At 59.8% G+C, this 55,824-nt stretch carries 54 protein-coding genes, 1 tRNA gene and 4 pseudogenes (1 of these 59 only partly in view); 38 read left to right on the top strand and 21 right to left on the bottom strand.

The window, feature by feature from the left end:
* The 10 genes from PSV40_RS02185 to PSV40_RS02140 all read left to right on the top strand — a co-directional run.
* On the top strand, positions 1–501 hold the 3' portion of the coding sequence (locus tag PSV40_RS02185) for a F0F1 ATP synthase subunit delta (RefSeq protein ID WP_300533605.1). 30 nt of this gene lie to the left of the window's left edge; 501 of the gene's 531 nt are visible here — the last part of the coding sequence; the start codon falls outside the window, past its left edge; the stop codon is at positions 499–501.
* Between the two features lie 61 nt (positions 502–562).
* Positions 563–2,116: a F0F1 ATP synthase subunit alpha gene (gene atpA / locus PSV40_RS02180; RefSeq protein ID WP_096668778.1), complete on the top strand. Its 1,554-nt coding sequence runs from the start codon at positions 563–565 to the stop codon at positions 2,114–2,116.
* A 53-nt stretch (positions 2,117–2,169) separates the two neighbouring features.
* A complete protein-coding gene (gene atpG / locus PSV40_RS02175; protein ID WP_300533604.1) occupies positions 2,170–3,036 on the top strand; it encodes a F0F1 ATP synthase subunit gamma in 867 nt (288 codons plus the stop codon).
* A 40-nt stretch (positions 3,037–3,076) separates the two neighbouring features.
* Complete coding sequence (gene atpD, locus PSV40_RS02170) at positions 3,077–4,480, top strand: F0F1 ATP synthase subunit beta (protein ID WP_300533602.1); 1,404 nt, start codon at positions 3,077–3,079, stop codon at positions 4,478–4,480.
* Positions 4,481–4,483: 3 nt separating this feature from the next.
* Complete coding sequence (locus tag PSV40_RS02165; protein ID WP_300533600.1) at positions 4,484–4,909, top strand: F0F1 ATP synthase subunit epsilon; 426 nt, start codon at positions 4,484–4,486, stop codon at positions 4,907–4,909.
* A 227-nt stretch (positions 4,910–5,136) separates the two neighbouring features.
* On the top strand, positions 5,137–6,195 hold the full coding sequence (locus tag PSV40_RS02160) for a ligase-associated DNA damage response exonuclease (RefSeq protein WP_300533598.1): 1,059 nt from the start codon (positions 5,137–5,139) through the stop codon (positions 6,193–6,195).
* Positions 6,192–7,847 (top strand): ATP-dependent DNA ligase, encoded by a 1,656-nt coding sequence (locus tag PSV40_RS02155; RefSeq protein WP_300533596.1) that lies wholly within the window; start codon positions 6,192–6,194, stop codon positions 7,845–7,847. The genes PSV40_RS02160 and PSV40_RS02155 overlap by 4 nt, the downstream gene beginning before the upstream one ends.
* Positions 7,844–10,654: a ligase-associated DNA damage response DEXH box helicase gene (locus PSV40_RS02150; protein WP_300533595.1), complete on the top strand. Its 2,811-nt coding sequence runs from the start codon at positions 7,844–7,846 to the stop codon at positions 10,652–10,654. Before PSV40_RS02155 ends, PSV40_RS02150 begins: the two co-directional genes overlap by 4 nt.
* Positions 10,654–11,340, top strand: coding sequence for a ligase-associated DNA damage response endonuclease PdeM (gene pdeM, locus PSV40_RS02145; protein WP_300533594.1), 687 nt, complete (start codon positions 10,654–10,656; stop codon positions 11,338–11,340). The genes PSV40_RS02150 and pdeM overlap by 1 nt, the downstream gene beginning before the upstream one ends.
* A 128-nt stretch (positions 11,341–11,468) precedes the next feature.
* Positions 11,469–11,612, top strand: coding sequence for a hypothetical protein (locus PSV40_RS02140; RefSeq protein ID WP_300533592.1), 144 nt, complete (start codon positions 11,469–11,471; stop codon positions 11,610–11,612).
* Positions 11,613–11,623: 11 nt separating this feature from the next.
* Here PSV40_RS02140 and PSV40_RS02135 read toward each other — a convergent pair whose 3' ends face one another.
* From PSV40_RS02135 to PSV40_RS02125, 3 genes are all read right to left on the bottom strand, one after another.
* Positions 11,624–12,166 carry a TPM domain-containing protein gene (locus PSV40_RS02135; RefSeq protein ID WP_300533638.1) on the bottom strand — a complete coding sequence of 181 codons (543 nt, stop codon included), beginning with the start codon at positions 12,164–12,166 and terminating at the stop codon, positions 11,624–11,626.
* A 5-nt stretch (positions 12,167–12,171) separates the two neighbouring features.
* Positions 12,172–13,065: a TPM domain-containing protein gene (locus PSV40_RS02130; RefSeq protein ID WP_300533590.1), complete on the bottom strand. Its 894-nt coding sequence runs from the start codon at positions 13,063–13,065 to the stop codon at positions 12,172–12,174.
* Positions 13,066–13,146: 81 nt separating this feature from the next.
* Complete coding sequence (locus tag PSV40_RS02125) at positions 13,147–13,755, bottom strand: LemA family protein (protein ID WP_300533588.1); 609 nt, start codon at positions 13,753–13,755, stop codon at positions 13,147–13,149.
* A gap of 43 nt (positions 13,756–13,798) precedes the next feature.
* On the opposite strand from PSV40_RS02125, the gene PSV40_RS02120 reads away from it, so the two are divergent.
* From PSV40_RS02120 to PSV40_RS02105, 4 genes are read left to right on the top strand one after another with little or no spacing between them, the layout of a single operon-like run.
* Positions 13,799–14,617 carry a hypothetical protein gene (locus PSV40_RS02120; RefSeq protein ID WP_300533587.1) on the top strand — a complete coding sequence of 273 codons (819 nt, stop codon included), beginning with the start codon at positions 13,799–13,801 and terminating at the stop codon, positions 14,615–14,617.
* Positions 14,618–14,641: 24 nt separating this feature from the next.
* Positions 14,642–15,088, top strand: a complete 447-nt coding sequence (locus PSV40_RS02115) for a nuclear transport factor 2 family protein (RefSeq protein WP_300533585.1) — start codon at positions 14,642–14,644, stop codon at positions 15,086–15,088.
* A 12-nt stretch (positions 15,089–15,100) separates the two neighbouring features.
* Positions 15,101–16,105 carry an alpha/beta fold hydrolase gene (locus PSV40_RS02110; RefSeq protein ID WP_300533583.1) on the top strand — a complete coding sequence of 335 codons (1,005 nt, stop codon included), beginning with the start codon at positions 15,101–15,103 and terminating at the stop codon, positions 16,103–16,105.
* Positions 16,106–16,110: 5 nt separating this feature from the next.
* Complete coding sequence (locus tag PSV40_RS02105; RefSeq protein ID WP_300533581.1) at positions 16,111–16,662, top strand: DUF2946 family protein; 552 nt, start codon at positions 16,111–16,113, stop codon at positions 16,660–16,662.
* Positions 16,663–16,771: 109 nt separating this feature from the next.
* Here PSV40_RS02105 and PSV40_RS02100 read toward each other — a convergent pair whose 3' ends face one another.
* Positions 16,772–17,653: a c-type cytochrome gene (locus tag PSV40_RS02100; RefSeq protein WP_300533580.1), complete on the bottom strand. Its 882-nt coding sequence runs from the start codon at positions 17,651–17,653 to the stop codon at positions 16,772–16,774.
* Between the two features lie 298 nt (positions 17,654–17,951).
* Between PSV40_RS02100 and PSV40_RS02095 the strand changes: the two genes are divergently transcribed.
* The 3 genes from PSV40_RS02095 (at position 17,952) to PSV40_RS02085 (ending at position 20,180) form a co-directional block, all read left to right on the top strand.
* Positions 17,952–18,027, top strand: a tRNA-Arg gene (locus PSV40_RS02095).
* 802 nt (positions 18,028–18,829) lie between these two features.
* The gene (locus PSV40_RS02090) at positions 18,830–19,489 is read left to right on the top strand and encodes a hypothetical protein (protein ID WP_300533578.1); all 660 of its coding nucleotides are present in this window, start codon (positions 18,830–18,832) and stop codon (positions 19,487–19,489) included.
* A gap of 40 nt (positions 19,490–19,529) precedes the next feature.
* The gene (locus PSV40_RS02085; RefSeq protein ID WP_300533576.1) at positions 19,530–20,180 is read left to right on the top strand and encodes a Fic family protein; all 651 of its coding nucleotides are present in this window, start codon (positions 19,530–19,532) and stop codon (positions 20,178–20,180) included.
* Between the two features lie 25 nt (positions 20,181–20,205).
* On the opposite strand, the gene PSV40_RS02080 is transcribed toward PSV40_RS02085, so the two are convergent.
* Positions 20,206–20,514 carry a hypothetical protein gene (locus tag PSV40_RS02080; RefSeq protein ID WP_300533575.1) on the bottom strand — a complete coding sequence of 103 codons (309 nt, stop codon included), beginning with the start codon at positions 20,512–20,514 and terminating at the stop codon, positions 20,206–20,208.
* 105 nt (positions 20,515–20,619) lie between these two features.
* Between PSV40_RS02080 and PSV40_RS22800 the strand changes: the two genes are divergently transcribed.
* From PSV40_RS22800 to PSV40_RS02065, 4 genes are all read left to right on the top strand, one after another.
* Positions 20,620–20,892, top strand: coding sequence for a YHYH domain-containing protein (locus tag PSV40_RS22800; RefSeq protein WP_366914935.1), 273 nt, complete (start codon positions 20,620–20,622; stop codon positions 20,890–20,892).
* Positions 20,892–21,203 (top strand): hypothetical protein, encoded by a 312-nt coding sequence (locus PSV40_RS02075; protein WP_300533574.1) that lies wholly within the window; start codon positions 20,892–20,894, stop codon positions 21,201–21,203. Before PSV40_RS22800 ends, PSV40_RS02075 begins: the two co-directional genes overlap by 1 nt.
* 286 nt (positions 21,204–21,489) lie before the next feature.
* The gene (locus tag PSV40_RS02070; RefSeq protein WP_300533573.1) at positions 21,490–21,723 is read left to right on the top strand and encodes a hypothetical protein; all 234 of its coding nucleotides are present in this window, start codon (positions 21,490–21,492) and stop codon (positions 21,721–21,723) included.
* 519 nt (positions 21,724–22,242) lie between these two features.
* Positions 22,243–22,371, top strand: coding sequence for a hypothetical protein (locus tag PSV40_RS02065; RefSeq protein WP_300533571.1), 129 nt, complete (start codon positions 22,243–22,245; stop codon positions 22,369–22,371).
* Between the two features lie 30 nt (positions 22,372–22,401).
* Here PSV40_RS02065 and PSV40_RS02060 read toward each other — a convergent pair whose 3' ends face one another.
* Both PSV40_RS02060 and PSV40_RS22795 read right to left on the bottom strand, forming a co-directional pair.
* A complete protein-coding gene (locus PSV40_RS02060; RefSeq protein WP_300533569.1) occupies positions 22,402–23,349 on the bottom strand; it encodes a hypothetical protein in 948 nt (315 codons plus the stop codon).
* 93 nt (positions 23,350–23,442) lie between these two features.
* Positions 23,443–23,664 (bottom strand): annotated as a pseudogene (locus PSV40_RS22795) (HNH endonuclease); the annotation flags it as partial.
* A gap of 533 nt (positions 23,665–24,197) precedes the next feature.
* On the opposite strand from PSV40_RS22795, the gene PSV40_RS02055 reads away from it, so the two are divergent.
* From PSV40_RS02055 to PSV40_RS02045, 3 genes are all read left to right on the top strand, one after another.
* The gene (locus PSV40_RS02055; protein ID WP_300533568.1) at positions 24,198–25,271 is read left to right on the top strand and encodes an abortive infection family protein; all 1,074 of its coding nucleotides are present in this window, start codon (positions 24,198–24,200) and stop codon (positions 25,269–25,271) included.
* 358 nt (positions 25,272–25,629) lie between these two features.
* On the top strand, positions 25,630–26,580 hold the full coding sequence (locus PSV40_RS02050) for a hypothetical protein (protein ID WP_300533566.1): 951 nt from the start codon (positions 25,630–25,632) through the stop codon (positions 26,578–26,580).
* A gap of 14 nt (positions 26,581–26,594) precedes the next feature.
* Positions 26,595–29,189 (top strand): AAA family ATPase, encoded by a 2,595-nt coding sequence (locus PSV40_RS02045; RefSeq protein WP_300533564.1) that lies wholly within the window; start codon positions 26,595–26,597, stop codon positions 29,187–29,189.
* A gap of 46 nt (positions 29,190–29,235) precedes the next feature.
* Here PSV40_RS02045 and PSV40_RS02040 read toward each other — a convergent pair whose 3' ends face one another.
* From PSV40_RS02040 to PSV40_RS02020, 5 genes are all read right to left on the bottom strand, one after another.
* On the bottom strand, positions 29,236–29,373 hold the full coding sequence (locus tag PSV40_RS02040) for a hypothetical protein (RefSeq protein WP_300533562.1): 138 nt from the start codon (positions 29,371–29,373) through the stop codon (positions 29,236–29,238).
* A gap of 166 nt (positions 29,374–29,539) precedes the next feature.
* Positions 29,540–30,352, bottom strand: a complete 813-nt coding sequence (locus PSV40_RS02035; RefSeq protein ID WP_300533560.1) for an ion transporter — start codon at positions 30,350–30,352, stop codon at positions 29,540–29,542.
* Positions 30,353–30,375: 23 nt separating this feature from the next.
* Entirely contained in the window at positions 30,376–31,476 is a 1,101-nt protein-coding gene (locus tag PSV40_RS02030) for a DUF4236 domain-containing protein (RefSeq protein ID WP_300533557.1), read from the bottom strand.
* 36 nt (positions 31,477–31,512) lie between these two features.
* A complete protein-coding gene (locus PSV40_RS02025) occupies positions 31,513–37,425 on the bottom strand; it encodes a DUF3320 domain-containing protein (RefSeq protein ID WP_300533555.1) in 5,913 nt (1,970 codons plus the stop codon).
* A 428-nt stretch (positions 37,426–37,853) separates the two neighbouring features.
* Positions 37,854–38,069, bottom strand: coding sequence for a helix-turn-helix transcriptional regulator (locus PSV40_RS02020; RefSeq protein WP_300533554.1), 216 nt, complete (start codon positions 38,067–38,069; stop codon positions 37,854–37,856).
* A 150-nt stretch (positions 38,070–38,219) separates the two neighbouring features.
* Between PSV40_RS02020 and PSV40_RS02015 the strand changes: the two genes are divergently transcribed.
* The 12 genes and pseudogenes from PSV40_RS02015 to PSV40_RS01965 all read left to right on the top strand — a co-directional run bounded on the left by PSV40_RS02015 (position 38,220) and on the right by PSV40_RS01965 (position 47,514).
* Entirely contained in the window at positions 38,220–38,459 is a 240-nt protein-coding gene (locus tag PSV40_RS02015; RefSeq protein ID WP_300533552.1) for a hypothetical protein, read from the top strand.
* A gap of 34 nt (positions 38,460–38,493) precedes the next feature.
* Positions 38,494–39,945, top strand: a complete 1,452-nt coding sequence (locus PSV40_RS02010) for a tyrosine-type recombinase/integrase (protein ID WP_300533551.1) — start codon at positions 38,494–38,496, stop codon at positions 39,943–39,945.
* Positions 39,946–40,106: 161 nt separating this feature from the next.
* Positions 40,107–41,930 (top strand): hypothetical protein, encoded by a 1,824-nt coding sequence (locus PSV40_RS02005; RefSeq protein ID WP_300533550.1) that lies wholly within the window; start codon positions 40,107–40,109, stop codon positions 41,928–41,930.
* 11 nt (positions 41,931–41,941) lie between these two features.
* The gene (locus tag PSV40_RS02000) at positions 41,942–43,447 is read left to right on the top strand and encodes an AAA family ATPase (RefSeq protein ID WP_300533548.1); all 1,506 of its coding nucleotides are present in this window, start codon (positions 41,942–41,944) and stop codon (positions 43,445–43,447) included.
* Positions 43,448–43,542: 95 nt separating this feature from the next.
* Positions 43,543–43,776, top strand: coding sequence for a hypothetical protein (locus tag PSV40_RS01995; protein WP_300533547.1), 234 nt, complete (start codon positions 43,543–43,545; stop codon positions 43,774–43,776).
* On the top strand, positions 43,773–44,279 hold the full coding sequence (locus tag PSV40_RS01990; RefSeq protein ID WP_300533545.1) for an HAD domain-containing protein: 507 nt from the start codon (positions 43,773–43,775) through the stop codon (positions 44,277–44,279). The genes PSV40_RS01995 and PSV40_RS01990 overlap by 4 nt, the downstream gene beginning before the upstream one ends.
* Positions 44,276–44,614 carry an HAD domain-containing protein gene (locus tag PSV40_RS01985; RefSeq protein ID WP_300533543.1) on the top strand — a complete coding sequence of 113 codons (339 nt, stop codon included), beginning with the start codon at positions 44,276–44,278 and terminating at the stop codon, positions 44,612–44,614. The genes PSV40_RS01990 and PSV40_RS01985 overlap by 4 nt, the downstream gene beginning before the upstream one ends.
* Entirely contained in the window at positions 44,611–44,955 is a 345-nt protein-coding gene (locus PSV40_RS01980) for an MbcA/ParS/Xre antitoxin family protein (RefSeq protein WP_300533541.1), read from the top strand. Before PSV40_RS01985 ends, PSV40_RS01980 begins: the two co-directional genes overlap by 4 nt.
* Positions 44,956–45,103: 148 nt before the next feature.
* A pseudogene (locus tag PSV40_RS22790) lies at positions 45,104–45,307 on the top strand (HAD domain-containing protein); the annotation flags it as partial.
* Positions 45,308–45,687: 380 nt separating this feature from the next.
* Positions 45,688–46,059, top strand: coding sequence for an MAPEG family protein (locus PSV40_RS01975; protein ID WP_300533540.1), 372 nt, complete (start codon positions 45,688–45,690; stop codon positions 46,057–46,059).
* 1 nt (position 46,060) lies between these two features.
* Positions 46,061–46,519 carry a hypothetical protein gene (locus PSV40_RS01970; protein ID WP_300533538.1) on the top strand — a complete coding sequence of 153 codons (459 nt, stop codon included), beginning with the start codon at positions 46,061–46,063 and terminating at the stop codon, positions 46,517–46,519.
* A gap of 86 nt (positions 46,520–46,605) precedes the next feature.
* Positions 46,606–47,514, top strand: coding sequence for a LysR family transcriptional regulator (locus tag PSV40_RS01965; protein ID WP_300533537.1), 909 nt, complete (start codon positions 46,606–46,608; stop codon positions 47,512–47,514).
* A gap of 84 nt (positions 47,515–47,598) precedes the next feature.
* Here PSV40_RS01965 and PSV40_RS01960 read toward each other — a convergent pair.
* A pseudogene (locus PSV40_RS01960) lies at positions 47,599–47,786 on the bottom strand (MerR family DNA-binding protein); the annotation flags it as partial.
* Between PSV40_RS01960 and PSV40_RS01955 the strand changes: the two are divergent.
* Positions 47,775–47,909, top strand: coding sequence for a hypothetical protein (locus tag PSV40_RS01955; RefSeq protein ID WP_300533643.1), 135 nt, complete (start codon positions 47,775–47,777; stop codon positions 47,907–47,909). The pseudogene PSV40_RS01960 and the gene PSV40_RS01955 sit on opposite strands and share 12 nt — an antisense overlap.
* A 134-nt stretch (positions 47,910–48,043) precedes the next feature.
* A complete protein-coding gene (locus tag PSV40_RS01950; protein ID WP_300533536.1) occupies positions 48,044–48,238 on the top strand; it encodes a heavy-metal-associated domain-containing protein in 195 nt (64 codons plus the stop codon).
* Positions 48,239–49,185: 947 nt separating this feature from the next.
* On the opposite strand, the gene PSV40_RS01945 is transcribed toward PSV40_RS01950, so the two are convergent.
* From PSV40_RS01945 to PSV40_RS01910, 8 genes and pseudogenes are all read right to left on the bottom strand, one after another.
* Positions 49,186–49,803, bottom strand: a complete 618-nt coding sequence (locus PSV40_RS01945) for an FMN-binding negative transcriptional regulator (RefSeq protein ID WP_300533534.1) — start codon at positions 49,801–49,803, stop codon at positions 49,186–49,188.
* 58 nt (positions 49,804–49,861) lie between these two features.
* Positions 49,862–50,674 (bottom strand): helix-turn-helix domain-containing protein, encoded by an 813-nt coding sequence (locus PSV40_RS01940; protein ID WP_300533532.1) that lies wholly within the window; start codon positions 50,672–50,674, stop codon positions 49,862–49,864.
* Positions 50,675–51,226: 552 nt separating this feature from the next.
* A complete protein-coding gene (locus tag PSV40_RS01935) occupies positions 51,227–52,093 on the bottom strand; it encodes a hypothetical protein (protein WP_300533530.1) in 867 nt (288 codons plus the stop codon).
* A gap of 37 nt (positions 52,094–52,130) precedes the next feature.
* Entirely contained in the window at positions 52,131–52,325 is a 195-nt protein-coding gene (locus PSV40_RS01930; protein ID WP_300533528.1) for a heavy-metal-associated domain-containing protein, read from the bottom strand.
* Positions 52,326–52,655: 330 nt separating this feature from the next.
* A pseudogene (gene cueR, locus PSV40_RS01925) lies at positions 52,656–53,036 on the bottom strand (Cu(I)-responsive transcriptional regulator); the annotation flags it as partial.
* Positions 53,037–53,060: 24 nt separating this feature from the next.
* On the bottom strand, positions 53,061–54,110 hold the full coding sequence (locus tag PSV40_RS01920; protein ID WP_300533527.1) for a 2Fe-2S iron-sulfur cluster-binding protein: 1,050 nt from the start codon (positions 54,108–54,110) through the stop codon (positions 53,061–53,063).
* A gap of 56 nt (positions 54,111–54,166) precedes the next feature.
* Positions 54,167–54,385, bottom strand: a complete 219-nt coding sequence (locus PSV40_RS01915; protein ID WP_300533525.1) for a glutaredoxin family protein — start codon at positions 54,383–54,385, stop codon at positions 54,167–54,169.
* A gap of 54 nt (positions 54,386–54,439) precedes the next feature.
* Positions 54,440–55,824: heavy metal translocating P-type ATPase (locus PSV40_RS01910; protein ID WP_300533524.1), on the bottom strand; the 1,385-nt coding region annotated here is incomplete at its 5' end.

The following is a 55,824-nucleotide window of genomic DNA, read 5'->3' as shown; positions in this document are numbered from 1 at the left end:
TACGCTGAAGCCCTGTTCAAGGCCTCCGGGCCTGACCTGGGCGGCACCTCGACCTGGCTCGATGAGCTGGCGGCCGTAGCAAGCAATGTCCAGTTGCAGCAGTTTGCCGGCAACCCCAGCGTGACGGCGTCGCAGACGTTCGACGTGATCGCCGGTGTTGTCAAGGCGACGCTGCCGGAAGCTGCGAAGAACTTCCTGCGCGCCGTGATTGATAACGGCCGCATCAGCGTGCTGCCGGAAATTGCCAGCCAGTTCCGCGCATTGAAAAATGCGAAGAGCGGTTCGTCCGATGCCACCGTGTACAGCGCATTTGCGCTCGAGGGTGCGGCACTGGCCGATCTGGCCGCGACGCTGGAGAAGCGCTTTGGCCGCAAGCTCAACCTCGCGGTGGAGCTGGAGCCGGCCCTGATCGGCGGCGTGCGTGTCGTGGTGGGTGACGAGGTGCTGGACACCTCGGTGAAAGCCCGTTTAGAGCAAATGAAAGTGGCGCTGATCTCTTGAGCTGGCGCCAAGGCGCAGCACCCAGGTTTTTAGCCAACAACATAGAAAGAAGGAAAGAGTCATGCAACTCAATCCCGCAGAAATTTCTGAACTGATCAAGAGCCGTATCGAAGGCCTGACTGTCAGTGCCGACATCCGTAACCAGGGTACCGTTGTGTCGGTGTCCGACGGCATCGTCCGCGTCCACGGCCTGTCCGACGTGATGCAGGGCGAGATGCTGGAATTTCCGCCTACGGCGGACGGCACGCCCACCTACGGCCTGGCGCTGAACCTTGAGCGCGACTCGGTCGGCTCGGTGATCCTGGGTGAATACGAACACATCGCCGAAGGCGACACCGTCAAGTGCACGGGTCGCATTCTGGAAGTGCCGGTCGGTCCCGAGCTGCTTGGCCGCGTGGTCAACGCCCTCGGCCAGCCTATCGACGGCAAGGGCCCGATCAACGCCAAGATGACCGACGTCATCGAAAAGGTCGCACCAGGCGTGATTGCCCGTAAATCGGTCGACCAGCCCCTGCAGACCGGCCTGAAGTCCATCGACTCCATGGTGCCCGTCGGCCGCGGCCAGCGCGAACTGATCATCGGCGACCGCCAGACCGGTAAAACGGCTGTGGCGATTGACGCCATCATCAACCAGAAGGGCCAGGGCGTCTCCTGCGTTTACGTCGCGATTGGCCAGAAAGCCTCGTCGATCAAGAACGTGGTGCGTTCGCTGGAGCAAGCCGGCGCGATGGATTACACCATCGTCGTGGCAGCTTCGGCTTCCGAATCGGCTGCCATGCAGTATGTCAGCGCCTATTCCGGCTGCACCATGGGCGAGTACTTCCGCGACCGCGGCCAGGACGCGCTGATTGTGTATGACGACCTGTCCAAGCAGGCTGTGGCTTACCGCCAGGTCTCGCTGCTGCTGCGTCGTCCGCCAGGCCGCGAAGCCTATCCCGGCGACGTGTTCTATCTCCACAGCCGTCTGCTCGAGCGCGCTGCACGCGTGAACGAAAAATACGTCGAAGACTTCACCAAGGGTGAAGTCAAGGGCAAGACCGGTTCGCTGACGGCCCTGCCGATCATCGAGACGCAGGCCGGCGACGTGTCCGCCTTCGTGCCGACCAACGTGATCTCGATCACCGACGGCCAGATTTTCCTGGAAACCAGCCTGTTCAACGCCGGTATCCGCCCCGCCATCAACGCCGGTATCTCGGTGTCGCGCGTCGGTGGTGCTGCCCAGACCAAGCTGATCAAGAATCTCTCCGGCGGTATCCGTACCGATCTGGCCCAGTACCGTGAGCTGGCTGCGTTTGCGCAGTTCGCCTCCGACCTGGACGAGGCCACCCGCAAGCAGCTGGACCGCGGTGCCCGCGTGACGGAACTGCTCAAGCAGGCGCAGTATTCGCCTCTGTCCATCTCCAACATGGCCTCGACGCTGTTCGCAGTGAACAAGGGCTTCATGGACGATGTCGAGGTCAAGAAGGTCCTGGCTTTTGAAGCCGGCCTGCACAGCTACCTCAAGGACAAGCACGCTGCACTGATGGCCAAGCTCGAAGCGGCCAAGGCGATGGACAAGGACGCCGAGGCAGAGATGACCACGGCCGTGGCTGCGTTCAAGAAGTCGTTTGCCTGATCCGGACCTGAAGACATCAAAGCCCAGGGCTTAGAAACCATTTAGGAAGCAATATGGCAGCAGGCAAGGAAATACGCGGCAAGATCAAATCGGTGGAAAACACTCGCAAGATCACCAAAGCCATGGAAATGGTGGCGGCCTCCAAAATGCGCAAGGCGCAGGAACGGATGCGCGCTGCCCGACCTTACAGCGACAAGATTCGCAACATCACGGCCAATCTGGCCCAGGCCAATCCCGAGTACACCCATGCCTTCATGCAGGCCAACGATGCCAAGGCCGGCGGCTTCATCGTGGTCACGACCGACAAGGGCCTGTGCGGCGGTTTGAACACCAACCTGCTGCGCCAGGTCACGGTCAAGCTCAAGGAAATGCAGGCGGCGGGTCAGGGCATCCAGTCGGTGGCCATCGGCAACAAGGGCCTGGGCTTTCTGAACCGGATCGGCGCGCAGGTGGTGTCGCACGCGACCCAGCTGGGCGACAAACCCCATCTGGACAAGCTGATCGGGCCGGTCAAGGTGCTGCTGGATGCGTACAGCGAGGGCAAGATCAATGCGGTTTACCTTTGCTACACACGCTTCATCAACACCATGCGCCAGGAGCCCGTGGTCGAGCAGTTGCTGCCGCTGACGGCAGACCGGCTGCAGGCTGACAAGGATCAGCACGGCTGGGACTACATCTATGAGCCTGATGCACAGACGGTCATTGACGACCTGCTGGTCCGTTACGTCGAAGCGCTGGTTTACCAGGCGGTCGCCGAAAACATGGCGTCCGAGCAGTCGGCCCGCATGGTGGCCATGAAGGCCGCGACGGACAACGCCGGCAGCGTGATTGGCGAACTCAAATTGGTTTACAACAAAACGCGTCAAGCGGCGATCACGAAAGAACTTTCGGAAATCGTCGCCGGTGCCGCAGCGGTTTAAACCGCGATTCAAGATTTAAAGAACGGAAAAGGACTCAATCATGGCTCAGGCTCAAGGCAAGATTGTTCAGTGTATTGGTGCTGTGGTGGACGTGGAATTTGCGCGCGACCAGATGCCCAAGATCTATGACGCGCTCAAGATGGAAGGCTCCGCGCTGACGCTGGAAGTCCAGCAGCAGCTGGGAGACGGCATCGTGCGCACCATCGCGCTGGGCACCTCGGACGGCCTGCGCCGTGGCAACGTGGTGTACAACACCGGCGCCAACATCACGGTGCCCGTGGGCAAGGCCACACTGGGCCGCATCATGGACGTGCTGGGTGCGCCGATTGACGAGCGTGGCCCCATCAGCCAGGAACTCACCGCCCCGATTCACCGCAAGGCCCCGGCTTACGACGAGCTGAGCCCTTCGCAGGAATTGCTGGAAACCGGCATCAAAGTGATCGACCTGGTGTGTCCGTTTGCCAAGGGCGGCAAGGTCGGCCTGTTCGGCGGCGCCGGCGTCGGCAAGACCGTGAACATGATGGAGCTGATCAACAACATCGCCAAGGCACACTCGGGTCTGTCCGTGTTTGCCGGTGTGGGTGAACGTACCCGCGAAGGCAATGACTTCTACCACGAGATGGCCGACTCCGGCGTCGTGAACCTCGAGAACCTCGGCGAGTCCAAGGTCGCGATGGTGTACGGCCAGATGAACGAGCCCCCAGGCAACCGTCTGCGCGTCGCGCTGACCGGCCTGACGATCGCCGAGTCCTTCCGCGACGAAGGCCGCGACGTGTTGTTCTTCGTGGACAACATCTACCGCTACACGCTGGCCGGTACCGAAGTCTCCGCGCTGCTGGGCCGCATGCCTTCCGCCGTGGGTTACCAGCCGACGCTGGCCGAGGAAATGGGCCGCCTGCAGGAGCGTATTACCTCCACAAAAGTTGGCTCCATCACTTCCATCCAGGCCGTTTACGTGCCAGCCGATGACTTGACCGATCCATCGCCAGCGACCACGTTTGCCCACCTGGACTCCACCGTGGTGCTCTCGCGTGACATCGCTTCGCTGGGCATCTACCCTGCCGTGGACCCGCTCGATTCGACCAGCCGCCAGCTCGACCCCAACGTCGTCGGTGAAGACCACTACGCCACGGCCCGTGCCGTGCAGGGCACGCTGCAGCGCTACAAGGAACTGCGCGACATCATCGCGATTCTGGGCATGGACGAACTGGCGCCTGAAGACAAACTGGCCGTGGCCCGTGCCCGCAAGATCCAGCGTTTCCTGTCGCAGCCTTTCCACGTGGCTGAAGTGTTCACCGGTTCGCCCGGCAAGTACGTGACCCTGGCTGAAACCATTCGCGGCTTCAAGATGATCGTGGCCGGCGAGTGTGATCACCTGCCGGAGCAGGCGTTCTACATGGTCGGCACGATTGACGAGGCGTTCGAGAAGGCCAAGAAGGTCTAAATCATGGATACCTCACACACCATCCATGTCGATGTTGTCAGCGCGGAAGAGTCCATCTTTTCCGGCGAGGCCAAATTCGTGGCTTTGCCGGGCGAGGCGGGCGAGCTGGGGATCTACCCACGCCACACCCCGCTGATCACCCGGATCAAGCCCGGTGCTGTGCGTATTGAAAAGGCCGATGGTTCGGAAGAGTTTGTTTTCGTGGCCGGCGGCCTGCTCGAAGTGCAGCCCCACTGTGTCACGGTGCTGTCCGACACCGCCATCCGCGGCAAGGACCTCGACGAAGCCAAGGCCGCCGCCGCCAAGGCCTCCGCAGAGGAAGCGCTGAAAAACGCCAAGACCGATATTGATATCGCGATGGCTCAGTCCGAGCTGGCCGTGATGGCGGCGCAGATTGCAGCCCTGCGCAAGTTCCGCCAAAAGAAATAAGCTTCGCCGGTTTCACCGGTTCGCGTTAAAGCCCCTGCCGAAAGCCAGGGGCTTTTTTACTGCGCGATCGGCGCGGCCATGTAGGTCCTTGCTGACACCACAAGCACCTTGCGCCGTTCAGCATACCGCGGCCAGCGCGATTAGGATGATCGCTCAACCGGCGCCTTGGCGTCGACTTTCGGCTTTACCGGGCTGGTTGCCGGACTCTGCACGGAGCAAGCGCAAGCATGGACCTGATCGTGGCAAGGCCGGAAGGCCTGTACTGCACGGCGGGCGATTTTTACATCGACCCGTGGCGGCCTGTCGGCCACGCTGTGATCACGCATGCCCATTCGGACCACGCGCGCGTCGGCCACGACCACTACCTTGCGCACACCGACAGCGAAGGCACACTGCGCACGCGGCTCGGTGAGATCACGCTGCAAACCATGCGCTACGGCGAGACGCTGCACCGCAGCGGCGTGAAAATCTCCCTGTACCCGGCCGGCCATGTGCTCGGTTCGGCGCAGGTCAGGGTCGAGCATCGCGGCGAAGTGTGGGTCGCGTCGGGCGACTACAAGACAGAGGCCGACGGTACCTGCACGCCCTTTGAGCCCGTGCCCTGCGACACTTTCATCACCGAATCCACCTTCGGCCTGCCGATCTACCGCTGGCCCACGCAGCAGGCCTTGTTCGCGGAGATCAACGCCTGGTGGCAGCGCAATGCGGACGAGGGCCGCGCCTCCGTGCTGTTCTGCTACGCCTTCGGCAAGGCGCAGCGCATCCTGCACGGCGTGGACGCCGGCATAGGCCCGCTCGTCGTGCATGGCGCGGTTGAACCGCTGAACGCGGTGTACCGCGCGGCGGGTGTCGCCTTGCCGCCCACGCTGCGTGTCACCGATTCCGGCGTCACGCCGGCAATGCTCAAACGCGCCCTGGTGCTGGCGCCGCCCTCGGCCCAGGGCACACCGTGGATGCGGCGCTTTGGCAATTATTCAGATGCCTTTGCCAGCGGCTGGATGCAATTGCGAGGCATGCGGCGGCGGCGCGGCGTGGACCGAGGTTTTGTCATGTCTGACCATGCCGACTGGCCCGGCCTGCAAAGCGCCATCGCCGGCACCGGCGCTGGCCGCATCATGGTCACGCATGGCAGCGTCGCGGTGCTGGTGCGCTGGCTCAGCGAAAGCGGACTGCAGGCCGAAGGCTTCAAGACCGAGTACGGCGACGAGGATGTGGCCGACCGGGCCGCGACCGAGCCGCTGCCAGAGCCGGCGGCTACCGCAGAAGGTGACGCCGGCACCGTATGAAAGCCTTCGCCGCGCTTTACCGCGAACTCGACGCGACCACGTCCAGCCTGGCCAAACAGGCAGCGCTGCAACGCTACCTGCAGGACGCGGCGCCGGCCGATGCCGCATGGGCTGTTTACTTCCTGGCGGGCGGCAAGCCGCGCCAGCTGGTGCCGACCAAGCTGTTGCGCCTGCTTGCGCAGGAGGCCGCCGGCCTGCCCGAGTGGCTGTTCGATGAAAGCTACGAGGCGGTAGGCGACCTGGCCGAGACGATCTCACTGATGCTGCCACCACCCACCGAGCAGCACGAACTCGGCCTCGCCGCGTGGGTGGAGCAGCATCTGCTGCCGCTGCGAGCGATGGGCAAAACAAACCCGGTTGGATTGCCCGACGCACTGCGCGCACAGTGGCAGCGCCTTGCATCCGAGGAGCGGCTGGTTTACTTCAAGCTCATGACCGGCAGCTTTCGTGTCGGCGTCTCGCGCCTGCAGGTCACACAGGCGCTGGCGGCCGTGGCCGGTGTCGACGCCAAGCGCGTGGCCCAGCGCCTCATGGGCTACACCCACATCAGTGGCCAGCCCACGGCTGCCGACTATGCCGCACTGGTGGCCGCTGAAAGCAGCGGCGAGCTGAACCAGAAGACCAGCGGCCAGCCTTACCCCTTCTTCCTGGCGCATCCCTTCAACATCAGCGTCGACCAGTTCGATACCGTGCTGGGTCCACCTGCACAATGGCTGGTCGAGTGGAAATGGGACGGCATTCGCGCGCAACTGGTCAAGCGCGCTGGCCAGGTCTGGTTGTGGTCGCGTGGTGAAGAACTCGTGACCGAGCGCTTTCCCGAACTCGCTGCCATGGGTGAGGCGCTGCCCGACGGCACGGTGCTCGACGGTGAGATCGTCGTCTGGCGCGACGACAAAGTCAGGCCCTTTGCCGAACTGCAAAGGCGCATAGGCCGCAAGACGCTCGGCGCCAAGCTGCTGCGCGACATCCCGGTGGTGTTGCTGGCCTACGACCTGATCGAGTGGCAGGGGCGCGACCTGCGCGCCTTGCCGCAGGCTGAGCGCCGCGTGCTGATGGACGAACTGGTCATGCAGCTGCAGCACCCGCAACTGGTCGCCAGTCCGGTGCTGTCCGGCGAGAGCTGGCAGGATCTGGCATGCCAGCGCGAAGCCGCACGCGAGATGGGCGTCGAAGGCATGATGCTCAAGCAGCGGGAGGCCGCCTACGGCGTGGGCCGCACCAAGGATGTTGGCATCTGGTGGAAGTGGAAGATAGACCCGCTCAGCATAGACGCCGTGCTGATCTATGCGCAGCGCGGCCACGGCCGGCGCGCCAGCCTCTACAGCGACTACACCTTCGCGGTGTGGGAGGCGGCCCCGGGCGTCCCCGAGCGCAAGCTTGTTCCTTTTGCCAAGGCCTATTCGGGCCTGACTGACGAGGAGATGGGACGTGTTGATGCGGTGATACGCAAGACCACGGTCGAAAGCTTCGGGCCGGTGCGCAGCGTCAAGCCCACGCTGGTGTTCGAGCTCGGCTTCGAAGGCATAGCGCGCAGCAGCCGGCACAAGAGCGGCATCGCGGTGCGCTTTCCACGCATGCTGCGCTGGCGTGAAGACAAGCCGGTCGAAGAGGCCGACACCCTGGAGACGCTGGCCGCGTTACTACCCTCATGAGCCAGAATGCTGCCGTCAAAAAAGCCCTGGCCGCCTGGTTTGCGACACGCGGCTGGAAACCTTTCAAATTCCAGCGCGAAGTATGGAAGGCGCTTGCAGCGGGTCAGTCGGGCTTGCTCCATGCCACCACCGGGGCCGGAAAAACCTATGCCGTTTGGCTGGCGGCCTTGATGGAATATACGGCCCTAGCGCGCATTAGTCGTGCGCGGTCAGCTATCAAAACCGGAGCGGTTTTATCCCCCCGGAAGTCTGCACCGGCTCCGGCACAGGCACTGACTGTCTTGTGGATTACACCCATGCGTGCGCTGGCCGCCGACACATTGCGCGCACTGCAACTCCCGCTGGAGGTTCTGAACGCCCTGTCATGCGAGGACGGTACGCCGGTATTTGTCCCCTGGAGCGCTGGCGCCCGCAGCGGCGACACCGCTGCGGCCGAGCGCGCCACGCAAAACAATTGTCTGCCCACCGTGCTGGTGACCACACCGGAAAGCCTGTCTCTTCTGCTTGCGCGCGCCGATGCGAAAGAGGCCCTCGGAGGTGTGAGGATGGTGGTCGTTGATGAATGGCACGAGCTGTTGGGCAACAAGCGTGGCGTGCAGGTACAACTGGCCCTGGCAAGACTCAGAGAATGGAGACGCACGGACGCTACAAAAGAGATCCCGGGAGTTCGACACCAGCAGGGGCCGCGGAACCGGCTTTGCCGGGCCGCAGGCGCAGCGGCCCCCTCGGGGGGCAGCGTATTACACGAGGTGAAAAGCGCGGGGGCCTTGTGTGTTTGGGGCATGTCCGCCACGCTGGGTAATTTGGAGGAAGCCAGGCACACTCTGCTGGGCCACGCTGGCGGCACGCAGGTGCAGGGTCAGGTGCCCAAAAAGCTTGTCATCGATTCGCTGCTGCCCAGCCGTGCCGAGCGCTTTCCCTGGGGTGGGCACCTGGGCCTGACGATGCTGCCGCAGGTGATTGAAGAGATAGCCGGAAGCGGCACCACCCTGGTTTTCACCAACACGCGTTCGCAATCGGAGATCTGGTACCAGGCACTGCTCGAAGCCAAACCGGAGTGGGCCGGATTGATCGCGCTGCACCACGGCTCGCTGGACCGCGACGTGCGCGAGTGGGTGGAAGCCGGCCTGAAAAAAGGCGAATTGCGCGCCGTGGTTTGCACTTCCAGCCTGGACCTGGGTGTGGACTTCCTGCCTGTCGAGCGTGTGCTGCAAATAGGCTCGCCCAAAGGTGTGGCGAGGCTGCTGCAGCGCGCCGGGCGATCCGGCCACGCGCCGGGGCGGCCCTCGCGCATCACGCTGGTGCCTACGCACAGCATCGAAATTGTGGAAGGCGCCGCCGCGCGCGCGGCCATCGCGGCCGGCCATATCGAGGCACGCTCTTCGCCCGAGCAGCCGCTGGACGTGCTGGTGCAGCACCTGGTCACCGTGGCGCTGGGCGGCGGCTTTGTACCCGATGCGCTTTACGAGGAAGTACGCGGCACCGCGGCCTATGCCGGCCTTTCGCGCGAGAACTGGGACTGGTGTTTGTCCTTTGTCCGCCAAGGCGGCCCTTCGCTGTCCGCCTACCCTGACTACCGGCGCGCCGTGCCCGACGAGGAGGGCGTCTGGCGCGTGCCCGATGTGCGGCTGGCGCGGCGCCACCGCATGAACATCGGTACCATCGTCAGCGACGCCAGCATGTCGGTGCAATACCTGGGCGGCGGCCGCATCGGCAGCGTCGAGGAAAGTTTTGCCGCGCGGCTCAAACCCGGCGACTGCTTTTTGTTCGGCGGCCGATTGCTGGAGCTGGTGCGCATCCACGACATGACGGCCTGGGTGCGGCGCGCCAGCGGAAAGCGGCCGGCCGTGCCACGCTGGAACGGTGGGCGCATGCCCTTGTCCACCACGCTGGCCGATGCGGTGGTGCAGCAGCTCGCGCAGGCCGGCGAGGGGCACTACGACACGCCGGAGTTGCAGTGTGTGCGGCCGCTGCTGGACATCCAGCAGCAGTGGTCGGCCCTGCCCACCCCGCAGACGCTGCTGGCCGAGCTGCTCAAGACGCGCGAAGGCTGGCACTTGTTTTTGTATCCCTTCGCGGGCCGCCAGGTGCACCTGGGCTTGGCCAACCTGATCGCCTGGCGCGTCGCCCAACATGCGCCGCGCACCTTTTCCATCGCGGTCAACGACTACGGCTTCGAGCTGCTCAGCGCCACTGAGGTTGACTGGCCCACGCTGCTGCCGCAAGTGCTGCAGGCCGGCCCCGACGAGGCGCTGCTGCACGAGGTACTGCAAAGCCTGAACGCGAGTGAACTCGCGCAGCGCCGGTTTCGCGAAATCGCGCGGGTCTCGGGTCTCATTTTTCAAGGCTATCCCGGCGAGAAGCGCAGCAACAAGCAGCTGCAGGCCTCGTCCTCGCTGTTCTGGGAGGTGTTCTGCAAATACGACCCGGCCAATCGCCTGCTCATGCAGGCCGAGCGGGAGCTGCTCGCGCAGGAGCTTGAAATCTGCCGGCTGCGCACCAGCCTGGCACGCATGAACACGCAGCGGCTGGTGCTGCAAACGCTGGAGCGACCCACGCCCTTTGCATTCCCGCTGATGGTGGAACTGTTCCGAGAAAAAATAAGCAACGAAAACCTGGCCGTCCGCATCGCGCGCATGGTGGCGCTGCTGGAGAAAGCCGCCGGCGGCTCCGTCGCGGTCGGCAGCGTTGAGCAGGTCAAGGGTACGCTGGCCTTTGGGCAGGAGAACGTGTCTTCGGGCAGTGGCAAGGGAAGCGGCCGTCCACGCCGTGAACGCAAACCATCCAGGCCGCTACCATTGTTGTGATGACGAAAGAGAACCGCACGCCACCCAGCCCTCCGCTGCCCGTGAACCATGCGGGCGTAACCGTCTGGCTGTTGCCCGAGCGTGCACTGTGGTGGCCCACCGCCCGTGTGCTGTTTGTGGCGGACCTTCATCTTGGCAAGGCCGCCACCTACCGCGCCCTGGGTCAGCCCGTGCCCGCAGGCACCACGCGCGAAAACCTGGCGCGCCTCAGCACCTTGCTGCTGCACTACCGGCCGGCGCAACTCGTGTTCCTGGGGGACTTGCTGCATGCGGCCCAGGCCCGCACGCCTTCGGTGCTGGAGGGCCTGGCCGCCTGGCGTGAAAGTTTTCCCGCGCTTGAATGCGTGCTGGTGCGCGGCAACCACGACAGCCGCGCCGGCGATCCGCCGGAGTCACTCGGCATTCGTGTGGTCGATGAGCCTTTTGCGATCGGGCCGTTTGCCGCCTGCCATCATCCGCAGCGCCATGAAACGCTGGGTGTGATTGCCGGCCACCTGCACCCGGCGCTGAGGCTGCACGGCGCCGGCCGCGACAGCGTGCGCCTGCCTTGCTTCTGTCTGGAGGCGGGGCTGCTGCTCATGCCGGCCTTCGGTGAATTCACCGGCGGTTGGAACGTGCTGCGCCAGCCTGGGCGCCGGCTGTACCCCGTTGGCGACCGCAGAGTGTGGCAGCTGCCTGACGCCTGATGCAACAAAGCGGTGCGGAGCTGTGGCGCAAGTGCAGCAAGTAACAACTCGACACGAGAAGAGTTGGCAGGGTGCGCCGACAGGCGTTATTGTCTCAAGGAGTTCAACCGGAAGACAAGGCGACACCAATGGACAGCATTCTGGACAGTTTGACGTGGGCGGAAGAGTTGGAGCCCGGGCGCAAGGCCAGGCGTTGGCGCCACGTGTGGCTGAAGCGGCTTTTCGTGCTGGTGGCTGTCGTCGCAGCCCTGGGCGTGCTCATGGTGCCATGAGCCCACCCAATTTAGCGCAGCAGGGGTGTGTCGGGTAGCTCGTTGGAACCCGGCTCGGCGCCGCCAGGGCCTGCGGGTACGGCAAAGTGCTGCATCAGCACCGCCGAGGTTTCTTCCAGCGCTTGGGTCAACCCGTCTTCATAACGTTTTTCCCGAAACGCGCTGGCCATGTGGGCCACCATGGCCTGCCACTGCGCCGGGTTCACATGCCTGGCCACGCCGCGGTCGGCCACGATTTCAATGGCGTGTTCGGCGAGCAGGACATAAATCAGCACGCCGTTGTTGTGCTCGGTGTCCCACACACGCAACTTGCCGAACATGGCCACGGCCCGCTCCCGGGTGAGGGTGCCGATGGATGTGTTGCGATCCAGCCGCCACAGGTAACTGGCGGGCAGTGAAGACTCGACACAGATGCGGATCTCGCCGCTGTGGCGCCGCTCGCTGGCGGCCACCCGCCGCGCCAGCCGATCCAGCAGGTCGGGCGGGATGGCCCGCGCCGTGTCGGAGGCGTCCAGCCACAGGTGCCGGAGCAGGACCTTGAGCTTGCTGATCATGGTGCTCACCAACTCCCCGATGCGCCGCCGCCGCCGAAATTACCACCGCCGCCGCTGCTGAAGCCGCCGCCACCGCCGCCACCCCAGCCGCTGCTGCTGCCACCGCCAAAGCCGCCACCGCCCCAGCCAGAGGAGCGGCCCCCGCGCCCGACGGACCCCAGCGAGCCCACGCTGGCGATCAGGGCAAACACCGCGCCGATCAGCGTGGCGACGCCGCCAATCAGCAGGCTGCTGGTGAAGAACCAGGCCAGGCCGCCGACCGCACCGCCGGTCACCATGGCGCCCAGCTTGCGTCCGAAGATGCCCGACATCAGCCGGGCCCCGATCGGGACCGCAAAAAACAGGAAAACCGCCATGTCGGTCCAGTTGAAACCCTTGCCGCCCGGGCTGCCCGCCTGGGCCTCGGGCACAGGCAGATTCTCCCCGCTGATCAGGGCGATGATCTGGTCGGTGGCCGCGTCGAGCCCACCGGCGAAGTCGCCCTGCCGGAACCGCGGCGTGATGGCCCGGTCGATGATCTGTCGCGCCGCCAGGTCGGGGATGGCGCCCTCCAGCGTCTTGGTGGTTTCGATGCGCACCTTGCGGTCGTTTTTCGCCACCACGAGCAACAGTCCGTCACCGACGTCCTTGCGTCCGATCTTCCAGCTGTCGCCGACCCGCTGCGCATAGGCGGCGATGTCTTCCGGTGCGGTGGTCGGCACCATCAGCACCACCACCTGCGCGCCGCGTGCCTGCTCGAAAGCCGCCAGTTTGGCCTCCAGGGCCTGGCGCTGCGCGGCATCGAGCGTCCCGGTGCTGTCGATCACGCGCGCAGTCAACGCGGGCACGGCCAGCACGTCCTGCGCCCGGGTCGCCGTGGTGCCGAGCAGCAGGCCGGCGGCCAGCAACAGGCCCAGCATGGCCCGCGCTGACGCCGCGAGCGCGACCCGGTCTGGGAAGCAAAGCAGAGGGCGGCGCACGGACGGCAAGGCGCTGGCCGCTTATTTCTTGTTGAAGTCCACAGTCGGCGGCGTCGAGATCTGTGCCTCGTTCTGCACGCTGAAGGTGGGTTTGACCGTGTAGCCGAACACCATGGCCGTCAGGTTGTTCGGAAAGCTGCGTGCGAGCACGTTGTAGGCCTGCACCGCCTGGATGTAGCGGTTGCGCGCCACCGTGATGCGGTTTTCCGTGCCCTCGAGTTGAACGCGCAGGTCCTGAAAGCCCTGGTTGGCCTTGAGGTTGGGATAGTTTTCCGTCACCATCAGCAGGCGTGACAAGGCCGAGCTGAGTTCGCCCTGCGCCGCCTGGAATTTCGCAAAGGCTTCGGGGTTGTTCAGGGTCTCCGGGGTCACCTGCATGGAGGTGGCCCTGGCCCGGGCTTCCACGACCTTGGTCAGGGTTTCCTGCTCGAAATTGGCCTCGCCCTTGACGGTGGCAACGATGTTGGGCACCAGGTCGGCGCGGCGCTGGTACTGGTTGAGGACTTCCGACCAGGCCGACTTGGTCTGCTCGTCCAGGCGCTGGAAATCGTTGTAGCCGCAGCCCGACAGCAGCAGGGCCACAACGGTGAAAAGGCCGGCAAGGCCCCGGCTGAAAAGACGTGATTTCATGGCAAGCCTCCAAAAGTGCAAGCTGCAACACTACCATAGTCGAATGTCGCCGCACCCTCTCCATCCTCTCATTTATTCCCTCCAGGCCCTTGATCCGCGGCAGGTGTTGCAGGCCTCATTGCGGCCGGTGTCCGTCGCAGCGGCGCCTCGACCTGGCCTGATCGTGGCCGGCGCCACCGGCGCGCTCGGCAGCGAGGTGCTGCGCCGCCTGGCCGGCAGCGGCGGCTTTGCGCACACGCATGTGCTCGCGCACGAGCCCATGAGCACCGGGCTGGCGCAGGTCACGATTGCAGCGGTGCGCGGCGAGGACATCGCTGCCTGGCCGGTGCGCCCGCTGCCGGTGCAGACTGGCGTCGTGATGTTCGAGCCGCCCCGGCTGTACCACGACCGGGAGCGCGCGCTCTGGACGCCGCAGCCGGCGCAACTGCCCGCGCTGGCGCAGTGGCTCAGGCGTTGTGGCGTCCAAACCCTGGTGCTGGTGTTGCCCCACGCGCCGGGTCGGCTGCCGCAGGCGTTGCGCCACGGCCTGGCCAGCATTGACGAACAGCAGGTGGCCGCGCTGGGATTCGAGAGGGTGCTGCTGGTGCGTTCTGCACAAAAGCAGCTGGCGCCGCGGTGCGGCAGTTTGCCCGAAAAGGTCGCCGCCTGGATGCTGTCCGCCCTCAACTACATGATCCCGGCCGCAGCACAGCCGGTGCGGCCCGCCAGGCTGGCCGAGTTTGTGGAGGTGGTCCTGCGGGTGCTGCCGCCGGGCATCCATGTGGTGGCGCCCGAACTGTTGTGGCAGGCCGTGCAGTCGCCCCGCATGCAGGACGTGGTGCGGGCGTGGCTTAATACAGGGCAACATTCCCTGGCGGAATGAACACACACATCCTCCTATCCATTCATGCGAAAACCCAAAGTTTCCCCGGCCACCAGCGGCAACGCCGATGAGATCGAGACGGCTTTTTACGAGGCGCTGCAGGGCGGCGACATCGAGCGGCTGATGGCCTGCTGGGCCGACGAAGACGACATTGTCTGTGTCCACCCCGGCGGAGCCCGGCTCGTGGGCGCGGGTGCGATACGCGCCGCCTTTGACGCCATGTTTGCCAACGGCAGCATTCGGGCGCATGCCGAAAAAGTCCGCAAGATCGAAGCCATGGGCGCCAGCGTGCACAGCGTGCTCGAACGCATCGAGATCATGACCGAAGAGGGCCCGCGCCATGCCTATGTGATCGCCACCAACGTGTACCACAAGACGGCGCAGGGCTGGCGCCTGGTGGCCCACCATGCCAGCCCCGGCACGCCCCGCGAGATGCAGGAAATCTCGGACAGCCCGCAAGTGCTGCACTGAGGCCAGGGGCCTATGCTGTACGAAGCACCGTTGTGGCTGCCCGGCGGCAACCTGCAGACCATTTATGCCGCGCTGCGTTCTCAGCGTTACCTGGCCGAGGCGCCGAGCTTTCGACGCGAGCGCTGGACCGCGCCGGATGATGATTTTGTCGATGTGGACTTCGCACGCCATGCCAGCGCGGGCGCCGCGGCAGGACAGGAACCCCTGCTGGTGATTTTTCACGGCCTGGAAGGATCCTCGGCCAGCCACTACGCGGAAGCATTTGCCGATGTCGCCCGCGTACGCGGCTGGGCCTGCGCCGTGCCGCATTTTCGCGGCTGCTCGGGCGAACTCAACCGCGCGCCGCGGGCCTACCATTCGGGCGACTTCGAGGAGATTGACTGGATCCTGCGGCGCTTCAGGGCCGGCCACGCCGGTCCGCTGTTTGCCGTCGGCATTTCGCTGGGCGGCAATGCCTTGATGCGCTGGGCGGCCGAAATGGAAACTTCGGCAGGCAGTGTGGTGGACGCCGTCGCCTCGGTCTGCTCCCCGCTGGACCTGGCGGCCAGCGGCCACGCGATCGGCCGGGGTTTCAACCGCCTGGTCTACACCCGCATGTTCCTGAACTCCATGGTGCCCAAGGCGCTCAGGAAGCTGGAGCAGCACCCGGGCCTGTTCAGTGCCGACGCCCTGCGCGCGGCGCGCGACCTGTATGCCTTCGACAATATCGTCACGGCACCGCTGCACGGGTTCAGGAACACCGAAGACTACTGGGCGCGCGCCTCGGCCAAACCACACATGCGGCGCATCGCGGTTCCGGCGCTGGCGCTCAATGCCCTCAACGACCCCTTCATCCCGGCGGCCAGCTTGCCACAGGCCGGCGATGTGAGTGCGGCCGTGACGCTCTGGCAGCCGCGCGAGGGCGGCCACGTCGGTTTCCCGTCGACGCCTTTTCCGGGACATGTGCGCGCCATGCCCGAGGCGGTGTGTGGCTTTTTTTCAGCGCTTCTCGGCGCAACTGCAAGCGGGGCAAAATAGGCCGCATGGATGACATTGTTCGCCAGGCCATTGCCAAGTGGCCCAACGTCCCGCACTGCTACGGCTGGCTGGGCCTGGATGCGCGCGGCAACTGGTACATGCGCGATGACCAGGCCCAGGCGGCGGGCCCCTTTGCCGGCGGCGCGGCAGCGGGCAAGGGTTCGCTGCTCAAACACGACAAGCTGATTGACTTCATCGCCCGCAACTACGAAGGTGACGCTGCCGGCCAGTGGTTTTTCCAGAATGGGCCGCAACGCGTTTATGTCGAACTCGAGGCGACACCGCTGGTCTGGCGTATCGGCAGCGCACCGGATTTTTCAGTGACCGCGCACACCGGCCGACCGGCGCGTGTGCAGCGCTGCATTCTCGATGAACACGGCCGGCTCTATCTGGAAACCGACTTGGGCTTTGGCCTGGTGCACACCCTGGACATGATGCAGGCGTCGGAGGCGATCGAGCAGGGCCTGTGGGTGCCCGCGGAGGCGGCCACCCGGGACTTGCCGTCCCGTTTTGGTTATGTGCGCAGCCCGGAAGCCAGCCGCGCCCAGCCCGCCTGAAGCTATTGTTTTGATAGCTGTCTGCGCTTGTGTATCAAGGGATTGAGCCTGTTTTCATCATAAAAAAAGCCGGTCAGAGACCGGCTTTTTTGGCAAAGGCAGAGGCCGTTTATTTGGCGGCGCTGACCATGTATTCGACGGCAGCCCGGATGTCCGCGTCGGAGGCGGAAGAACCTCCTTTGGGCGGCATGGCATTTTTGCCCTTGATCACGCTGGCCGTCATCATGTCCAGACCGGTCTGGATGCGCGGCGCCCAGGCGGCCTTGTCGCCAAGCTTGGGAGCACCGGCAACGCCTGACGCATGGCAGGCCAGGCAGGCCTGCTTGTACAGCGCTTCGCCGACACCGGCCTTGGACGCTGCGGCCGGTGCAGCGGCGGCCACCACCACGGGCGCTGCAGGGGCAACCGCTGCTGCGGGAGTGGCAGCGGCAGCAGGCGCCGCTTGAGCGGCCGGCGCCCCAGCGGCTGCATCTGCCGCGCCTGCCGCCTTTTGCGGTTCGACGAACTTTGCACCGGCGGCATTGGCCAGGTGGACCACGGCCTTGCCGATTTCGACATCGTCAAAATCGCCGCCGCCCTGAGGACCCATGGCGTTTTTTCCCTTGAGGGAGGAGTTCCACAGCGCTTCGAAGCCGGTTTTGATGCGTGGCGCCCAGGCGGCTGCGTCGCCAAACTTGGGTGCGCCGGCGGCCCCGGTGGCGTGGCAGGCGGCGCACTGCGCTGCATACACTTCGGCGCCGGTTTTCAGCGGACGGTTGGCATCGCGGATTTCAACCATGCCGATTTTCTGGATGCGCTGCGCCACCGCTTTTTCAGGATCTCCGGTGCCGGCGGCAGGCTTGTTGTCCGATGTCACGTAATACACCAGCGCAATGATGGCAAAAACAGGGACTACAAAAGAGAATAAAACGGCAAGCAGGAGCTGCTTGGGTGTTTTGATGGGGCCTGAGTGGTCTTCTTCGTGGGCCGTCGTTGGATCGTTTGCGCTCATGGCTTCCTCAAAAAACTAAAAATCGGTAACTAAAGCAACTCATATTCGACAACCTTTGATTATAGCCGTCACCCCTGTAAATCCCGGACGCGGCCTGTCCGACTGATAGAATCAGGCTCTTCTACAAGTGCAGTGCGTCCAGCGCTGCCCTTGCGGGTCGTCTATCCGCTGCAAAGCGACGGTAGGCGCCATGTTTTCAGCGTTGCGGCTGTAGCTCAGTGGATAGAGTATTGGCCTCCGAAGGCTGTCGTCATCGGGGGAGATCGCAACAGTTAGACTATTGGTCTCCGAACAGCATGCGGCTGTAGCTCAGTGGATAGAGTATTGGCCTCCGAAGCCAAGGGTCGTGGGTTCGATCCCCGCCAGCCGCACCAAAATCAATGACTTACGTGAGCCGCTTCGCAAAGCACGCTCCAAGCAGTGATTTTGAACTAGCCGTTTCAACCGGCTTCATGGGCGAAACGGGAACTGGCCGCTTATGGTCACCGTAGTGGTTCGCTCTTTCCTGTGGCCCATGCGCGGCCCACAGATGGCCCATAAGTTTTCCCAAGGGATTAACCGTCGTGGTTTGTGAGTATTACCCTGTGGCCTATTAAAGTTGCGAACGAATTCAATCGCACATACGTCTGTGTTTAGCGGGGTGGGCTACCATGGTCCGATGACACATGGGTTTCCGCGGTTCGCATCCACCCGTTCTGCATGGGTAGGCTACCGGCACGACGGGATCGAGCTGCAAACTGACTCACCAAGAGCGCGACGAGGCCGGCGTGGCGTTTAACCAGCGACCTCTATCGAAGAGCGCCGGAGGCTCATGCAGAATTGAACAAGCTGCTGGAGTGCCACAGCAGTAAATAACTCACAAGTGAGCAAGTGCACACTTATGTTTCTTGTATGCTGCGCGCGTCATATAGATTGCAATTGATTGCAGCCTTTCGGACGCTGCAGTCGTTGTACGTTTCTTCAAATGAGTGCACGGGTTATTTGCGCATTTGTCCTACGGGTAAGTATTTTCCCGTGTGCGACGATTAATCTGCGTAAACCACTTGTTGTGATGATTTCAACGCGTAAACTTCGCTGCATCACGTATGACGGTGTATTACCAGCGAATACGCTGTGTGCAAAGTGATTACGTGTTGTGCAAATAGGGCAACGCGCAACAACAGAAAGGACAACGTCATGACAACTGCATCCATGTTTGGTGTCGCAGACTTTGATCGTGATGTTCGTCGTCATATTTCCAAGGTAAAAAAGCTGGAGCGGCATTCAGGATTGTTGTCCTGGGGTGTGAGTCAGTCCGTTAGCCTGTTAGCTAGGGTCGCGTTTTCTGCAGTAAAGGGCGTAACGGATTGGACTGTAGACAAATTAGACGCAACCACGGACAAGATGGAGCGCTCTACAGCCTGGTTCAATGACGAGTACGAAACCTATTGCACCCGTCTAGTTCAGCGCACCGAACCGCTGAGCGTAACGTTCGTTGAAAAAATCCAGAACAGCCGCAAAAGCACCAGGCACCTCGCTGCCGTGTGCCTGAAAAATGCCAGGAGTTTGCGCGCTATGACCGCTGTTCGGCTGCCAAAGCTCATCCATGCGTTTGAAAATCTGGCTAGCGCGTGCCATGGTATGGATTTGGCTCTGAAGCGCTATGAAGAAACAGCGATAGCGGCGCGGACAGCTGAAGTGGCTTTACTGCGCAATGCCGTGTTACGCCGGGAAATGCTCAAGTCCCTGGAAAATTTCAATGATGAAGATCCTTCGATGAACGATCCCGAATTTGAAGCAGCAGCTAAAGACGCAGTCGAGCGCATGCAGCGTGGCTCGGTCATGCTGACGAATTAGAAAAATACAGGTAAGAGGGCCGGCGTTGCTGCCGGGGGGAATGCGAGACCACACGGACTGCAAGTACTGGAATTACGACAACCATCCAGATCGTCTTGTCGGTCTGCCGCAGCGTTGCGCCAGTTTGACTGCAGAGGCTTTATCCGGCCAGCCAACCGTTAACGGTTCAATTTTTGAGACTCGGCCTGACCACGCGGTCATGTTTGCGGGGATGACACCGCCTTGGTGTGCCTGCCTACTCGGCAACTACCGCGGCACTCCGGATTGCCCGGACCTGACTCAATGCAGAGTGGAAATTCCACACGATAGGGAGGTGGGCATTCCTCCTGAGTTGGTTGCGGCGGCAATGAAGGACTGGGAAGCTGATTGCATCAGTATCATGCTGGCCTATGACGCTTGGATTGCTGGCGACGGATCGTCAGCTTCTCTAGAGCTGCGGCTCAAAAAATTTGCTGTGAATGCAGCGCGCGCGTTCGAGCGGTTTCTGACGATTCACCCCTACATTGATGGCAACGGCCACTGTGCGCGGTTGATGCTGTTCCGAATGATGGTGTGGGTGGGCTTTCCGCCGCGTCGTTGGAATATCGACGCGAAGCTTCCTCTGAATGAGGAGCTCAGCTTGCACAGGCGGCGTCAAGAACCCGGGCGGCTACGAATTGCACTGGCCAAATTCTTCGGGACAATCTTGTGATCGCCGCCACGCCTCTCAGCAGCTTTCAAGTTTGATATTTCCTGGCCCACTTTCCTAGGAGTGCGAGGTTGAACCCACAGATAAGAACAACGGCGACTACGATCCAGTCTCCCGTTGTCTCTGGCGTCAACAAGCGCAACCACCAAGGCCACGCGCTCATAACATCAGGCTCCTCCAGTCCAACACGGTCGAAAATGCGCGCGATCCTCCGGTCGATTCGCGCCACGCGAAGCCCTTGGAGCGCCATCAGAAAACCCAAAGCCAGAAAGCCTCTTCCGAGTGCCGTAGGCATCCACGGATGGCTTAGTAACCCAATCATCAGTTTCTCGAGCATGAAGCCTCCTTGAGCGCCATGTTGCCACAGCGCATTGGCGCATCAACTCTCCTCTAATTAGAGGAGGCGTCCAGTGGGCGCACCTGTCACCATGGATTCCAAACAATGGGGGACAGCATGAAGCTGCTTTGCGCGCTCGCGCTGACGCTGGCAAGCGGGTCTGCTGCCGCTCACTCTGGCGGCACAGATGCGCAGGGGTGTCACACGAACCGCAAGACCGGCGAATACCACTGCCATGGTTCGAAGGGGACAAGTGCTGCTGCAGCACCTCGCCAAGTGGCCCCCGCCCAGTCCGATGGACAGAGTTGCTATGTCGGACCGCGCGGCGGCACCTACACAATCACCAAGAGTGGAAAGAAGAACTATGCAGGCTGCTGATGACTAATTCGCGTTCTGCCAGCGTTCCGATGCTCGCATTGGTTGCGTCGGCGATATTGCTCTCTGGATGCGCGACTCATTATTCCGCGGATGTAGTGCGGGATCCTTTCGGATTTTTTTCTGGCATCTGGCACGGGATGATTTTCCCAATTTCTGTCGTGGTGAATTTTCTCTCCTGGATGCTCGGCTTGTTAGGGCTCTCTTTTTTGGAAAGTATTCAAATCATTGGCAGGCCAAACACTGGGGTTGGGTATTACATCGGGTTTGTTGTGGGGCTAACGGTCTTTGGTGGCGGCACCACGCGACGCTAGCCGTTAAGAGCGCGCGGGTTCGGCATTGACGCAGGCAACGAACAAGCCGAAGAAAAACCACTCTGAATTTCCCTCTGCTTGTAAACCAAGCAGGGTAGTGCCTACGTGGGGCAGTTTTGGATGGAAATTACTCGCTAAGTGGGCCAGATTTCGACAGAATTCAACACGCGGGAATCAGCTGATGTACAAGGACGCAACTCCACTGAGGTGTCTTCGGCAATTTTCACGATTTTAGAAAACTACCATTTCGCTGGTTTTTCCGTTTGGTCGCGTGATAGAGTGGGACATGAACAATTTCATGTCCAAGCTCGACGATGTGGTAGTTGGAGGGGCTTTTGTACTGGCTCCCGAAGACATCGGGTTGGATCCATCCGGTTTCAACGACTGGGCAAGGACCCATCTAGTAAATGGTGGCGGGACCACCCAGACCGGACGTCGGTTCAAGCTGTCGATGCCGCACGAAGAAAGTGAATCCGGATTCAGGTGCATTGATCGGGTTGTGGTGACGCGCGAAGAGTAGCTCCCCTACATACACGCCGCCCCTTGGCAACATCGGGCGGCTTTTAGTTTCAGCTCGATCGAGATGACCGCGATGGAACCTATACCGGTTTCTGAGATCGACAACTATCTGATTACCTTCGCGCGAATAGATCCGCGTTACGTCATCAAATGTGAATGCGGCATTTGCAACAAAAATATCCTCGCCTTTTGACGGGACATTCAGATGCCTTCAAAGGGCACTGTCTGCTCAAGCAGCGACGTATTTTCAAAAATGAATTTCAAGACTGTATTTGACATGTTTTCCCTTTGGAGGGGTTAGTAGTGTGTGATTGCCTCAGCAGAAAATGAGTCCTGTTCGAACGTGATTTCATCAGTGCCCATACGACTGTAGTGAGTCGCCTCTTCACCATGCCCAAACTAAAGATAACTCACGCCCAGTTGCTTTGGGGTGGTGCGATGAGGGTAAAGACGACCATCCGATCCGCCGTCGGACTCTGGCCGAAGCGCTTTCCGAAGAGCTTGGGCTGACCAAGGAAAAATGACCGCGCTGGAATACGAAGTCAGCTCCAATGAAAGCGATGGCTGCCTCGTACGGTCAGACTCTGGAAAGCGCCCTTCCAACGATGCGGCGATCCTCAAGAAAATCATGCCAAGCGTGACACGCTGAGCGTGAATGTCTGACCTAGTTTCTTCGAGACTAACTGACGGTCGGCGATTTGGCCGCCGTTGAAGGTGGTCTGGCTGGTAGAGGTGGCAGCGTGGCATTGAAAGCTTCGGCCTGTTGAGCTTTCACGTCAACGAGCGCGAGATCGGGGTGAGCCTGGTTTCCAAGTTTGTGCGCTAGCATGGTGGGTAACTCGAGTTCCACCGGGTGGCGCAGTTGAGGGAACAAGAGGAGTGCGTAGCCATGATCGGAGTTGATATGCGGACTGCTAAGCGTCCCCGGGGCAAGTTCCGTAGTGAACGGCATCTTCTGATCCACGTTTACGCTCATAGCGTAGTGGTGCCCGGTGCGCAACACCATGATGACGACGGCACCGGGGTAGCCACTTAATGACGAAAACGTTGCATCGGCGCCGCCAAAACTGCCAGCACCTCTTAGCTGGGATGTTTGAGCTTGACTGGGCCATAGCCCCAAGCGAGCTTGTTTGGCCGTTTTCGTGTCGAGGAAAGGTTCACCGAAAAGTGAATACCCCACGCCCAGCACCATTTTGCAAATGAATCGATCCTCAAATCGGATATTGAACCGGGCTTGGGCATCTATTAAACCGTTCGCAATCGCCTGTTGAATTGCTTCCAAATTCCCACGCTCAGCGTCAGTTGGCGCGTCGAATCCAGGATAAAGGGTGCCGGCGGGAGCATCGAGGAACTCCGCGCCGAAAATGCGCCTCGCCTTTGCTTTCTTGAATGCGTCGTTGAATGCTTCCATGGCCATCTGAAAGCCTAGGCGATCCGCAGTTGTGGGAAGATAATAGAGGGTCGACGGCTTAGTTTTTTTGTCAATCGGATTGCCACCCGAGTACCAGTACATGAGATCGTTGTCCGATCGAATCCAAACGATGCTCTCACCCGACGGGCCGATCCAGTACTCTGCCGCCATTCCCTCTGGCACGGCAAGGCCCGGCATGTTCTGGATGATGCCCATGCACACTAGCGGCAGGGGAATACCGCCTGGTCCTATGTACAGTTTGCGAGCCGCAACCGCTAGTCCGTTAGTAACGGTCCACGACCGGGCATACGAGGCGTCGACGTGTAGCCCCAGTATGCTGTTACACCTCACGCAAACATTCCTGAGTTTGTAATGCAGGGGCGCCTGCGCGCCACCGAGAAATTGTGGAATGGCATGCTCAAGCGTGGATTCACTCTTTGGCTTCTCAAGATCGCAGTAGAGACAACGAAATACGGGGGGCTTCTGTTCAATGGCAGACGGTGAAACGACGTGGGCTTGAGCCGAACTCATGGAAATCTCCCTTTATTTGAATTTCTGGACGATACACCGACCGTGGGTAGTCCTCGCTTCTCGTACCCATCACCCTACCCATCGCCAAGCGAGCAACCGTAAGATATGCGATGACTCGAAGTGAATTGACGCAACTGTGAGACACTCAACGTGCACGATGTGGGAGTTACGTTGTGAGCCACTTTGCGACAAAAGGTTGTACGTCACCCTCTCCGCCAAATAGTCAATGAACAAGGGCCTTTCGGGGCGCTTTTTACTTTCGGGCATTTGCGTCGCTTATATCCAAACCCGATGACAGGGCGTGCGGATTGGGTGCTGGTGCAGGCTTCGAGTGGCGTGATCGGTTTGCACCGTCAGTTGGATACCAGCACGTTCAAACGAGCAGAGTTTTCGATTCAATACCGCGAGTTGCAAACAGGTGAGGCGTGTTTAGCCAATAGCGTGGTGCGAAACGTCGCCTGTCATGCCGTAATCAGCTCCGCCGCGAAGACTTGACACGCTATGTCCCTTGGGCTGGATGCACAATCTGAGGTATGACCCAACGGAAAGAGCCCGCTATTTCGACGTTCGCAGCCCTGAACAAGCGGCATCTTGAGGCTTTGGACAAATTCGGGGCGACAGCACGAGTAATAGAGCTTCTATCGATCATTTCAATTCAGTGGATCGAAGGCACCGCCCTCCCTGCCGCCAACTTCCGTCGCGATCACAGGCGTGATACCGAGCTGTTCCGATGGTTGGCAGACCGGCGTTTCGTTGTCAGCGATGGGAAATCGCCTTATGTGCCGGAGTTCAGTGCCTTTTGCATCATTCTCGTTGCCAGGAAGCGCGTTGCGGGGGCTTTGTTCAGGGAAATGACCCTAATCGTGAACCGGGCGTTGGTGCTACTGCACGAAGACCCTACGCGGACGCAGGTTCATTTTGACGAATTCACTTCCGCGTTTCCGGCCTCAGCCCATACACTTCCTGCACTCAAACTGCTGGGGACCGCATCGCTGGGTATCCATCTGTCCGCCAACGGTACCCAACTGATCCAGTTTTCTGAAGACACGCTGAAAGGCAAGAAACTGCTTGGCTACGTCAGTGGGTACCTGGACATGATGACCCGATCTACTAATGGCTCATTCACTTCATTGCAGCCGGTTAGGCAAGATTTCAGCACCTTCTCGACCGACAAGCTACTGCTTGTTGATGATGCCCACAAGCATGCTGGCAGGGCTCTGTCGCAGTGGAATAGCGCCCCGGATACCGCTATTTCTTCAGCCAAGTCCACGTTGGAAGCTACGCTCAAGTTCATAGCCCACGCGGAAGGGCTGCCCACATCTGGGGCTATTACGATTCCACAGCTTCTCACGGCGTGCAAGCCGTTTTGCGGGTTAGGCTCAGAGCCATCCCACAAAATGAGTCGTTCGATAGGCAGTCTCTGCACTGAAATTGCAGAAGCCCGCAATCTTCTCGGGGATTCCCATGGAAAATCGCCTGAGTCTCCTGCTCCCACACGGGCCGAGGCGAGATTTATCGTTGGCGTTGCCTTGCAACTTTCGGATTGCCTCCTGGAACGCTACGAGGCCCATCGCATGATGTCACCCAGCTCACCAGCGAAGAGGTAACAGAAGTGCCCACCCGAATCGGTGTTACCAAAAAAAGCACTGCGTTTCCGGTTTTCAACCTCAACATGTCGAAACCTAAAGCTTCCCTCACCAGCCCATGCGTCTCCCACTAATGCTCGCTGAGCGCCGCTGTCGGGAAGAGGTCGCCAATGGGCAAATCCTCCGGGAGCGAGGGATCGCCAGGCTCAACGCTTCGACTCATCGCAAGCGCAGCTCGGCGATGCGGCGCACGGGAATGTATTGATCAATTTTTTCAGTATATTTGGACTCTCCTTGCGCGCGCCCCACGCCTTTCAGTTACATCCTGGACAATAATTGGCAAGTTTTATCGGGCGACTTATTCGGCAAGGGAGGCGGGATGGGGCATAACGACCACGACTATGAACCAGACGCGCCGGACGAGGCATTCGTCGAGGGCTCCGACCCTGTGGAGGTCGACGACGACTGGCTAAGGGAGGCGTCGGAAGACGAGCAAAAGCTGGCCATGAAGTCGTGGTTTCTGGGGCGCTTTGTCGACCCCGCCTATGAGACGCCCTACAACGGGAGCGAGGGCGGCTACCTCTATATTCACGGCGGCCCATTCGACGCCCGCGACGAACTCGAAGAACGATTTAGCGGCATCGCCAGCGACGAGGCCATCGACGCCCTTATCGACGATTTAGTTTCGGAAACCGGCGACGAGTGGGCACCCCTGCAGCATCGCGACGAGATGGACTTCGATCCCGAGTTCGCCATGTGGATCGATGGCGCTCCGGACGCGAGCTCCAAACTCGCAGCGCGGCTTGACCAACTGCGCCAAGTGCGAACGCTGGATGGCGCAGCGCAAGCCAAAGAGCTAGCCGACAAGCTGATCTATGCGGCGGTTGTCGGCGCGCTGGAAAGCTTTCTGTGGGAGACCGTCGAGGCTGCGGTGGTGAGAAGCGACGAGGATCTGCGCGCCGTAGTCAAAGCAGTCCAGGCATTTCGTGAAGAAAAGATATCGCTCAGCGAGATCTTTGAGCGCCACGATGCTATCAAGGATCATGTTCGAGGCTACCTCCAAAACTTGGTATGGCATCGGTGGGACCGCGTGGCGCCCCTGTTGAAAGCGTTGGGCGTCTCACCGCCGAGCTTTAGGCCGTTGGCCGACGCCGTACGAAAGCGCCACGACATTGTCCATCGCAGCGGGCACGCCGCTGACGGGATGCCTGTTGCGCTGGCTGAGGGCGAGATCGACGCGCTCATCGCGGCGGTGGAATCGATCGCCGACTCCATCAACCAACAATTGGTCGTGAGAGATTTCGGTGAAGAGTCGGCGCCGGAAGGATAAAGGGAGAAGCGGGCATGTCGATACTTGGAGAAATACTCAATTGGTCCAAGACGCTGGAGCCTTGGCAGCAAGACGCAATCGCCCGGCTATACGCTGAGCGCGCGCTCACAGACGTCGACAAGGCGCACGTCTATGCCCTGCTTCAAGCCAGCGCGGGCATCCCGGACCCTGAGAAGCGCGAGCCTAGGGTCATCGACAACGCCGACGTCGCGGCGGCGCTAGTGCCTAACCGCGTAGTGCAGCTTCTGTCGATCAAGAATTTGGAGCGGGTCAACGCGTTAGCGGAAAAGCAGACGCTGCCCATTGGCGCAATGGGACTTACGGTGATCTATGGGCCAAACGGCGCGGGGAAATCCGGCTATTCCCGAGTGCTTAAGCAGGCGTGCCGCGCGCGACAGCCTGGCAAGCGCATCTTGGACGATGCCCGGCGCCCGCCTGATGCGCGGCCGCAGCCCGCCAAGGCGTCCTTCGACGTGCTGGTTGACGGGGAAAAGGCTGAGCTCGCTTGGACGTTCGGGCAGGCGTCGCCCGAGCAGTTGTCGGAACTCGCGATTTTCGACGCCGAATGCGCGCGAGCCTACGTCGACAACGATGGCGACTTCGCATACAGCCCCTACGGCCTCGACATCATTCGCGATCTCGTGAAGCTGTGCGACGAGTTCACTGCGCGCTTGCGCAAGGAGAAAGCCGACAACGTCCCCAATAAGGATCAGTTCGCCGCGCTGGCGGCGACCAAAACGAAGGTCGGGCAAGCGCTCGTGCAGCTCGAAAAACACTCGCCCCAGGCGATCGAAGAGCTCGCTTCCCTGACAGAAGAGCAGGCTGCGCGCTTGCAGTTGCTAAGCCGCGCGCTTGGCGAGACCGACTCCAAGGCCAAAGCCCAATTGCTCAGGGGGCAAGCTGGGCGATTCGAGGCGCTCGCAACGCGCATCAGCGAAAAGATGGCTTTGGTCTCCGACGAGGCGGCCGCCTCGCTGCGCGCGCTCATCGAAAAGTCCAATGGCGCGAAGGAGGCCGCAAAGCTTGCCGCCAAGGCGTTCGAGGATCGGCCCAACCAGCTCGATGGCACCGGCGGCGAGCAATGGAAAGCCTTGTTCAAGGCTGCGCGTGAGTTTGCTGTTCAAGCGGGCCACCCGGCCCATCTGGCGGCGGCGCGTCCAGAAGAGAGGTGTCCACTATGCCAGAACGCGGTTGGCGCCGAAGGCTCGGAGCGTTTGGCCGCGTTCGACGCGTTTGTGGAGCAGGTCGCGCAGAAAGCTGCCGACACTGCTCACGCCGAGGCGATGCAAGCCTACAACGCCATCAAGCAGTCGTCGCTCGACTTGCTGTTTGACGAGAATCTTTCGGGGGAACTCGCCAACGTGCACGCGGATGCGGCGGTCTGGTGCGGCTCGGCCCAGATGCAGCTTCGCGCGCGTCAAGCCGCCATCGTCGCGGCCGCCGCGCAAAAGGGAAAGTGGGAAGACGTGGCACCGTTTGCCCAAGACGCGCGCGAGGCGCTAGGTAGGTTGGTCGCCGTGCGCCGAGAGGAAGCTCTCGCTTTGGAAAAAACCATCGACGAGCGAGAGCGCGCGATGCTTGCCTTGGAGCATGTAGAGCTCGATGCACGGCGTCGACTGGCCGAGGTCAAGGACGCCGTCCTCGAAACACTACGGCGCTTCGACTATTCGGCGCGCGTCGAGAAATGTTTGACGGCGACTCGGTCGAACGCTTTGTCAACTAAGTCGACAAGCATCTCCAACGAGATCGCGTTGGAGCCCGTGGCGAAGCTGCTTAATGATGAGATGAAGCTTCTCAACGTCCACACGCTGCGCGCGAAGATGAAGCCCGAAACGCTGCGAGGAGAAACGAAATACAAGCTGGTGCTGGAGTTGCCTGGCGGCGCCAGGCCATCAGACATCCTGAGCGAGGGCGAGCAGCGCGCCATCGCCATCGCGTCCTTCCTGACCGAAATGCAGCTTGGAGGAGCCAAGGGCGGCATCGTGTTCGACGATCCGGTGTCGTCGCTGGACCATGTGCGCAGAGAGCGAGTGGCCAAGCGTTTGGCACGCGAAGCGCTATCGCGTCAAGTAATCGTCTTCACGCACGACCTCTACTTTTTCAATACCCTGCGCGCCGAGGCGGAGGAGCAAGGCGCTCCGCTTGCTTACCAAAGTCTCCGCCGGGCTCAGGAGGGGTTTGGCATTCCAGACCCGCAGCTGCCTTTCTTGGGACAGAAGACAAAAGAGCGCGTCGGGAAGTTGCGGGAGCTTCACGCCGCGTGCAAGAAAGCAGAGGCCGACGATATTGCCTACCGGCGCGAAGTTCTTAACTTATATGGCCACATGCGCATGACATGGGAAAAAGCAGTTGAGGAACTGCTTTTGAATAATGTCATTCAACGCTTCGATCCCCGGGTTCAGACTGGCAGATTGGAGCAGGTCGAAGTCTCGCCTGAGGACTATCGGATTGTGGACAAGAACATGACTACATGCTCCAAGTTCACCGGTCACGACAACGCCGTTCATGCGGCAGTGGAGCTTCCAACCGCCGAAGAGCTGCTCGAGCAAATTGATGAGCTGGACAAATGGCGTCAATCGCTCGATGCGCGGATCAAAGGCAAAAAGTAGACGTTAGCCGCATGGTGGCGAGAAGTCCCAGTTGAGGGCTGTGTATTCAGGGCGACGCTACCATGGTGTCTTCGAAATCGCGGATCCACTCGCCGTGCTCCTTCATCGCCTCGCGCTTCAACGCGAGCTCGATCAGGAATTCGGCCACCTTCTCCTCGTCGCGCATCGCCGAGAAGATCGCCAAAGGTCGCCTTAAACGCCTTGATCTACGATGAAAAGTAGCTGGCATGCAGTTGTATGTGGGAGTGCCATTCGGGAAAGTCCTCGCGCGGGGCGACGCCAATTTCGGCCGCCAAAATGGCCGACGCTGCCTCTACCCTTAGTTCCTCGAGAGCGACCGCTTCAAGACACTACGTATCGAGATGACCGGTTTCCGTTCCGTACACGTCTTTACCGCAATGCTGGCAAGTAGTTGGGCGGGTGTCCGTTGTGCCCGCTTCGACAATCGCAGCTGTCACAACGGCGGTAGGAAGCGCGAACACACCGATGCCAAAGACTGAAATCAAGCCGGCACAGACCTTGCCAAATGGTGTAATTGGAATCATGTCCCCGTATCCGATAGTCGTGAGCGTTGTCATAGCCCACCATAGAGTATTGGGGATGCTGGAAAACACCTTAGGCTGCGCGCCGTGTTCAACCTGGTAGAGCACGGCAGCGGAGGCATAGATGCACAGAACCATCATGACCACGGAGACGATTAGCAGTTCCCGTCTCTTGCTGAGGGCAGCACCGACACGCGTCAGAGATTGCTCAAAATGCGCCATGTTCAGGACTTTAAGCAAACGAACCATTCGCGCCACACGAAGGAACCGCAGGTCTACCGATGACCAGAAGGTCAGGATGACGATCAAGTCGAGTATGGCCAGAGAGCTTAAGGCATACCTAATTCGTCCCCACACGGGATGCGAGTACCGATCCTGTTCAACGCAGACCCACAGTCTGGCCAGATATTCGATGGCGAAGATGCTCGTCGAGAGGACCTCAAATGCTAGGAAGTAGGGTTTGTAGATCGGGCCTATAGACGGAACAGTCTCGACCGCCACAAACAAGGCATTGGAGACGATCAATGCGGCCAGTAAATAGTTAACGTACCTGGCCCAGGGGTTCTGGCGCGAGGGTTTATGTAGGATATGAAATAGTCGCTGCTTGAAATTGTTGTTCATTGACTTTCCCCTCAGTACGCTGCCTAGAGGCTTGGGTCGGTCTTGCGCTCTCGAAGAACACGGACGAACTCGTCAAATCCACCATCCCGTGAGCACATCAGGTAGATGTCCAGACCTCGGGCGGTGGTCAGTCGCAGCTCGTTGTACCGGCACAGAGGCATTTCCCGGTTGTTCTTGAAACGGCGGTCTGGACCGCCTTTCTTATTCACGTACTGCCAAGTCTTCCCAGTCACCGTCGCATCGGATGGAACCGATCCACTTTCCACAAAGGTGACGGGCGAATTTCGGACGTCCAGGTCGGCATAGTCAATGGCACCCACGGTCTTGCCCTGGAAAGCTAGAATCCGGTCGGGATAAAAGGCGAGCGTTGTTTTCGTCGCCTGCAGGACAGGAACCGCGACGTTCGCAACGACACCCGGCGCTTGACCGAGAACACAGCTCGCATTGGTCAGCTTCAGCCCACTCGATGCGCCGGCTGAGTATTTCTTGTCAGCGTAGGTAGACGTGGCAGCCACAGCCTGAAGTCTGCGCGAACTCGCGGCAGATTCGACGCCGGCTGTGATCGCCTCGAAGTGAGCGCTGGTCGCCGTATCCGGTTCAAAGAACAGGACCGTCAGCTTTCGCATCTTGTCCCGCCAATATAGCCAGACTACAAATGCAATACCCAGGATCATCAGAACGGGCATCACGAATTCCGGCCAGCTCTTGCTGGTGTCCTTGAGCATGCCGAGCAGGAAGACCAGGGCAATAGCTGCAAAGGGCCAGACTGACACCTTCTGGCGCTGTTCATTCATCGACTGAATCAGCGCGTCGCTTGTCGAGTCCGTCAGCTCGAGTAGGCTCTTTGCTTCATGGGCGACCGTTGCGACGACGTTGGGTTGCGGCGCCGCGTCCAGATACGGGTTTGGCATGCGTGCAGGCTGGGTCAGGCTGACGGCGGGCGTGATTCCGCCGCTCAGGCTCTTGCGGTAGCGAAATCCCCCGGCTCCGCCCGCAATGTAGGCACCCCTTGGACCGGTGCCTATGCGCAGCCCAGGAATGCCGACGGACATTCCAATGCCGCTTCCGGAAAAATTGAACCGAACTGCACCGAACCGGACGCTTTTAGCGAATGACACTCCCATATGCTCTGCTTCCCCGTACTTTTTCTACTGGTGACCTTAGGCCTGAAGACGTATGTAGCCCTCGGACTCATTAATTTTTTGTTGTGTTTTGAGGGTCTCTACGGCCAGCACGGCTCGCTCCATTGCTGACGATGTCGAGACTGCCATGCCTATTGACCGGCAAACGGACCTGGCCACATCCAGACGGGACGAGTTCCCCGTTTGATGCAGCACGTGCAAAACGAGGGCTGAAAGCTCTTCTATGCATACTTCGTCTATGTGTCTCTTCGAGCCATCGGTGTCGTCTGCTATCCGGAAATAGGTCATCGAGCCGGGCTGGACCGCTTTCGGCCAGTAAAAGACGTTCTCGCCCTCTTCAGTTTTGCGGGCTGTACTCGGTGCCAGAGCCGACAGGCGGCGCACTATCCGTTGTCCAGTCCGACTCAAGCCCCAAGCCCGCGCCACTTTCCTGAACAAGACGGCTTCGGAAACAGGCCCCTCTATCTCAATGATGTCTGCGAGTTGTGCCGCTAGCTGCGACGCGACTTTATAGTCGTAAAACAAATCCGGGCTACCCGGGCTCAAGTCGACGGAGGTGTAGACGGGGATGCTTGGCTGGGTGTTCTCGACTACCTCGGCTTCAAATTCCGGGGAGACTTTCTGCGCCATGTCCCCAGGCGGAAGGTCAACCGGAGGGGCTTCCTCGACAGCCTCTTCGTCCTTCAGGAGAGCTTGAAGGCGCGCAAGGATTTTCTTGGCCTCTTCCTCCGGGTTTAGCCACCAATCGGTTGACCAGATGCGGTGAATGCGCCATCCCAGCTTTTCCAGGATGTGTTGCCGAAGGCGATCACGATCACGTGCGGTAGCGCCGGAGTGGTAGGTGCGTCCATCACACTCGATTCCAATCAAGTAGCGGCCAGGTGCCCGGGGATCTACTACCCCGATGTCAATCCGATAGCCTGAGCATCCGACCTGCGGGTGGACTTCCCAATTGTGGTTTCTCAGGATCCGGATCACGGCTGTCTCGAACGGGCTGTCCGGTTCAAGGCCCGTGGGCGCGCTCTGCTCGACCAGCGCACGCGGCCCTTTGATGGCAAATTCCAGGTAGTGCTTCAGATCGCGGACACCAATTGCCCTGACTCTGGACAGTTCAATTTGCTCCGGCATCAGCGAGCTGTAAATAACGACGGCTTCGCGTGCGCGAGAAATGGCCACATTGAGCCGGCGATGACCACCTTCCCCATTGAGGGGGCCGAAGTTCATCGTTGTCTTGCCGGTTGCGTCGGGCCCGAAAGTGATGGAGAAGAAGATTACGTCGCGCTCGTCACCTTGGACATTTTCGAGGTTTTTGATGAACAGTGGCTCTTGGGGGCGGCCGGCAATCGCACGGTCCAACGCCTGGCTCGAGCGGCGGCGTGCGTCGAGAAGCGTCTCAATCAGTGCCTGCTGCGGCTGATTGAAGGTGACGACGCCAAGCGTCAGGTGGGACTTCGATGGGGTCAGGTAGTGCTGCTCAATACCCTTGACGATGGCCTCCGCCTCTATCCGGTTAGTACGTGTTGCCCCGCGGTCGTAGATGCCGTTGACTCGCTCAAATTTCACCGCTACGTCGTCAGTGACTGGCGACGGGAACGTGACCAGGCATGAATCGTAATAGTGGACATTGCTGAAGGTGATCAGGCTTTCATGGCGGCTACGGTAGTGCCACTGTAGGCTCAGCCGGTTCATTCCCGCACCTAGGCATTCGTCAAGAATGCTCTCCAGGTCTTCCACCTGTTCGTCGCCTCTACCTTCCGAATCCGTGGATTTGTTGAAGAAATTCGTAGGCGGCAGCTGCTTCGGGTCGCCGACTACGGCAAGTTGCTTGCCACGCGCAATTGCGCCAACGGCGTCCCAGACCGGAATCTGTGAAGCTTCGTCAAAGACCACCAGGTCAAACGGTGCGTAGCCGGCATCCAGGTACTGGGCCACCGAAAGCGGCGACATGAGCAGACAGGGCTTGAGTTTGGGTAGAAGAGTTGGCAGTCCCTGCACCAGTTGGCGCACCGGGAGGTGCTTGCGCTGCTTCTGCAATTCCCGACGCAGCCGTCCGAGTTCGCTGTCCGCACCCACCATCGCCCCACTGGCCGTTGGAATCCGTCCGGAGAGGGTGGCGGCAATATATTTTTCGGTGAGTTTCTGGAATCGGGTATCCGATTCGCGAAATTCCCGGATTTTCCGTTCATGGTCTGCGCTGTGGAAGCTGCGCAGCAGTGGGTCGATATCGAGGATCTTCTTAAGCCACCAGTCGCAGTAGCTGAAGTCGAAATGCGTCTCGACATTGGCAAGGTCGATCACGCCCGTCTCGAGATCAGCTACCAGGCCTTGCAGCCCCAGAGAGATGGCTGTGTCTCGCACGTTGCGCCACAAGCACCAAGGCCTTAGCTTTTGCCCGGCCAGGCTCCATCCCGTAAGTACCCCTTGGATACGTGCCAAGGCGGCATTCGCTCCAGCAGGCCCTGCAAGTGGTGCGACAGGCTGGGCTCGCGTGTCCAAGACGTCCATCTTCTGGCGAAGGTCGCGCCAGGCATCCCTGTACGCCAGTAGTGACCGTCCGACGGGGCCCGAAGGTGCCAAGTGCGCACGGTTGTCACTGACCAGTGGCTGAAGATGCAGTCGCAGCGTATTGACGGCTTGCGGATCCACACCCGCAACGCGGGTGACGGCATTGGTGAAGGCCTGAGCCCATTGTTCGTGCAGCGTGAGAATTGACCAGTCGGTCTGGATTCCGTTATAGGCTCCCTGCAGCACCGACTCGGCCTCGGCGTGCATGGTAAGCAGTACCTGGTCTTCATCGTTGACGTCGGCCAAGGCCTCAATCATTCCATCGATTTGCTGCGGTACAGGTCGGCTGCTGTCCGCCCTGAAGCGCATCAACCTTCCCGAGAAAGCGCGTTTGGCGAGCCAGGATTTCGGCCACCATGTCACCTGAGCCTCGGTCCATTGGGACTTGAGCTCAGTGGCGTTCAGTTTTGACAGTTGCGGCGTCCAGCCCGCTCCGACCTTCACCCAGTGTGCGCCACGGGTAACTCCGTGTTTGGCAAGGGACTGGACCATGGCTCTGACCCGTGTGTCGTGGGCTTGTCGGGCAAGGCCCTCCGGGACTTTCGGGGCGGCCAGCAGCACATCTGCCAGTTCGTCCAAGGCAGCATAGTCTTCCAGACTCAGCCCGACAGCTGGATGCTTGATGAAGTCGCCAACGGCCGCTGACTTCTCGATGAAGACCCGAATGGCCTCATCTAGAAGTTTGGACGCGGCGCCCAGTTCGGCAACCCAATTCGGTGACCACTCCGTTTTCCCGATCGCGGCAAGGGGGTGTCCACTCAGGGGGCCAAGATCCTGCGCCATGGCGCATATGCGCCTGGACGTTTCACGCAGCCCGTCCAGCTGTTCCTGAGAGTGAGTAAAAGCGTCAGGCCAGGGCATGGGAGAGGGGGCCCTCTCCGAAGACTGGATGCATACACCAATTGCCGAGAAGGCGGTCAATCCATTGGGATAGACCTTGTGAAGCGCTCCCACTAGGCCATTCAATTCCTGCCGAAAATGTCCGAGGCGCTCAGCCTCGCGATCCCAGTCATTGGCCGTGCGTTCCCCGACAATGTCCAGTGCCTTGCCTAACTGCTGGATCACGTCACTCTTCTTGGCTTTGGAAGAATGGAGTTCCAGACAAAACGGACCCAGTCCAATGTCATTAAGCCGGCGATGAACCACTTCTAGTGCGGCCATCTTCTCCGACACGAACAGTACCGTTTTTCCCTTGGCCAGGTTGTGCGCGATTAGGTTGGTGATTGTCTGACTTTTGCCCGTTCCCGGGGGGCCTTGTAGCACCAAATCTTGACCAGCATCAATGGCACAAATAGCCTTTAGCTGCGACGAGTCCGCCAACAATGGGGCGAGGATGTCTCTGGGTTGGTGGGTGTCGTCGAGTCGGTCGAATTCACCGCTATAGGGTTCGCGTGCGAAGGCTTGCCCCGAGTTCTCAATCAAATGTTTGACCACCCGGTTGCTCTTGAGCTGGGCTGAGCGGTCCTGCAGGTCTTTCCACATGAGGTACTTCTTGAAAGAGAAAATGCCCAGATGAGCCTGTTCGAGCACCTCCCATTTCTTGATGTCCCGTACCGCAAGTCGGAAAGAGTGCAGGACCTTTTTGACGTCGATGCCTTTTTCGTCCGTTGGAATGACCTCCATGCCGCCGACACGCAGTTCAAAGCTGGTCTTCAAAAGCTGTAGCAGTGTTGGATTGACGATGGCTTCATCGTCGTGCCTGCGCAGCCGGAATCCGGAACGCACGGACTGCCGCTCCAAAGTAATGGGGATCAGCAATAGCGGTGCCAAATATTTAGATTCCGAATTTTCTGCTTCCGTCCATTCCAGCAGCCCAAGGGCCAAGAACAGTGTGTTGGCGCCGCCTTCTTCTAGCCCAGTCCGGGCAGCACTGAAGATGGTCAGAAGATTTCCATCCAGAGCATCCTGTCCAACGTTCGCCAGGAGTTCGTTATTGGCCAGCGCCTCGAGGGCCATGTCATCCAAGGGAGCACGACTCGTACGGTTTGCATGAACCTGTCCAGAGCGAGGGTCGTTGCCTTCCATGATGGCAGGCAGGGGACGAATCCGGAATTCAGCGTCGTCGGCAAGCGCGTCTTCCATGCGGCCCAGATCAGGGGCAATGATCTGAAGTGTGGATTTGGTGGGCTTGAAATTCAGGAGCCGGTTGCGAAGCGTCAGATCTAGGAGTTTGGATTTCCAGTTGGAAAGGCGCCCCTCCGGCGTGTCGTCCGCCGCAACCTCGATTGGCGCGAGGAATTCCAGATCGAGTGCAGGAAGGAACGGGGTGGGTTCAATCCCGCTCGGCTCTTCCGAATTATCCGCAGGAATTAGTTTGCTGATGTTGGAGCGCGAGGGCAAAGGCTTGATTTGTACTTCCCGGGCCCGGTGGATATCGATTGCATACCGGAAAGTGTCTTTTTCCTGAAGGTGCTCTTGCCCACGCTCAAGGGCAATACGCAGCGACAGACGCCGGCTATGGTGCAAGGCCACCCCCGTGGTTTCAAAAACCAAAAACTCTCCGGTGGCTACCCGTTTACGAACTGCCTGAACGTCGTCCAACAAAGGATCAGGAAAGCGTGCCGAATGCAGCCATACCCCGACCCAGGCGTGGCCTTCTTTGAACAGCACTACTGGTCGCAAGCCCGCCTGCTCCAAGCAGGAACAGAACAACATTGTCAAGTCCAGACATGTGGCTACTCGGCCATCCAATATGCGATCGGCAGTCCGGATCTTCTGGCCGCCCGATCCAAAGGATGCGGGGGGTTCTGCATACTGAAGGTTTTCGGCGGAAATAGTGCTGTAGATGGCCGACACCTGTTTCCAGACCACGTCCCGGCTTTTGGACTGGTACCCATCCATCGACAATTCGTTGTGCTGCGAGCGCAAAAGCCTGGAAGCCTTGCCCAGTAGAACGTCAACAGCAGGATTGTTGGGCATGCAAAACGCTGCCAGCAATTCTGGTAGCGCACGAGTGCCCGCCCACTGGTCATAAGCCAGCACTTCGATATTCCGGGATCGGGATGCGATCTCGACTCCCCCGGCCTGGACCGAGAGCTTGATGGAAGCAGCGAAGGACTCTTGGAGGTCAGCCAGATACGAATGGTTTGGTTGAAGCTCGATTGGAGAGATGTGCCGTGTCTCACCAACACCCAACCGTTCAAACCGGAGTTTTGTGCCTTCTGAAAATCCTGGATTGCAGCTGATCAGGACGTCTAGGTTCTCAATGGAATCGGGCCCATGATTTGTGATGCGCAGTGAGCGAACGACTGGGACAGAATTCTGGATCGATGCATATCCAAGCGTTGCATCCGCTTCAATCTCAACAGCGATCCCTGCAGGCGTGCAATTTTCTAAAGTGGGGGCAGTTGCACTTTCCGTTTCCATATTGCGCAGTCTCCCTGTGTGCTTTCCGACCCGGCGTTATCTGTTTCACACTGTAACAGTCGGCTTAAGTAACTGAACAATATTTGAGATCCTGCCAAGCAGCGATTTCCCCTGCTTCTCCTCCATTTAGAGGAGAGACATGATGGAAGCCGCTTCGCACTTGTATGCCCACCAAGCAAGTGATGGTTCGTCACTGGAAAAGAACGGATAGGACATAAGCGCATAGCCGCCCTTATGGGGAGAACATACGCCCTGATTTATTCGGAGGTACCTGTCGTGTTCCAAGATGGGGCTGTTCAATCGTAGGCATTCCAAAATTGACCTCCCAATTGACGAACGTTTGCCGCCTTCTAGTAATGCCTGGCCTCATCGCCCACGACTTTGACTTGCCACTGCTGGAACTGGCAAGCGTCAAGCCACTTGTCTAGCTACGATGGCGACGATTCCTCGTGGAACTCAAATAGTTGCCCTACGCTGACATCAAAGTATTTGCATAGGGAGTTGATAGCCTCAAGGTCGACGCGCGTTGCGGTCTCTTGATACAGGAGCGTGATGGTGTTCCGGTGAAGCCCCGTGTCGCGCGCCACGTCGCTGATTTTGAGCTTTCGCTCCCCCATCAGGCGGGACAAGTGGCATTTGATCAAGACACGCTCCACGAATAAATATCATTCAGAATGATAAAAAACACTTGACGATGACATTTATTCCTTCATAATGCCATTCAGGATGACAAAAAATAGCTTTGAATGCTTTTTTGTTGTTCTGATTGTCCCATTAAACCGAAGGAGTGAAAAGTGGCCGCATGCACCTACCTGACGACGGATGAGTTGTCATCCCGAATTAAATACGACAGCCGAACCATACGGGATCGACTCAAAGACAGTGTCCTGCTGGAGGGCCGGCATTACATCCGCCCCTTCGGCGGCCGCAAGACGCTCTACATCTGGGAGCACATCGAATCGGATATGGCGAACCATTCAGGGATGGGTTCCGAGGCGATTCCCTTGGCCAACGGGGGCGTGCTTCATGGGTAGCATTCGCCGGCATGAGAGTACGGGCACCCTCTTCATGGACTTTCGCCATTCTGGACGGCGACTACGCGAGTACACATCGCTTCCGGACAACCTGGCCAACCGAAAACGGTTGCAAAAGGCTCTGGACCGCGTGGAAGGCGAAATCGCCCTCGGCACATTCGACTACCAGAAGACCTTCGGCAAACCGTTACCTTCGAGTCAACCCGTGGCTGAAGCACCTGCGGACGAAAGCACGCCTGAACTGCAACGCCAACCATCGTCCCGCACAGGCACTTCTACCTTCAAGGTATTCGCTGACATGTGGTTCGCGGAGTCGGAAGTCTCCTGGCGGCGCAGCTACAAGGTCACGCAGCGCGGATCGATCGACCAGTACCTCATTCCCTACTTCGGGGAGAAGGAGGTCGGCCAGATCACCAAGGCAGACGTACTGGCATTTCGGGCAACACTCGCCAAAGTAACCACCCGAAAATCCCAAACCACATTGTCCAACCGACGCATCAACTCCGTGATGAAGCCGCTGCGGCAGATCCTCAACGAAGCGGCCGACCGCCTTGAGTTTACTTCGGCATTTCGCAACATCAAACCGCTGAAGATGAAGCGCAGCGACGTGATGCCATTTACCCTGGAAGAGGTGCAGCAGATCCTCACGACGGCGCGGGCGGACTACCGCGAGTACTTCACCGTGCGTTTCTTCACCGGCATGCGCACGGGCGAAGTCCACGGCTTGAAGTGGAAGTACATCGATTTCGAGCGCCGATTGATCCTGGTGCGCGAGGCCATCGTACTTAAAGAGGAGGACGAGCTCAAGACCGACGGCAGCGTGCGTGACATCCAGATGAACGACCTTGTTTTCGATGCACTGCAGGCGCAGTTCAAGGTGACGGGCAAGACGTCGGAGTTCGTCTTTTGCAACCGCAATGGGACGCCCATCGACAACCAGAATTTTCTGAACCGGGTATGGTCGCCGCTGCTTCGCCACCTCGACATACCGCACCGTCGGGCCTACCAGATGCGCCACACCGCAGCAACGCTGTGGCTGGCCTCCGGGGAAGCGCCGGAGTGGATTGCGCGCCAGCTCGGCCACACCAGCACTGAGATGCTGTTTCGTGTGTATAGCCGCTACGTGCCTAACCTGACACGACGAGACGGCTCGGCCATGGAGCGATTGCTCAAGCAGCACATCTCGGTCACGCCGGTGCGCGGGATTGTGGTGCAGCTGCCCGAGGAACGCCCGGCCATCACAGCCAAAGGGAGTGGGGCGCCCACAGACGAGGCGTCTGCGACAGGCTCCGTCGATCTGGCGCGTGCATCGGATGCCGGCGACGGCGAGGGCATCCGCGCGCTGGACGAACTGGGCCCGGATGACGAGGCGATCACCCGCACCTCGGTGGCCGACCTGCGCCGACGGCGTGCGCCTGACGACTCAACGTCCCTGATGTCGCTCCTCAAGAGACCGGAGCTCCCGGCGTTCTTGAAGCAGGACTAGCCGCCACCTCACTGAAAGAGCCATCTGCTGGCCGGAAGGGCAAGGTGCCCACACAGCCAGGTAGGCGGAGCTTTGCCCGAACGAAAAGCCATTCCAGGAAGAACTGCAAAGAGCAGATCTTCCTCCTCCCATTCACTTCAACTCACTACACCGGAACCACCATGAACTTCACCAACTTCGACACCTTCGACACCGACATCAGCGACTTCAACGAAAAGCTGAAAGCGCGCGTTGCCGGCCTTTCCGCCATGTCGGGAAATGCATTCGAGCAATCCGATTCGCCCGCCGCCGGGCCGCACTTCTACATCTCCGACCCACTTGACGAATGCGTCAACGCTTTAGGCCACCTGGCCGATCCCTGGTCGGTGGTGCGCGTCACTGCCCATGTGGGCGCCGCACAGGCCTACGGCATGGACCCGAGCCTGACCGCACAGGGCGAGTTTCCGAATGCCTGCGATTCCTTCATGTCTTTCGCCCGCCTGGGTTCGGGTGACCAGACGGTGGTGTTCCCCACGGCCTATGCCGCCGGCTGGCTGGCAAAGCCAGGCGTGTACGAGATGAAACTGATGAGGCGCCGCGTTCCTGGCACCCCGGACGACACCCTCATGGTTCACCGCTTGAGCGTAGCCCGCAAAGGTCAAGCGGTTACCCCTTGGGGGCTCGACCACCTGGGTCTGCCTGAGCAGCTGCTGTTCGAACTGCACAGGGTGCTGGCTAGCATGAAGCCGGTGCACCAGGCGGTTTGTATAGCTGCAATCAGCAGGCCGGACATTGAGCACAAGCTCACACCCATTGTTGATGACACGAGCGAGCTGGCTGTTGTGCTGGATCCGCACACCTTGAGCTGTGGTATCCACGCGGCCATGGCGCTTTGCGCGCTGGACCTGAACGCCGATGAAGCATCGTTGGCCCGCCTGGCTTGCCTGATCAGCGATCTGGGTGCCTTGCCAGCGACGCAAGTGTCGGCCGGCCTGAAGGGGCCCGACTGTCCTGGCCCAGGCCATGGAATGCAGCCGGCTGACGCCCGCCAAGCGCATCCGCGGACCGCCGCCTTCCTGAAGTCTTTGTTGAGCCGCTTCGCGGAACTGGAGCCCGAGGACGCTGCCTATCTGGAGCGGCTGCTGGGAACCGAGGCACATCGCCCCTTTCGCATTGGAGGCAAACAAGGGGGTCCTTTCAGTGATCGCCCGGTGGACCCGGTGCTGGCGCGCATGGGTTGTGCGATGGGCGATGCGCTGTCGCTGACACGGTCGAACTTGTTAAATGAAATGCGAAGCCAGGGCGCCCGGGCGCATAGCGCATCGGTACAGCTTGGCAGCGAGGACGCTGGGGAACGAGACCCCGTCAAGGGCGCGATCTCGAATTATCAGAACTGGCCGGCGGCGGGTGCAGGTATCGAGAACCCCATCGAGAACAAACTTGGGACTGGCGGTGAGGACTCTTCGGGCAAGGAGAGCCGCGCGGAATCAGGTGACGTTGCTGTGATCCCGTTGGCGGCAATTTCCCCTAGCCCGGACGACCTGCGCTTAGACATCGACGAATTTGATGACGGGGCCGGTGCACCTCGCCCGAGCTTGGCGTGGGCCGCCGGCATGCTCGATGGAGACGGCTGCATTGCCATCATCAAGCAGCCTTTTGCAAACCGTAGGCCCATCTACCGACTCACTGTCTCCGTATGCCAGAACTGCCTGCAGACCCTGGAACACTTCCGCCGCTGTGTGGGCGTCGATGGGGTGATCTATGCGGTCAAGCGCAAGCTCGAGCACAACAAGCAGGTCTACACCCTGAACTACTCGGGACCCAAGGCCTTGCTCCTCATCCGGCGCCTGCGTACCCTGCTGGTCAGGAAACGCCCGGAGGCCCTGGTGGCCATCTCGTTCTGCCTGAACGGCCAGATCAGTCGCCGCTTTGGACCGCACGGCGTGCCTGCCGATGTGGAAGCGGTGCGCGTTGCGCACTACCTCAAGCTGCGCGCCTTGAAGTGAAGGAGTGCACGATGACCTATTCCAGAAAAGACAATCTGCCGATCGGTTGCGGGGACGAGGGCCAGGCGGAGCAGGGAGGAGGAGGTGCCGACGCCCGGTTGTCGGAGCAGAAGGCTTCGCCCGATGCCGCCAACGACAAGCCTGTGGTCGCATCTCGGAAGCGGGGCCCGCCGAGTTTTACGACGCTACCTCGTCCTGGTCGTCGGCGCTTCGAATCTCCGGTGTACTTGCGCTTGAGGACCATCTTGGATTACACCGACCAACCCAGGATCCTGATACCTGTGGAACTGAAGGACGAACTGGAGGACTTGGGAAATATAGATAAAGGTGAGCATGGCAGATTCACCCATCGAAGGGCCCCGCCTTCAATCCTTCAGTCCTCCGAACAGAAGGCGCCGCGGGAATATACAAAGGAGCAAGACGCGCAAGGATCGGGCGCACCTGAGGGCAAGCCAGCCCAGCCCACGCGCCGCGGTGCACTCACCACGAGCATCATGAGCCCGGCGGGCTTCTGCAAGCAGGTCGCAGAACTCCCCAAGAAGGGGCGATTGGCCGTCTACAGCCGCGAGGCCATCAAGAAGCTGGGAAAGGGTGGGGCGGCCACGGACTCAGACGTGACGAAGCGCAACGAAAAACTCTTCGCCCAGCTCGAGCCTAAAGGGGTTCTGCGGCGGATGGGGCTGGCTCGCAGCATCGACGACGTACTTGCGCTGGAACAATCTCACCCGCACTTCTCGGAGGTGATCCAGTTCGTGGCCGACCGCATCTCCCTGCAGAAAGCCAGCCGCCGCCCCGTGCGCATCCCGCCCATGATGCTGTTCGGGCCCCCGGGCGTTGGGAAAACGCACTTTTGCGAGGCCTTGGCCTCCGTGCTTCATGTCCCGGTGCGGCGACATCCCATGGACCAGGCAGAAACCTCCTCGGCGTTGCTGGGATCCGAAATTACCTGGAGCAACACCCGCTACGGCCTGGTGTTCGAGCTACTGGCGATGGGAGATTACGCCAATCCGGTTGTGATCCTGGACGAGCTGGACAAAGCCAGCCGGGGTCAAGGCTCCAGCGGAAGTATGGCTTCCCCAACTGCGGTGCTGCACTCCTTGCTGGAGCCGGTTTCAGCGGTCGGTGTGCGCGACCTCAGTGTGGACATCGAACTCGATGCCAGCTTCATTACCTGGATCGCAACCGCCAACTACCCCTGGCTGATCGCCCCCACGCTCAGATCCCGGATGAAGGAGTTCCTGATCACCATGCCCACGGCGGAGCAGGCGATGCTGGTGGCCATTTCGGTGGTGGCACAGGCGATGAAAGATTCTGGAACCGCCTGGAGAACACTGCCAGACCGGCGCTTCATCGCGGCAGTGGCGCACCTCAGTGCGCGGGAGATGTATCAGGCCACCGCCTCGGCGGCGGCATCGGCCGTCAGGCGGGGAGGGCGCAGCGTGGACGTGATGGATTTGCCGCGAGACGTGCTGCTGGCAGACGAAGCATTCGCAGCGCCGATGACTTTGTTGCACTGAATCTATCAATTAGAAGCAGGGCTAAAAATGCAGAGCAGAGAAATCAGAACCTTCAAACATTTGTACGAAAACCCCAATCACGAGTACCAGTCACTATGAAAACCGACGACCTCATTCTTTTGTGCGGCGACCCGCGCGGCCAGTTCAGGCAAATTCTCAAAGTTGCTGATGTGAAGCGCGCATCCGCAGTCATCTTGTTGGGGGAGATCGAGGTGGCGCGGCCGCTGCACGAAGAGTTGGACTCCATTGCCGGCAAGCTGTGGTTCATCCATGCGCAGCGGGACTTCCGGAAAAAGTACCTGGGTGTGTTCAAGGATGCGGCGCCATGAACCCGGTTCTATTCCTCGACTTCGATGGCGTGCTGCACTCCGAGCCTTCCTTGCCCAAGGAGGCCTTCTCGCAGTTGCCGCTTGTTGAGGCCATCCTCAGGGATTTCCCGTCGGTGGAGATCGTCATTTCGTCCACTTGGCGTCTGGACTGGCTGGGGGGAACTGATGCGGTCGCGGTAGCGCACCTGCGCCGCCATTTCTCCCCGGACATCGCCCCGCGAGTCATTGGCGTCACCCCATTTTTAGGCCGCCTTCAGAAAAATGGGCTTGATGCCCTCCCTTACATACGCGAGCTCGAATGCTGCGCCTGGCTCAAATCGAACCGACCAGCCAGGCCGCTTTGGATGGCTCTGGATGATCGGGATGAATGGTTCTTACCCGGGTGCCCCAACCTCATGAAGGTGGATGGTGGTGATGGCTTCATGCCTTCCGACGAAGACCTGTTCCGCCAACATCTGACGCGCATCACGACAGCGCGACCGAACACCGGGAAAACTGAATGATTCCTTTCCTTGACTTCGATGGTGTGTTCCATCCAGATCCCTGCGTCGCCCAGTTCAAGTTTTGCCAGCGCAACCCGATCGAAGGCATCCTGCGCGAATTCCTGCAGGTGGACATCGTGCTTTCCGCAACCTGGCGCCTTCGCTACCCGCTGGACACTTCGGGCGACACCTTGAAACATCATTTTTCGAGCGATTTCGCCGAATGCATCGTGGGGTCACGCCAAATCACAAGGGCCTGGATCGCAATCAGGCGCCGGACGGCATTGATCTCTAACACGCAGCACACAGAAGAATACGATGACCCGAGGAAAATCTTCGAAGGAGATCAGAAGTGAACAGCAGAAAAAGAAAGCGTATCGTGGGCCAACTTTTCCACTCAAGGTTTCATCACTCCAGATTTCTCTGGCGGTCTTCTGAGGAGCAAGCATGGTTAGACATCGCTCCAGTTGGTCGCGAATTCGGAAGTCCAGACTACGACCGCTTGATGCATTTGGATTGCAAAGTACGCGCCCTGGCTGTTGAAGAGCTCGGAAGCATCGCGGCTGCCGAGCAGTGGTTGATGACCCCCGCGATGGGCCTCGGCCAGCGTAGGCCCGTTGATCTCATGCAAACGATAGATGGCATCGCGCAGGTCACTCAACTTTTGTTACGCATGCGTTATGGGGTCTACGCTTGAATCCGTCACTATCGAATAGACTCATTGAAGTCCATCGGTTTTACCCCCGCGCTTCGCCTTGAACACTTCGGCAGCCGCGGCAGCTGGGTCTTTGTCGCCGTGATTCGCATACGACTTCCAATACACATCAGATACCCGATGGACACCTCAGGCAACCCTGAAGCATTATTTTTCGAGCGACGCCGCTCGCATTGTGGATGTCACGCCGAATCACAAGAACCAGAACCGCAAGCAGGCACCGGACGGTACTGACCTCTATCCACGCGAACGGGAGTGCGTCGCTTGGCTTCGCGCGAACAGGCTGCATAGCAGGCAGTGGCTCGCGCTGGACGACAAGCCGTATCTGTTTTAGCGCCTTTCCGCAAACATCTGCGGGCCACCAGTGCGGCGACGGGGTTTATCAACTCGGACGGAACGCGTGCGTTCACGGCGCTGGCACTGGCCAACATCTACCTCAGTCGACAACGGTTGATGGCACAGGTGCGCCCATGAGGGCAACAAACGGGCCCAAAGGCCCGAGAAACTGTCCGGTAGGGTCACAAGAGCGGCCATTTGGCGTCCAGCTTGAACCCAATCGCTCTGTCATCGACCCGTGTGGACTCTTTGACGGAGCTTATTCAGCGTAGCCATAACTCCAGGTAATCGTCACCATGAGTAGAAGTGCTTTTACTTTGCCGGTGCAGTGGTTTAGCCTTGAGGCAGGCAGGCAAACCAACCGATTAGGAGTTCGAATTGTTATACAGCGCGTATGTCGCAGCAACATTGTCATTGCTGCTCGTAACACTTTCCCTGAATATCTCGCGACTAAGGCTCGCGCATAAAGTCAGCTTCGGCGACGACGGAATTAGGGCGCTCACGCTGGCCGTCCGCGCGCACGGCAACTCGCTCGAACAGTCGATGATCTTCATCGTGCTGCTTTATTTCATTGAAGTGAACGGGAATGCCGACGCGCGCTTTGCGCTTGCACTCGGCAGTGTATTTGTACTCACCCGCATCATCTATTGCGCCGCCCTGTTCAAACGCACCCTGCTAATCCGCCAGCTGGCGCATGCTGTGACGGTGCTTCTGCAGATCGTGACAGCTGTCATTCTCCTGGTGCACTGACATGGAAGACGATAGCAAGAAAATCGCACTCTACAAAAAAATCAACGGTTTCACCGGCCCTCTCTCCAGATCTCGGAATCACTGGCGCACTAAAGTCATCGCCAAAATCCTCGCGCAATACACTTGGCTGAAAAACAAAGGTCAGCGCAAGGCCACTGTCGAGGACATCACCCAAGAATGGCGCCGCATGTTCGGCTTGAATCAGTTCTGGAAAATCGAGAAAATCGAAAACGACACCGCTTACTGCGAGATCCATTTTGCATGTTCCCTCGAAAAGACCGGCGACGTGCAAGCCTGCCACCGTCTGATGGAATACGACCGCGCGCTTCTCAACAATATCGGCGGGCAATTGGTGGTTCTCGAGTCGCGCGCCGATCCCAATGTGTTGGGTTTCTGCAAGGTCGCCATCCGTACACGCGACGATAAGCGAGGAGATCTGATCCCCGCCTACCTGAAATAGAGCCCCGTGCCTCTTCCATCTGCTTGTCGCTCTTGAACATATGATCTTGTTCTCAAGAACACAGTCTGGCGAAGAGGAGACATTACATGTTGTACCTGGAAATCAAGCATTTTCGGCTGGTGACCAACATTGCCGAGGTCGGCAACCTGACCCGAGCAGCGCACATGCTCTGCCTGTCGCAGCCGGCATTGAGCAAGCAACTGGCCGAGCTTGAAGAAAGACTCGGCTTCGCACTGTTTCACCGCACCAGGAAGGCGATGTGCCTGACCGAGCCGGGAAGCGGCTTTCACAGGCATGCAAGAAAAATCCTTGGCGACATTGACGCACTCGAAACCGACCTGAAACGTTACGGCAAAGGCGCCACAGGCAAACTCAGGATCAGCATAGATCGCGTGCACCATGCCGGCTGGCTGCCTTCAGTCATGAAACAGTTCCGTACACGCCATCCCCGCATTGAGCTGGAAGTCAAACAGGTTCCGGAACTGCTGCGCAGCCTGCAGCAAAAGGAAGTTGACATCGCGATCGTCGGCGAAGCGATCGAAGTGACGGGGATCAACTACGTCCCGCTCAATGAGGATGAACTGGTCGCCGTACTGCCGCCTAATCATCCGCTGAGCACGAAAGATTTCATTTCAGTGCATGACCTGGCGGGTATGGACATGATTTACTACTTCGAGCTGGAGCAGTCCTATCTGTACCGCCGATTCCTCTACCCTAACCGCATCAATCTGGGGTCATTTCAACGTATTCAGAACATCGATGCGATCATCGAGTTGGTCAAATCCGGCGAGGGGATGAGTATTCTTCCGAAGCGTCTGATAGCCGATGCAATCAGAACGCGAGTGTTTGACGTGCGACCAATAGGTCAAGCCGGGTTCATGTTCACCTGGTACGCGGCCTTATCACCTGAATCGGACCAGCCTTACTTGACGGAGTTTGTTGACTTGCTTAAATTTGAACTGGGTGAGCCAAATCAGCCATATTCGGGCGAGTGAAGATGTCTTGGCCTATATCGTGCAAGTCTATTCCACAAACGGATATTCCCGACGACCGAGGCCGAACGTGGTCACAGGAGTGTCGCTACTTGAACGTCGTCGGCTTTGCCAAAGTTTGAGTAGCTCAGCAAACTCTGCCATGCTAAAGCCCAAGTCCCTGGAGCGCTTGATAAAGCGAAGCGTATGAACCGCTTTGTCGTTGTACTGGCGGTAACCTGAGTCCGTTCGGTCACGCTGGGTTGAAGGCCCAGGAACTTGTAATGCCGCACCATTTTGGCGGAGACATCGGGTTGACGAGCGGCTTCCCCAGTGTTGAACGGCCCGCCAATATTCAGCTGATTCTCGTGTTAATTCCTTTCCAACGGCGCAGCAATCAGGGCATTCGTCACATCTGAACCCTACCACCCTGACAGGGTCAAGCAGGAGGAAGTCAATTCCCTGGCCCTTATGTGGAAATGTGACGAAACATCTTGACCTTGCCACGGTGGCAAGCTCTAAAGTCAGGCATTCCAATTTTTAGGGGCTTTCTATGCTTGAGTTCAACCTGCCAGACATGACCTGCGGCCATTGCGCTAGTACCGTCACCAAGACCGCCAAGCTCGTCGATCCCAAGTCCAAGGTGGATGTCGACATGAACACCAAAAAGGTCAAGATCGAATCGACCGAAGACCGGTCGGATTTCGTCGACGCGCTGACCGAAGCTGGTTACCCGCCTGCACTTTGAGATCCGGCTAACCGCACGCCACCCGGCGTTTGAAATGCGATATCTCTGGACGGCATATCAGCTATGGCGCTACCCCGGTGGATGAGAACTACGGAAGACAGGCGCTGAACTGGACGAGGTGCCGAGCCTAGCAACCGTGGATCCGCTGTACGCCGGTGCAAAGCCTCCACCCGAAGTGCGAAAGTTGGTGGTTTGTCCCTGATCCAACCTGGCGGAAAATCACATGACGGAACCGTCGTGGGTATAAGCACGCATATCGAACTTCATGACCACCCCAGGGTCACCTTTGCCGATCTTGCGCTCACCTAGAGTTACGAACTCCTGGGCGACATACTCCCCCGCCGGGATCTCCTGCCATCCGCGCTCGGGCAGCTTGTCGCCTCGGTAGGCCGCACGGCTACCAAATCCGGCAACCGGTTGAAGAACAATCTTAGCCGCGCATCCCAGAGCCGTTGCGCGTCTTCAGCCACTACCATCTCAGTGCGGGGTACATGCTCCAGCAGGACCTCCTGCACAGCATCAGACACGCCCAGCGCACTCATTCCCGATGGGTCACTAAAGAGCGCGAGGTTGCGCTCATCGGCGTATAGTGCGTGAGTCCGTGTGGTTGGCGTCAAGACCACTGCCTCCTATATAGATACGCCCCGCGCAACGCAGCACTGACCGGTTCCTCAACGTAAAAGTCAGTAAGTGCGTATTCCGGTCTACTTAACCATCTGTCCCGGCGATCGTTGACCAGCAATCCTAAAGTTCTGGTCTTGACCATGTTGACTATTGACTTACACGGCAGAGCGACTTGATTCTATCGGTCATGTAATAAATATTTGCTTAGAGGGCAGAATGCGGCCAGGAGCGGTCCTTTGACTTTCGTGCTAATTTGCAGCCAAGCTGCGTACCGACACATGCTTCGGCCCCCAAGATTCCAATGACTTCCGACCAAACCGTGGCTATGGCTTGATCAGGGTTGCAACCGCTTTCGCCGACGGTGATTCTTCAAGCGCAAGGTGCCGAATGAGATTGAGTCGATCAGCCTCGGTGCGTTGCTGCGAGAGAAAACGCTTCCCGGTCATCTCCACAATATCGATTTCAAACCCAACAAGCCGTTCTGAGGCATTTTGAAGAAACTCTGGCGAAATATCGTCGATTGACCACGGGTTCTCACGTCCCGCTTCCTGAGAAGCGGTCAATTTTGCGAGGTGAGACATCATCCATTGGCCATCCCGCACTAATCGCATGTTTCCACGAACTTGCACGGCAACGTAGTTCCAACTTGGCGCCAATCTGCCACTGCGTTGGCCGTTGATGTACCAGCGCGGGGAGATGTAAGCATTCGGGCTTTGAAAAACAACCGTCACACCACTCCCATCTGGCGTGGTGCGCAGCAGCGAGTGGTCTTTCGCTACGTGACCTGCAAGGCGGCCATTTGCGTCATCCTCAAGCAGATCCAGCGGCAGCAGATTCGTATCCTCTCCGGTGACGGTGAAGAGCGTCGCGAGGGGGTAAGCACGCATGAGCTCATGCAGCTCGCTACGCTTTTCGATAGCAAAAATAGGTTGGATATGCATGCGCTGGTCGATTTGAAAAACTTAATTGTCCAGCGCCCATGAGTTCGTGTCTTGAACGTTACGGCCATGTCGCCACCAAAAATTCAGGATCGACGATGGGCGCGGTCGCTGGCCGCGCGGGCGTGAAGCCGCTGAAACGTCGGAATTCACGTGTCATATGCGACTGATCCGCGTAGCCAACCGCGTCGGCCAGATCGCTGAGCGAGGGGTGCCGTCGCGACTTCAACATGGCCATCGCACGCTGAAAGCGGAAGATGGCGGCCAAGGTGCGCAGAGGAAGGCCAGCCGCAGCCACCACATCACGGCGCAACGTCCGCCGTGCCTTGCTGTTTGATGCCAGCAGGTCGTCCAACGTTTCTGAACTGCCTGCACGAATCAACTCGATGGCTTTCAATGCGCGATTCTGTCCAGCACTGCACGCCGCCTGCGATGTCTTTTTCAAAACGACGCTCTCGATTGCGCTGCGCATTTCCTCAAGAGACTTTGCTCGAAGTAGCTGCTGTGCCGGTTCACCTAAAAGCTGCGCAGCATGCGTGCCGACAACGACGACATTTCGCATGGCCGACGGGCATAGCCCCAAACAGGCGCCACCCCAGCCGACCTGGAAGCGCACCCCCAGGCTGACCGTGTCCGGACGTGTATTCATTGTCCCGGGCACGTCAGCAGGTCCACTCAAGGCGAGCCACGAAGCAATGATTGATCCGTCCGGGCGAGCGGTGCAGTGTGCGACAAGATCCATGCGACCATCGGGAAGCAAGACTTGGGTCGTTCGCACGTGGACCCGATAGCGCCAGAATGCTTCTACCCGACCAGGGTCGAGGGCGCCAAGCGAAAGCTCTTCATAGGACTGATTTGATAGCGAGCTGAGCATCGCGACATCCTAACCCCATAGGACTCTATCCCGCTGTCGCCTACAACCAAGGTTCTGCTTGCGAGATAAATGTCTGATCTGGAACGAAGCGACTACCACTCCGGGCCCTTTGCGGTAGTTGCCTCTTCTCCGAAGCTGACATTCGGTGGGTAACACCAGCGAGGTGGTCAGCGTTTACCGGAATGGTGGTCAATGATTACCAGCATCTGCATCGATCACTCCTAATTTCTCTCTGCTTTTTAAACCGGCCGGCCGCCGTGTGTCGGCATGACGAGACCCGCAGGCGTTCCACGCTGGCAGGAGATCGATACCCTGGCGAGGCTCGATGCCAGTGTCACGTCGTCACACTGGAGACGTCACCGTTGATCAATATCTGACAAAAGAGCCCGGGCCCTCGCCATTGAACACCAAACTTTTTTGCTGCGTACGGCGGCAAATTATGCAAACAGTGACCTTACGCTATTCTGCACCTCCCCGGTGTGCGACTCGCGCAAAGGGGAGCGACAGCATCTGGACTCTCAACGAACGGGTGTCCACGTGAAATGTTGGAGGTTACGGCGCTGCCAGGACAGCAACGACGAACGGCACAGTTCGCACCTGACCGTCGGCCTTGAACTGGATCCACAGCGCATACCGACCCGCACGGGGAGGCGTTGCGTGGAGCATAAGCTGGGCGGGGGTGGCAGCCTTTGAGTGACCAGGTGACCCGTGCATCCCGTGCGAGGCGTGGCCGCCTTTCGGAGCGTTCGCCGCCATAGCGTGCGCGTGAACATAGCCGAGGTCGTCGGTACTCACGAACACCGCATGCGCCGGCACTCCGAGATAGAGCCCAAGGTCTGTCGCCGGTTTGCCGTTTTTTAGCACGGTCAATGCCATCATGCTTGCCTTCCCGGCCCGCAATGCCGAGGCATCCAGACTGACCGTATAGGGGCCGTCGGAGCCTTTGACCGCCCCAACGGGCACCCGTTGCGGCACTGTCGCGCCCGTTGCAATGCCCACTGGTATTTCGAAGCGGACAACCTGTTGGCCGAGACCCTTCGGCATGGCGTCGGCGTAGACATGGTAGGTTCCGGGTTTCGGAAAGCGCATCGCGACGCTGAAGCGTCCGTCCGACCCACGCTTGCCCGCATGCTCGTGCACGAAGCTCGAGAAATCGCTGTCGGTCGCCAGCACGTGGAGTTCTTGCGTCAGTTCCTCATCGAACTGCGTGATGGGCCGACCCGTCGCCTTGTCGGTGAAAGCGATCAGCAACTCGCGTGTGAGCAACCCGGTCTCCCGGACCACGAGCTCGGCAGTGACCTTCTCGGTCACACTTGGAAGGGCAAAGGTGCCCTTCAGGGTGGCCTGTGCCGCGAACGACGGCAGTGCCGCGGTTCCTGCCACCGTCGCGCCGATCGCTAGAAGATGCTTGATGTTCATGAGTCTTGCTCCTTGATCAGTCGGTCGTCACTTCGGCTCACTGCTTGTCCGGATACCCAGCCTCGCTAAGCACCGCGAGGAAAGCGCTTTCGCCTAAGGCGCTATCGACTCGAACTTCACGCGCGGGCGGGTCGGTTTCGATGTGGGCTTGCGGGTCGACGCTCAGCAGCGCCTTGGTGACGGACTTGGCGCAGCCGCCGCAGGTCATGTTTGGAATGTAGAAACGAAGCATCTTGATTTCCTGGTTGGTTAATGTTCGACTAATATGGGGTTTGACAGCGTGGTAAGGTCAAGCGCTTTTCAGCGAAATTTTTTACTTCGACTTCAATTGCGAAGTTCTTGCCCGCGATTGAGCGAACCCGAGAACGGATGAGCATCGAAGAACGCTTACCTCGGCTGGGAAAGAACGATGCCGAGAAAGCTTGTGCACGTTCACCTCTGTTCACGAATGAGCCACCGTAGCGGCGCGATGGTGTGACGAGGCAGGCGTATCGACCCCAAACCGAGGCGTCCTCTGTGGAGCCTGTGAAGGCTGTTCCGTCGCCGCTGCGGCAGTGGGCTCAGCCAGATCTACAATGATCGGGCAATCTGGGCGGTCATTGCCGTGGCAGTGATCTGCCAGGTGCTCGAGCGTTTGCGCCATCGCTTGCAATTCGGCGATCTTCGCCTTCAGTCCGGTGACATGGGAGAGCGCCATCGCCTTGACGTCAGCGCTCGCGCGGTCACGGTCGCGCCACAAGACAAGTAATTCCGAGATCTGTTCGACAGAAAATCCAAGGTCGCGTGCGCGACGGATGTAGCGAAGGCTATGCACGTCCGGCGAGCTGTAATGTCGATAGCCTGCTTCAGAACGAGTGGCTTGCGGAATCAAGCCAATCTGTTCGTAATAGCGAATCATCTTCGCCGAGACGCCGGAAAACTTGGCTGCTTGACCGATATTCATCATTCTCTTCTCCTAGGGGACTCATCAAATGCCACGCGAAAAACCGGGGACCTGGCTGCGCGCTGGTGGTTCTTCGGGCGTAAAGAAAACATCGGCATGCAGGTCCTCAGACCGCAGCCCGCGTGCCGTACTGATCTGCATGGCCGCTTTGACCATCGGTGGTGGTCCGGCGACATAGGCTTTCCAGCCATCAAAATCCTGCAGGTCCTTGGTGACGGCATCGGTCACGAAGCCGGTGCGCCATACCGACCCCAAAGGAGCATCGGAGAGGACGGTCGTAAAGCTCAGGTTGGGGTGCCGTTGCGCCAGGCCCTCGAAATGGTCGACGAGATAGAGATCGCGGTCGCCGCGCGCTCCAAAATAGACATGAATCGGCTGCTTCATGCCGCGTGCAATGGCCGCCTCAACGATCCCTTTGATCGGCGCTAGTCCCGAGCCACCCGCGACGCATAGGATCGGCCCAGTATGCTGCTCGCGCAGGTAGGAAGAGCCGAATGGCCCTTCGACCAACACCGGATCGCCAAGCTTCAACAGCGCGTGGATGTGCTGGGTTGCGGCTCCTCCCGGCACTCGGCGGATGTGAAATTCGAGCGCTCGTTCACCCGGCCCGCTTGCCATTGAATAGTCGCGAGTGGGAGCACCCGGGAACGTCAGTCGAGCGTATTGGCCCGCCGTAAAGACCAGCGGATCAGCCCCGTCAATGACGAGCTGGATACGCTTGATGTCGTGCGTAGCGTCTGCTATCGCTGCCACACGGCAGTTTAGACGGCGGCGCGGATGGGATAGGGTTTCCTCGTCGTCGCCAAGCCAGGCGACGACCGCATCCGTTGTCGGGATCGCGCGGCAGGCGAGGATCAGTCCCTGCGCCTTCTCCTCATCAGAGAGCGCGAAGCGGCTGGGATCGAGAAGATCGACCTCGCCGCTGACAAGGCGCGACTTGCAGGACCCGCACCGCCCGGAGCGGCAGCCATGCGGATAGGCGATGCCGTCGGCGAGCGCCGCTTCCAGGATGGTGACGCCCTCCGGCACTGCGATGGTGCGTCCGGCCGGGCGTATATCGACATGTTTCGTCATGGTTCTTTCTCAGGTGGTATGTGACAGGCCGAGCGCTACAGTCAGGCCCGGTTTTGCTATGGGAACGAGCCGTAGAAGACCCGCTCACCCGCCAAGCCGATCGGTGTGACAGGCACACTGTTATGCGCCTTGGCTTGCGCCATGATCGTGGGGTCGGAGAGGTCGCGTTCTTCGAATGCGATCCCCTCTCTCTCCAGCCAAGCCGTCAGCGTCCTGCAGTCAGGGCAAGTCGGTGTCGTGTAGATGATGACTTGGGGATGAGATGCGCTAACCATGAAGGTCTCCTCAATCTTGTATTGGTATTCAGTTAGGCGGCTTGCGGCCCAGGATCAGTGCTCGTTCACCAGGCGTGACTTGAGCGCTGCCGCTCCGTTCGCCGGGGTTTCGGTGGGGGTCTCGACCGTCATCGGTGCCCGGAAGCGCTTGAGCCGGAGAGCATTGCCGAGCACGAAGACGCTGGAGAGCGCCATCGCGGCCGCAGCGAAGATCGGCGAAAGCAAGGTGCCGTTCACGGGGTAGAGCGCGCCCGCCGCGACCGGGATCAACACGGCGTTGTAGGCGAAGGCCCAGAACAGGTTTTGCTTAATGTTGCGGATCGTCGCCTTGCTAAGCGCGATGGCATTCGGCACGCCACGCAGGTCGCCCGACATCAACACCACGTCAGCCGCCTCGATCGCGACATCGGTTCCCGTGCCGATGGCGAGCCCAACGTCCGCTTCGGCGAGCGCCGGTGCGTCGTTGATGCCGTCGCCCACGAAGGCGACCCGCGCGCCGTTGATCCGGAATCTCTTCAGCGCCGCGACCTTTCCGTCGGGCAAGACCTCGGCCGCGACTTCATCGATGCCGAGCTGCTTGGCGATCGCCGCGGCCGTAGCTGCGTTGTCGCCGGTGATCATCGCGACCTTGAGTCCGAGCGCGTGCAGCGCCTTGATCGCCGCGGGCGTCGTCTCCTTGATCGGATCGGCGACCGCGATCACCGCCGCCAAGCGGCCGTCGATCGCTGCATAGAGTGGACTCTTGCCTTGCTCGCCAAGACGCTCGGCGGTCGGCTGGAAGCTCGCGACATCGATACCGAGCAGCGTCATGAACCGGTCCGCACCTACGGCGACGGTCCGACCGGCGACCTCGGCCGACACGCCGAAGCCCGGTGTTGCGTCGAAGCCCTCGATGGGTGCGAGCGTGATGTCCCGCTGCTTTGCGGCTGCGACGATTGCTTCGGCGATCGGATGCTCGGAGCGGGTCTCGACCGCCGCAACGAGAGCAAGAACTTCGTTGTATTCGAAGCCGTCGGCGGGAACCAGGTCCGTCAGTTCAGGGCGTCCTTTGGTCAGTGTGCCGGTCTTGTCGAGCGCGATGACGCTCACATCGCGCAGCGCCTGCAAGGCTTCGCCCTTGCGGAAGAGAATGCCGAGCTCGGCCGCTCGCCCCGTACCGACCATGATCGAAGTCGGCGTGGCCAGCCCCATGGCGCACGGGCAGGCGATGATCAGAACCGCGACCGCATTCACAAGCGCGAAGGTCAGCGCCGGATCCGGACCGAAGATCAGCCAGACCAGGAAGGTTAGCGCGGCCGCTGCCATCACCGCCGGTACGAACCACATTGTCACCTTGTCGACCAGCGCCTGGATCGGCAGCTTGGAACCCTGGGCTTCTTCGACGAGGCGGATGATCTGCGCGAGCACCGTGTTCGCGCCGACCTTGGTGACGCGGAAAC

This window comes from Polaromonas sp. (assembly GCF_029945925.1).
In the GTDB taxonomy this organism is placed as follows: Bacteria; Pseudomonadota; Gammaproteobacteria; order Burkholderiales; family Burkholderiaceae_C; genus Polaromonas.
Note: the sequence above shows the minus strand (reverse complement) of the source record. Positions and strands in the feature narration are given on the sequence as shown.

What these genes read in the sequence shown, in the direction of transcription:
- PSV40_RS01950 (WP_300533536.1), top strand. Translation starts at nt 48,044, where the DNA reads ATGCTTGAGTTCAACCTGCCAGACATGACCTGCGGCCATTGCGCTAGT.
- PSV40_RS02115 (WP_300533585.1), top strand. Translation starts at nt 14,642, where the DNA reads ATGCGAAAACCCAAAGTTTCCCCGGCCACCAGCGGCAACGCCGATGAG.
- PSV40_RS01990 (WP_300533545.1), top strand. Translation starts at nt 43,773, where the DNA reads ATGAACCCGGTTCTATTCCTCGACTTCGATGGCGTGCTGCACTCCGAG.
- PSV40_RS02030 (WP_300533557.1), bottom strand. Translation starts at nt 31,476, where the DNA reads ATGGGAGTGTCATTCGCTAAAAGCGTCCGGTTCGGTGCAGTTCGGTTC.
- PSV40_RS02085 (WP_300533576.1), top strand. Translation starts at nt 19,530, where the DNA reads ATGCGAGACCACACGGACTGCAAGTACTGGAATTACGACAACCATCCA.
- PSV40_RS02125 (WP_300533588.1), bottom strand. Translation starts at nt 13,755, where the DNA reads ATGAAATCACGTCTTTTCAGCCGGGGCCTTGCCGGCCTTTTCACCGTT.
- PSV40_RS02005 (WP_300533550.1), top strand. Translation starts at nt 40,107, where the DNA reads ATGAACTTCACCAACTTCGACACCTTCGACACCGACATCAGCGACTTC.
- PSV40_RS01965 (WP_300533537.1), top strand. Translation starts at nt 46,606, where the DNA reads ATGTTGTACCTGGAAATCAAGCATTTTCGGCTGGTGACCAACATTGCC.
- PSV40_RS02010 (WP_300533551.1), top strand. Translation starts at nt 38,494, where the DNA reads ATGGACTTTCGCCATTCTGGACGGCGACTACGCGAGTACACATCGCTT.
- PSV40_RS02000 (WP_300533548.1), top strand. Translation starts at nt 41,942, where the DNA reads ATGACCTATTCCAGAAAAGACAATCTGCCGATCGGTTGCGGGGACGAG.
- PSV40_RS02055 (WP_300533568.1), top strand. Translation starts at nt 24,198, where the DNA reads ATGACCCAACGGAAAGAGCCCGCTATTTCGACGTTCGCAGCCCTGAAC.
- PSV40_RS02075 (WP_300533574.1), top strand. Translation starts at nt 20,892, where the DNA reads ATGACTAATTCGCGTTCTGCCAGCGTTCCGATGCTCGCATTGGTTGCG.
- PSV40_RS02025 (WP_300533555.1), bottom strand. Translation starts at nt 37,425, where the DNA reads ATGGAAACGGAAAGTGCAACTGCCCCCACTTTAGAAAATTGCACGCCT.
- PSV40_RS02140 (WP_300533592.1), top strand. Translation starts at nt 11,469, where the DNA reads ATGGACAGCATTCTGGACAGTTTGACGTGGGCGGAAGAGTTGGAGCCC.
- PSV40_RS01970 (WP_300533538.1), top strand. Translation starts at nt 46,061, where the DNA reads ATGGAAGACGATAGCAAGAAAATCGCACTCTACAAAAAAATCAACGGT.
- PSV40_RS02105 (WP_300533581.1), top strand. Translation starts at nt 16,111, where the DNA reads ATGGATGACATTGTTCGCCAGGCCATTGCCAAGTGGCCCAACGTCCCG.
- atpD (WP_300533602.1), top strand. Translation starts at nt 3,077, where the DNA reads ATGGCTCAGGCTCAAGGCAAGATTGTTCAGTGTATTGGTGCTGTGGTG.
- PSV40_RS02090 (WP_300533578.1), top strand. Translation starts at nt 18,830, where the DNA reads ATGACAACTGCATCCATGTTTGGTGTCGCAGACTTTGATCGTGATGTT.
- PSV40_RS02165 (WP_300533600.1), top strand. Translation starts at nt 4,484, where the DNA reads ATGGATACCTCACACACCATCCATGTCGATGTTGTCAGCGCGGAAGAG.
- PSV40_RS01955 (WP_300533643.1), top strand. Translation starts at nt 47,775, where the DNA reads ATGCCGCACCATTTTGGCGGAGACATCGGGTTGACGAGCGGCTTCCCC.
- atpA (WP_096668778.1), top strand. Translation starts at nt 563, where the DNA reads ATGCAACTCAATCCCGCAGAAATTTCTGAACTGATCAAGAGCCGTATC.
- PSV40_RS01930 (WP_300533528.1), bottom strand. Translation starts at nt 52,325, where the DNA reads ATGCTTCGTTTCTACATTCCAAACATGACCTGCGGCGGCTGCGCCAAG.
- PSV40_RS02100 (WP_300533580.1), bottom strand. Translation starts at nt 17,653, where the DNA reads ATGAGCGCAAACGATCCAACGACGGCCCACGAAGAAGACCACTCAGGC.
- PSV40_RS02060 (WP_300533569.1), bottom strand. Translation starts at nt 23,349, where the DNA reads ATGGGCATCATCCAGAACATGCCGGGCCTTGCCGTGCCAGAGGGAATG.
- PSV40_RS02045 (WP_300533564.1), top strand. Translation starts at nt 26,595, where the DNA reads ATGTCGATACTTGGAGAAATACTCAATTGGTCCAAGACGCTGGAGCCT.
- PSV40_RS01940 (WP_300533532.1), bottom strand. Translation starts at nt 50,674, where the DNA reads ATGCTCAGCTCGCTATCAAATCAGTCCTATGAAGAGCTTTCGCTTGGC.
- PSV40_RS01945 (WP_300533534.1), bottom strand. Translation starts at nt 49,803, where the DNA reads ATGCATATCCAACCTATTTTTGCTATCGAAAAGCGTAGCGAGCTGCAT.
- PSV40_RS02135 (WP_300533638.1), bottom strand. Translation starts at nt 12,166, where the DNA reads ATGATCAGCAAGCTCAAGGTCCTGCTCCGGCACCTGTGGCTGGACGCC.
- PSV40_RS02150 (WP_300533595.1), top strand. Translation starts at nt 7,844, where the DNA reads ATGAGCCAGAATGCTGCCGTCAAAAAAGCCCTGGCCGCCTGGTTTGCG.
- atpG (WP_300533604.1), top strand. Translation starts at nt 2,170, where the DNA reads ATGGCAGCAGGCAAGGAAATACGCGGCAAGATCAAATCGGTGGAAAAC.
- PSV40_RS01920 (WP_300533527.1), bottom strand. Translation starts at nt 54,110, where the DNA reads ATGACGAAACATGTCGATATACGCCCGGCCGGACGCACCATCGCAGTG.
- PSV40_RS02155 (WP_300533596.1), top strand. Translation starts at nt 6,192, where the DNA reads ATGAAAGCCTTCGCCGCGCTTTACCGCGAACTCGACGCGACCACGTCC.
- PSV40_RS02080 (WP_300533575.1), bottom strand. Translation starts at nt 20,514, where the DNA reads ATGCTCGAGAAACTGATGATTGGGTTACTAAGCCATCCGTGGATGCCT.
- PSV40_RS01985 (WP_300533543.1), top strand. Translation starts at nt 44,276, where the DNA reads ATGATTCCTTTCCTTGACTTCGATGGTGTGTTCCATCCAGATCCCTGC.
- PSV40_RS22800 (WP_366914935.1), top strand. Translation starts at nt 20,620, where the DNA reads ATGGGGGACAGCATGAAGCTGCTTTGCGCGCTCGCGCTGACGCTGGCA.
- PSV40_RS02120 (WP_300533587.1), top strand. Translation starts at nt 13,799, where the DNA reads ATGTCGCCGCACCCTCTCCATCCTCTCATTTATTCCCTCCAGGCCCTT.
- PSV40_RS02050 (WP_300533566.1), top strand. Translation starts at nt 25,630, where the DNA reads ATGGGGCATAACGACCACGACTATGAACCAGACGCGCCGGACGAGGCA.
- PSV40_RS02160 (WP_300533598.1), top strand. Translation starts at nt 5,137, where the DNA reads ATGGACCTGATCGTGGCAAGGCCGGAAGGCCTGTACTGCACGGCGGGC.
- pdeM (WP_300533594.1), top strand. Translation starts at nt 10,654, where the DNA reads ATGACGAAAGAGAACCGCACGCCACCCAGCCCTCCGCTGCCCGTGAAC.
- PSV40_RS02130 (WP_300533590.1), bottom strand. Translation starts at nt 13,065, where the DNA reads ATGCTGGGCCTGTTGCTGGCCGCCGGCCTGCTGCTCGGCACCACGGCG.
- PSV40_RS01915 (WP_300533525.1), bottom strand. Translation starts at nt 54,385, where the DNA reads ATGGTTAGCGCATCTCATCCCCAAGTCATCATCTACACGACACCGACT.
- PSV40_RS02065 (WP_300533571.1), top strand. Translation starts at nt 22,243, where the DNA reads ATGACCGCGCTGGAATACGAAGTCAGCTCCAATGAAAGCGATGGCTGC.
- PSV40_RS01935 (WP_300533530.1), bottom strand. Translation starts at nt 52,093, where the DNA reads ATGAACATCAAGCATCTTCTAGCGATCGGCGCGACGGTGGCAGGAACC.
- PSV40_RS02070 (WP_300533573.1), top strand. Translation starts at nt 21,490, where the DNA reads ATGAACAATTTCATGTCCAAGCTCGACGATGTGGTAGTTGGAGGGGCT.
- PSV40_RS02035 (WP_300533560.1), bottom strand. Translation starts at nt 30,352, where the DNA reads ATGAACAACAATTTCAAGCAGCGACTATTTCATATCCTACATAAACCC.
- PSV40_RS02110 (WP_300533583.1), top strand. Translation starts at nt 15,101, where the DNA reads ATGCTGTACGAAGCACCGTTGTGGCTGCCCGGCGGCAACCTGCAGACC.
- PSV40_RS01995 (WP_300533547.1), top strand. Translation starts at nt 43,543, where the DNA reads ATGAAAACCGACGACCTCATTCTTTTGTGCGGCGACCCGCGCGGCCAG.